This is a genomic window from Thermoplasmata archaeon, assembly GCA_038874435.1.
In the GTDB taxonomy this organism is placed as follows: Archaea; Thermoplasmatota; Thermoplasmata; order Lutacidiplasmatales; family SKW197; genus SKW197.
The window spans coordinates 1-57,671 of sequence record JAVZCK010000012.1; the positions used below are offsets into that span (position 1 = coordinate 1).

Genomic DNA, 57,671 nt, shown 5'->3' on the forward strand with positions numbered 1-57,671 from the left:
GAGATTGCCATGCATCCCATCCTCCTTCGTTTTTATTCAGGGAATTCTTAGAAATAAATTAAGGTTTAGGAGTTGTGAATAGAACCATGCTGCTTTATATACTAGCACCCCAAATCTTTATGACCCAGTCATCATGGTATCAGGCGTAAGTTTTACATCATTGCGGCATACCAGTAATAGATTTCCAATGATAAATAAGTTGCGGCTCCTGATATACCAGAGGTGACATCCCTCTTACATCATATAAAGCAAAAAACTTAATAATCTCCCATAGATTATAAAGAACAGATGGCAAAGAAAGATTACTATGAAGTTCTTGGTGTTCCTAGGAATGCTACTCTGGAGGAAATAAAAAAGGCCTACCGCAATCTCGCAAAAAAATATCATCCAGATATGAATAGAGACAACCCAAAGGAGGCAGAGGAAAAATTCAAAGAAATCTCAGAAGCTTATGAAGTCCTCGCAGACCCTCAGAAAAGGGAAATGTACGACAGATATGGTATGGATGGGGTAAAGGATACTTTTGGGCCTGACGGTTTCAAATGGGAAAATTTCACCCATGCAAGAGATTTTGAAGACATCTTCGACTCTGACTTTTTCAAACGAGTATTTGGTGTCGACTTTTTTGGAGATTCATTATTCGATGCCTGGATGAGGGGGCGTGGCTCACCTGAACGGGGCAGAGACCTTGAAATTACGGTTGAAATTTCACTCGAGGAAGCATACACTGGCAGTGTTAGGAAGGTGAATGTCCCACATGAGGTGAGGTGCGAAGAGTGCAAGGGCACAGGTGCAAAAAAAGGCACCCAGCCGAGAGAATGCCCAAGTTGCCACGGTTCTGGCCATGTAAGATTTTCTCAAGTGCGAGGTTACACGCATTACATTTCGGTGAGCCAGTGCCCAGAATGCAAAGGTAAAGGCAACATCGTAGATGTGCCGTGCCCTAGGTGCGGTGGAGAAGGCAAGGTGACAAAGACCCAGACCCTTGAAATTAAGGTTCCCAGAGGTGCATACACTGGTCTTGTGCTCCGTCTCACCGGAGAAGGTGACGCCGGAAACAAGGGTGGTCCCCCTGGCGACCTTTATGTGGTTGTTTCTGTGAAGCCCCATCCCTTCTTTCAGCGAAACGGAAACAATCTATACTATGAGCTTCCAATTTCAATTCCTCAGGCAGTGCTGGGCGCTACGGTCGAAGTACCAACACTCTCTGGTAAAGCAAAGATTGACATTCCTCCAGGTACAGAACATGGGAGCGTCTTCAAAGTTGAGGGTGCAGGAATGCCTGATCTGAGAACAGGACGCTTTGGTGACCTTTATGTGAAAACAACAATTTTTGTACCTAAAAAACTCACGTCAAGACAACGTGAACTTTTTATGGAGCTCGCAAAAACAATGGGAGATACTGTATCTCAAAAGAAAGGGTTTTTCCGCTAATTTTTTGTCTCAAACATTCTTAAAATGTTTTCCTTTATTCGTATATGATACTCTTTCTGTGCATTCTCCTTTTTGACGACCTTTTCTCTTTTTGCGGAAACTTTCTCGAAATCTGTCTCCAAACTTACCTCTGGACCTGCAGGCATTTCCACTCTTTTCCCATAGAAATTAGGAGAAGGTTTTACTTCTGACGCATTATTTTCATCCAGGAACCGCTTGCATATATAGCAAGCTTGTTCTTTTCTAGTATCTTCTGGAATTCATCCCAACTTATTAGCTCTATGTTCTCACTAGCTGCTTTTGCAAACCTGAGAATCTCTGTCCCCTTCACCTTGCCTGGTTTTACATTCGCCTTGGCGGCGAGTTCCTTTGCCTTTTCTATTGTTATTTTTTCAAGGGCCATATCTTGCACCCCAAATTCCCTTATGCACAAGAGAGATATTAAGTTATCTAATTTTTCGCTACCTTCAACAGCACGAAACAATAAACAATCAGAAATCTATATATACCCAATTGGCTATTAAAACCCGATGGCAAAGGAGAAAAAAGGCGAGGGATTCCATTCCGCTGCGGGCTTGATAAGATACTTTGATGCAGAGGAAGATGTGGCTATAAAAATTGACCCTCGAATAGTGCTTGGAATGTGCATTGGTGCAGTGGTAATTCTGGAAGTCCTCCGCTATGTCTACAAATTCTGAATTCTGGCTTCCACTTTTCCACTGCTGAGGAGCGCCACCCTGCTATCTCCTTTCTCTCCAATTAGTTTATAGCTAGTTTCTTTTTCAAGTGCAGTGGCAAATTCCATTATCTCTTTGTGGGAAGGCATGCACTCAATTGTCAATCTCTGTCTGGAACCACCTACAAATACATAGGCCTTTGCCTCTATAAAATCTGGTTCTGCAATCATGTCTAGTTTTGCATAATCCTCTGGCCAACCTAAGTTCCAGTTCTTTACGAGTGTGTGCCTCACCACCTTCCTGCAATCAAGCGAGGGAAAAAGTTTCAGTGTTTCCTGAATCCTTGCCCAGTTCTCTTTTTTCAGCGGGAAACATGCTTTTCTGTACACCTCCTCGTTTGGAGCGGCAACAGTGACATAAAGCTGGGTTGGAAGAGAATCAAGGGCGTCTAATGCATCTGGCATTGTCCCATTTGTAACAAGAAATGTTGTGAATCCTCGTCTCTTAAATCCCTCTATTAAATCACTTAGATATGGGTAGATTGTTGGCTCCCCAGCAAGCGAAATTGCTACCTGGTTTGGATGCTGTGCCTCCTTCCATAAATCAAGATTGCACCTTGCGTCTCCTTTGAAACCTGTCAACAGTTTTCGCTGGACTCTGATTGCTTCCTCTATGATTTTTTCTGGTTCTTCTGGTTTCTCAATTTCCTGCTTTGTGAACTGCTGATTCCGCCAGCAAAAAACACACATTTGAGTGCAGGAATAGACAGCTGGCGTCATCTGAAGACATCTATGGGTGCTTATTCCATAAAATGCTTCCTTGTAGCACACCCTTCCGTAAAAAAGTTTCTGTCGCATCCAGTGGCACAGTTTCACTGCCGAGTGCTCTCCCACAAGCCCATATCCCTGCTTTTTCAGGAGTTGCGCATGCTCTAGTTCCATATTTTCACATTTTGACTTCTTCGCTTATCTCGCTAGAAAGTTCCACGGCCCGCTCCCTGTCCTTTTCCTCTGGACTCTTCAGTTCCTCCTTGTACTTCCCTGTAAGGAAATAAACTGCAAGATAAATCAGGGTCAATGGAACTACGATGAAGTAAACTACATAGTTTATTGTTCCAACCCAGTATGTCGCAGTTGGATTGCCCGCAGTTATGCCTGAAAACATATCCACCCATGGCATGTGAAGTTTCGGAGAAGGAGAGAACGCATCCAGGTTCCAGATAATTATCATGAGTAGCGAGTAGTTTGTGAAGAAGTTAGGAAGAGCATCTGAGGAACGGCAGAGTCCCAGACCTTTAATCCGCTTCTTTGTAAAAGGAGGGAACAGATTACTGCCCATCAGTCCGAAAAAGTCCACTATCACATGACCCCAGAATCCACCTGTAATAATACCGAATACTACTAACGACATCATTGAGAAACCATAGATTGCAGAAAAGATAATTGCACCTATTGCTCCAAAAAGCAGCCCGAGGGATAAACTGTGCGTCCAGCGTCTGTGCCAGGGAATGAATTCAAGCCGGACCTTGTCCCCATCTCTTCGCATCTCAAAGTCTGGGCCCGAAAGAATCGAAACCTTTGACTCCTCATCGTAGAAGTAGTCAAGGTCTGGCTTGAAGCTTGCGGTGGCAATTCTTGGTGGGTCTGGCTCTGAGCCAGGCAGAGGGGGCTCATCAGCCCAGGTAATCAAGCCACCAATTCTTGCAGTAATTGTTTTGTTTTTCTTGTCAATTTTTATGAAGTACTGTCTCCAGTATGCTTGGTCATGCTTGATTGTATGAAATTTTACATTTACTGGCTTCCCTGTCTCCCATGCTTCATCGATTGCTTTAGCCATTGTTTCTGCTATGGGCTTAGGGTCAAGGTCTGGGTAGGGATCGACCTCGTAGGTGTGTTTCTCCAGATACCTTGTCAGACGGAAATCCAGGGTGTCTGGAAGGATTCCAAAGATTCCACCCAGCAGAATTATGAGCGATTTCTCAAAAAGCGCAGCTTCAACCGCGGACGCAAAGCAGGTGGCAACAGCAATGCCAGTAAGGAAGTGTGTAATTCCCTTCATAACCCCACATTGTCAAAGGAGGTATTAAATGTTATTCCCCTCCCATTACCATACTTTTATTTACTTCCATGTACTTCCCCAGTAATGAGGCGATTCCCATGATGATGAAAAATAGGATTACTGCTCTGTTGCTGGTTGGAATGCTGTGCGTGATTGCGATTGCGAATATGGGTGTAAAAGCAGATGTAAAAACGCCAGTGCTAGAAAGCACCACAAGTAGAACTGTGCTTGCAGAATGCTTTACTTCCACCACGTGCACATACTGTCCCAGTGCCGAAGGTGCACTCAACAGACTCGCGAATGAGATGAACAGAACGCAACTGGCGATAATTGAGTGGCATGTGGGTGATTCTTATGAAGCCACAGATGGCTCATGCTCGGCTAGAGCAAACTATTATGGTGTACCAGGTACTCCAACAACATTCTTTGATGGTGTTAATGTTACTGTTGGAGGTTCTACAAACGCAAACGACGCTGCAACATACAACGACTACAAAAGCAAGATAAACTTCAGACTGGGTGTGGCATCACCGATATCCATTTCCGTTTCCGGCTACCTCAATGGAAATTATGGCATTGTAAATGCTGAGGTAACTGTGCTTGACCCACTGCCTGCCTCCACAAATGGCACCTATGTGCACTTCGTGCTCTGCGAGGACAAAAACAAAAGTGTGGTGAGTGGCGGGAAAACTTACTGGCTTAGATTTGATGCGGTTAAGAATCTTGGCGCTGATTTGCTTAATGTGGGTGTAGGCCAGACCCTTACATTACAGAAAAACTTTACAATTGATTCAACTTGGGAAGAAGACCGACTTTGGGTTGTAGTGTTTGTCCAGAACCATGACAGAACCTATCACAGCGGTACATACACATACTACCTTTCTGAAGTTTACCAGAGTTCAACCCTGAATCTCTCCGCACAGCCAGTTCCAGAACATAGCCCAGTATTCTTTGTTCCACTCTCAGCTGCAGGAATTCTAGCTGCAGCAGTCATAAGACGCAAATACTTTGAGTGATGGGAAAGATGATTAGAAAGAACCTCTTACCCCCTTCATTATTTTGCTTTTTCCTCTTCTTTCTGCTGGTAGAGGTGAGTGGTGCCGGTGCAATACAACAGAACAACTCTCTTCAGGTAACAGTGTCATGGGAACCAGAAGTCCCATTACCTAATGCTACAATAAAGTTTACTGCAAACTGCGAAAATGTCACTATGCTTAAAATCCAATTCTGCCTGAACGGGTTATGTGGGCTCCCAGTTGAGATGCAGAAACAAGACAACAACACATTTGAGTATGTTTTTGTCCCAGGCAATGGCAATCCCCCAACGAGCGATGGAGACAATCTCTCCTTTGAAATTCTGCTGGGCAGTGATGTGCTCTACTCAAATTGGATAATTATTAGGGAAAATGCCAAGCCAGTTATTCAAAACATCTGGTTTGAACCTGAACATCCGAAACTCGGAGAGAATCTTACAATTTATGCAAATGTATCAGACGATTACGGAGTGAAAAATGTGGAGTGTAACATCTCGCATGAAAATTGGTTCGGGACACTGGAACTGACTGAACATGGAGGCAATTTCTCTGCAAATTTCATGCCACTTTATTCAGGCCAGCATCTAATTACAATTTTTGCTATCGACAACTCGAATCAAACGACATCAAAAACCTCTGCAGTTTTTGTGTTTCCACCAGAACAAACAGACAATATCTCTCCTCAGCTTGTGGATGCATTTAGTGTGAGGACAAACGAGAGCACTATGACGCTCAAGGTCTATCTTACAGATAACTCCGGCATAGCTGAGGCAGGTGTGTTTATTAATCAAACCTTTTATCCACTTGAACGCACATCCCAGGGCTTTTTCACAGCTGAAGTCCCGCTCTCGGAAACAGTCCAAATTTATGCAAGAGACCCTTACAACAACACTCTCAACATAACTCATCATCTGAAAGTGTATTCCGAATCTAATCTACCAGACCAAAATCAACCCTCTTCAGTCAACGGTATGGTTTTAGGTATGACCCTGTTCATAGGAATTCTAGCAGGAGTTGCAATTGCCCTGTTCATAAAAAATCTGAAAGGACTTAACCTCCTTATTCTTTTCCTCCTTGTTTTTGCTATTGTTCTGGCAGCCCAGCAAGGTCTTGTGGAAAAAAGTGTGGATGCCGGTGGTAACATCTACAACGGAAATACCTGCTGGAGTTGTCTTGCCCTTCAGCCCAAATCGCTCACAGTTTCATGGCTGGAAATCTACCCGAATGGTAGTGTAGTAAACCATCCCAATTGGATCCTGGACTTACTTGCAGAAGGAAAACCGCTTCTGATTTATGTGCATCAGGTTCCATGCACCGGCTGTGAGATACAGTGGAGAGACATGGTAAGCCATGGTATTATAACTCAAGATGGTAAAATTTCAGGCAAATTTGAAGGAAAGGTTTTATTCAAAGTGCTAGATGTGACTATGGGTTCTGAAACGAGAAATCAAGGGATGGAAGTGCTGAGAATCTACACGCTCGGTTCTGCCTTAGGGACACCCACAACCGTGTGCCTTGTAAAAACAGGCGATAAGGTGCTTTGGTGGTCCAAGGCGGGCGTGGTTTATTCCCAGGAACTCAATACAGTGCTGGACGAAGCCATTCATATGAGCCATAGGTGAGAGATTGAAATTACGCACTTACAGAATCACCCTCCAGTTTCTGGTTTTTGTGGTGCTTAACCTTGGCTTGGTAATTGGTTTTTATGGCTTTCCCCTACCATACTTCTACTGCCATGCCTGTCCCACCGCAGTGGGACTTTGCCCAGTGGGTGCTGAACAGTATGCTGTGATTGTGAATCCAATCCTACTCCTCTACTTTTTTGGTGCGGTCTTCCTGATTGCACTTATTTTCGGCAGAGCCACATGTGGATGGGGTTGTCCTGTTGGCACACTCCAGGACCTCTTTGCACTGAAAACCAGACATAGAGAATTGAGGGACAGTGTTCCAAGGTATGCGAAGTTTATTATTTTTGGTTTTACACTCCTTCTCTCTTACATTTTCATGGAGAAGGTGTTTACAGATATTTGCCCAATCGGTTTCCTCACTGCAACAATCCCCACCCTTATCCTCATGCCAGGTTATGTGGAGCCGATGTCCCCATTCTTTGAAATGAAGATTGCACTCACCGTTGTCTTCTTTATTCTAATTTACTTTGTGGCAAGGGGCTGGTGCAGATACATCTGTCCTCTTGGTGCCCAGCTTTCACTATTCAACAGGTTTTCAATCATCAGTATCAAACTGAACAGGGAAAAATGTGTCAAGTGCAGCGCATGTCAAAAACGCTGTCCCATGGGTATTGACCCCCAGAGCCAGACAGATAGTTTTGAGTGCATCAGGTGTGGCAGGTGTATTGAAGCCTGTCAGAAAAAAGCACTCAGCTATTCATTGAGGTGGAGAAATGCTCATTGAGTTCTATCTCTACGGACTCATTCTTGGCTTCTCAGTATGTTCAGCATGTACCCTGCCAGTGTTTCTACTTTCTGGAGGTGGAAGGAAAGCACTCGCATACATTTTTGGAACCAGATTTCTGCTTCTTTTGCTTGCCCTTCCTTTGATTGCCTTCCTGCCTTATCTCAGGATTGCTGGCAGCATTGTGATGCTCGGTGTTGGCATCTATACCTTCATGATGGCTCTGGAGGGAAACTGTTCTGTTTGTAGCAAAAGTGCCATTGCAGCCACATTTCTGTGTTTCATTGAGGGCTCTCCTGCAGTATTTCTTGCTGGTGGCTACCTGACAGGGATTCTCAATGCTCTTCTTTTCACAATTGGAACTGTTACCCCACTCATATTAGTTTCAGCTGCAAAAATAAAGATTGGAAACAATTTCAAGCTCATAATGGCTGCCCTTGTGATTGTTATTGCGGTTTTTTACCTATACGAAAGCTTATTTGTTGTTTCTCACTCTCTGTATCTGCGAGATATCTAAAAACATCGCCTTCTTTTTCCATTTCCAAAAAGGTTAAGTAATAAATGCACCTTATGTCATCTAAATGGGGGCGAATTTATGCAAACACCAAAAGGAATAAAGACATACATACGAGAACTTGATGAGAAGATGCCGTATGGAATACCTCGAAAGCACATCGTCCTACTCTCGGGATACGCTGGGACTATGAAATCGTCTATTGCATTTAATATTATTTATAATCACGCAAAAGAGACGCATGAAAAGGCCCTTTATCTTTCGCTAGAGCAAACGCGGGAAAGCCTATGTTTTCATCTCCAAGAGTTGGGACTGAACCCAGAGAATGTGAAGGACTTTGTTTCTATCATTGATATGGGATATCTACGAAAAATGCTAGAGGCTGAGGATAAAGAAATCGACTGGCTGAGTGTCATAGAAACCATTGTGAAAAATTTTGTTGAAAATGAAAACTGTAAGATTGTAGTTGTGGACTCAATCGATGCAATTTATGCTATGAGCGATATAAAGAACCCAAGAAGTTTTCTATTCTACTTTTTCCAGAAGTTGAGGGACTTTGGAATTACAACTTTTCTTATCACTGAAATGGATCCTGACTCGAACAAATTTGGAAAGTATGGCGTGGAAGATTACCTTGCAGATGGTGTGATTCACATTACTCTTGAGAGAAGTGGAAGGGTTGTGGGCAGATATATTAGCATCGTTAAAATGCGGGGTGTAAAACATCCTACTGACTATTTCCCACTAATTTTTGAGAATGGAATTTTCAGAGTTGTGACAAAGTAACAAGATTGAAGGCCGCCAACCCACACCCTATTTACAGTCCTCCGTGTGTTATCCGTAAATCTTTTTTGAGTGCTAGCGAGCAAAAGAGTTTCCTGCGGGGAGCCGGATTTGAACCGGCGAATGCCTACGCAACAGGATCTTAAGTCCTGCGCCGTTGTCCAAGCTTAGCTATCCCCGCATTTCTCCTTTCCCAATTCATCTAGGAATTTTCGGTATTGCTTCTCTGTGCGAAAGGAGATTGGCATGCCCTCCCATCCACACTGCTTGCATATGAAGATTTCGTAACTTTCATGCACATATGTGATTGGACCCTCCACGAGATACTTCTTTATTAGGGTTCTTGAGCCGCAATGTGGACACGCATAAATTCTCATTCCATGCCTCTAAATTTGCAGATATCTTTCCCGTTCCCAGTTAGTAACATATCTTGCATACTCTAGGGCTTCTGCCCGTTTCAATTCAATGAACCTTTTAAACAGAAACTCTGAAAGCACTTCCTTCAACATCTTGCTTTTCTCCATCTCGTCAAGGGCATCGGAAAGATTTGTGGGCAAGCATTCCACCTTCATCTTTCTTATCTCTGTCTCGGAAAGCTCATACATGTTTTTCTCAAGGGGCTCCGGTGGCTCTATCTTGTTTTTCACTCCGTCGAGGCCCGCAGCAATCATCACTGCAATCTGAAGGTAAATGTTGCCCGAGGGATCTGGACATCGCAGTTCCACTCTTGTGCTTTCTCCACGTCCACCTGGCACCCTTATCATGGAACTCCTGTTTTCATTAGCCCAGCAGATGTATACGGGTGCTTCATAGCCAGGAACAAGACGTTTGTAGGAGTTCACCGTTGGAGCCAGCACCGCACAAATCTCCTTTGCATGAGCAATCAAACCGCCAATATAATGCAGTGCCACTTCGCTCAGCTCCCATTTCCCGTTCTTATCGTAAAATACATTCCCTTTTTCATTTTTCATATATTGATGAACATGCAAACCTGAACCAGCAAAATCCCTGAACGGCTTCGGCATGAATGAGACATAAGCACCATATTCCATCGCAATGCTTTTCAACACTCGCTTAGTTAACACTACCCAGTCCGCTGATGTGAGTGCATTCACATAATACAGCTCAATCTCATGCTGTCCGCAAGCATTTTCATGATGCGTGACCTCATAGTCTATTCCGAGGCTCCAGAGTGTGTCCACCACTTTTCTCCTCAAAAACTCTCCTTTGTCCAGTGGAAATGTGTCTGTGTATCTCCCAATATCAAATAATTCAGATGTAGGCAGACCATTCTCTGAGAGTTTGAAGAGGTAAAACTCTAGCTCTGGCTTCGTAAAAACATCGTAGCCAATTGTTTTTGCCTCCTTCATTACATTTTCCAAGATAAATCGAGGGTCTCCACTGTGTCTTTTAAGCTTGCTATCGCATAAATTACAAACAAATGTAGCTGTCTTTATGCCCTCCCTGCTCGTGATTTTCAATGTTTCTATGTCTGGTACCACCCTGAGGTCGGAGGCCTCTACAGGGGCAAGTCCGAGCGAACTGCCATCGACACCAGCACCTTTTTCAATTGTTTCTTCAAGCTTGGATGCTGGCACTGTTAGACCCTTAACTTGGCCATAAATATCTGTAAACAGCAAATGCACATGTTTCACTTCTTCTTTCTTTACCCTGTTTATCACGTCTTCCTTTGCCACCATCTACTTCACCACCTGCTTTTCCTCATGATGTTTTTTCCCGATAGTCACGCTATCAATTGACCTTATCACAGACCCAGAGTCAACAATCGTTTTTTCTACAGAGGCGAAAACAATGTCATTTCCTTCAATAATCACCTTCACAGTTTCCGTCTCCCTATCCACTTCCTCAATTGTACAAGTTACCGCTGTAATTCCCTTTACATTTGTAAGGGTCTCAGCGAGCGATAGAATTGTCGGGTTCAACGGCTTCAGAACATCCAGCACAAGTCTCTTAATCTGCCCCAACCAATCATGCCTCCTTTCTCTCGAGCTTATTTACCCACACAAGTGCCTGTGCATAATCTTTCTTCTTTATACACATGTTAGCTTCTTTAAGATATTCAATTTTATCTTTCACTTCCAGTCCTAGTAGTTTTTCCTCCCTCAGTTTTGCTGCCTGCTCAGCAATCTTGCTCGAAACAAAATTAGGCAATGCCTCCTTCAGTTTTTCCCGCACCTGATTCAAGCATTTATCCCCTTCTGTAATCTCCATACTTGAGTAAAATGTCATTGCTTTTTCAAGGAGTGCCTTCAGGTCACTCACCCCTGGCACACCATATGATACATATTCTTCGATTGTGCGATTGAGATTATCAAACTCCTTTTTCCTGGTTTCAAAGGTATCCTTGATCTTTTTAGCAAAATCACTTGCTTGGGTATAAAGCTTTACTGCATTTTCAAAGTTCTCTGTTTCAACCGCAAAAATAGCCCGCTCACAGAGCCCAATCCCTTTCTTTACATCACAACCCATCTTAGAGTACCCTCTGACCTCTGCTTCCAGTTCATATGAAAGAACTTCAATCTTTTCCAGCACAAGTTTTTTTCCGTTAGAAATCGCAGCATCCATAATCGCAAGTGCCCTCTCATACTCCTTTTCCTTTCCTGCACTCAGTGCCAGGCTTATGTTCTCCTTCGTCTTCTTCTCTTCCACACCAAACTTTCTCATTGTCTCAAGGAGCACCTTTGCTTCGCTGACCTTAAGTGCGAGCTCCCTTGCCATATCCTCTGGCTTCTTCTCAATCTTCTTTTCTGGCTTCTTCTCTTCAATCACCGGCATCTCTTCCTTTCCTTCTGCCTTGGGCAGCTCCGATTCCGGCTTTTCCCCAACATCTTCTTTCACCGCCTCAACTACCTCCCCAGGCACTGAGGACATTTCTGAAATTGCCGCTTCCTCCTCGCTTACAAAGATTGCCCCACACTTTGGACAAGAATTGGCCTCTGCTGGAACTTCAGTTTTACACACAGGGCAGATAATGACCACGGCCTCCTCGAAAATTGCTCCACACTTTGGGCAAGAATTGGCATCAATCGGTATTTTCTCATTGCATACTGGACAGGAAAAAACCTCTTTTTTAGTATCTTCTGCCTCTTCTATCTTCTCCTTTGTCTCTTTCTCCCTTGCTGCCTCTTCCTTCAAAGCTACATCTTTTTTCTCAGGTTCTTCTTTCTTCCCATCTCTCTTTTCCTCTACCTTTGGTTCTGGCAATTTAGGTTCTGGTTTTCTTTCATCCTTCTTCTCAATTTTTTCCAATACCTTCTTTTCTTCCTCCTCCAGGAGAGATAAAATATCGTCTATCGCTTTGGTTTTATCTTTCAACATGGAAAGGTCCACATTTTCAAGAGCTTTTTCATCAATCACCGTGAGGTCTGTACCACAAATTGGACACTTGGTTACTTCTTTCGATAGTTTGGAATCGCACACTGGACATATTTTTTCGTCGGAGGACAACAGCGACACCTCTGCGTTTTGTTAGTTTTATGGTATATTACCACTCCAAATAAAAACCTATCGGAACTTACTTATTTCTGAACTTTGTTGTTCCCACCACCCAGCTCGAGAATAAGATTTCCTATGCGTGCTGCCTCCGCCCTTGCCTCTTGCTCATCATTGCACTTTATAAGTAAACGTCCGGATGGAAAAATCGTGGTCTCAAAGTTTCGCTTCACAATTAAGAGAGAACCATAGACCTCTGCGCTATACCCGTTTTCTCTGAGTTTTTCCGCAAGTGAATTAAACCGAAACCGCATACCCCTCTTTGGCAGTGCCTCAAATGCAGTTTTCCCACTGCACAGCTTTACTATGTAAAAATCTAAATCTCCCTTGCTTGACATACTGCCTCGCTCACCATGGCTTTTATGTCCAGCTTCCTCTCCTCTTCCAGAATCGCTGAAATTCTCGCAGAAGTTGCTGGCTTATCTGGGACTATAGTGCAACACATTCCTGGCAAAGTGGAAATCTCAAATGTACCCGCCTCCCTCGCTATCTTCTCAATTTCTACCTTATCTAATCCTATAAGAGGTCTTAAAACATGGAATTTAGCACTTGTGTGTTCTGTAAAAATATTCTGGAGCGTTTGAGAAGCCACCTGGCCCAATGACTCACCAGTAACAATGAATTTAGCCCCTTCTCTCTCTGCAAAGGCACTTGCAACTCTAAACATCATCCTTCTGCATAGAACACATTGAAACCTGCGTGTACATCGTCTGGCGATCTCACCCTGATTCTTCCCATGAGGTACAATAAACGCAGGTAAACTGATATCCGCATTTCTACGCAACCTTTCAACAATTTTTACAAATTTTTCTACTGTATGCGAATCCGTAAACGGCTGATTATCCATATGAATTGCTACCATGTCCCAGTTCTTTTTCAGCATGAGGTAAAGAGCCGCAGGGGAGTCGATGCCCCCTGAGAGCAACGCAACCCCTTTCATACCTGCTCTTCAATGTTAATTCCAAGCTTTTCTGTCAGTTCCTTGTATCTGTTTCTGATAGTCACTTCCGTGACGCCTGCTACATCTGCAACCTCGCGCTGAGTTCGCCGCTCATTTGTAATTATAGAGGCAATATAAATCGCAGCAGCAGCAACACCTGTCGGTCCTCTACCGGAGGTGAGTTCCTTCTCGGTTGCTTCTTGCAGAATTCTTAATGCTTCATTCTGGGTTTCACCACTGAGCTTAAGCGCACAGATAAATCTGGGTATGTAGTCCTGGGGCTTTGTGGGCATCAACTTAAGCTTCAGTTCTCGTGTCATGAATCTGTATGTCCTTCCAATTTCTTTTCTGCCAACTCTGGAGCATGATGCTATCTCATCAAGGGTTCGCGGCACCTCACACTGTCGGCATGCCCCATAAAGAGCAGCAGCAACGACACCCTCAATGCTCCTCCCTCGAATCAGATTCTTGTTTACTGCTTTTCTGTATATCATTGCTGCAGTCTCCCGCACATTCTTTGGAAGGTTGAGGGATGCAGACATTCTATCCAGTTCTTGGAGGGCAAATGAGAGGTTCCGCTCTGTCGCGTTAGAGACTCTGATGCGTCGTTGCCATTTTCTGAGGCGGTAAAGCTGCGCTCTGTTCTTTGTGGGAATGCTTTTGCCATACGAGTCCTTGTTCTTCCAGCCAATATCTGTGGAAAGACCCTTGTCGTGTAGCGTGTAGGTCATTGGTGCACCAGTTCTGGCGCGCTTTTCACCCTGTTCCATGTCAAAAGCTCTCCACTCTGGCCCCTGGTCAATAATTCTGTCTGAAAGGACTGAGCCGCATTCATCACATACGAGTTCACCATGGTCATAGTCCTTAACTATGTGGGTGCTTCCGCAGTACGGGCACTTCCTTATTTCCTCTTCTTCTATTTTTTTCTTTTTGTCCACCATGTTCATCACCTACATAAACAAACTTCCCGATAAGGGTTTGATTGGCCAAAGTTTGTGCTCCCTTCTCAGGGTAAACTTTTACATATGGGTTGGATACCGGCCCGAAAATTTTTGTAATTCTACCAAGTTTCCTGCCTCTTTCGTCAAAAACCGTATGAGCTTGAGGAACAGTGCTGCAGGAAATTATGAGTGCACCATTTGCAGTAATTGTTTCCACAACCCCAATTTTAATCAGTAGACATCACCCCTTCCAAAATCAAGAATTCTGGAGAGATGCGACATTGTAGAGTAAAGCCAATCCTGGCAATTAAAATTCTTTTTAACATATTGGTAGGTGAAATACAAAGTGGTATTTATAGTTTACCGTTATTTAAACTTATCTAAAATTTTTTAAACCCTTTGCTTCTGGATGCAACTGTTCACTCGGCACTACCCGGGCTTATTTATAAAATTTTGCTCTACAACTTCACATTCTTGCAAAATAAATCTTTATATATGCAAAAAAGAATATCTAATTATGATCGGACAAAACGAACCCCAAAGTAGTGTGCCTTCCAATAACAGCCAGTTCAGCCAGCAACCAAATTATCCCCAGCAACCATACCCGCAGCCCGTGCAACCCTACCCATACCAAGGGTACACACAGCCACCGCCCCCGCCACCCCCACCGCCAAAGGATTCAAGTAAAATTTTGGTCATTGTTCTGGCTGTAGTGGTTGTAGTAATAATAATTGGCAGTGTGGTTGGTGCCATGGTTTTGATGAACATGATGAGAAACACAGTGAACAATATGATCCCCGACAACGAGAACGATGGAAACAATATTCCAACGATTCTTTCACCACCAACAAATGTTCATGCTTTTGCAGGGGACAGATATGTGCGGCTGAGCTGGGACCCTGTACCTAATGCTTCTTCTTACAATATCTACTGGGGAGTAAATCCTAGTGTCTCCAAACAAACCGGGACAAAAATTCAGAATGTAAACAACCCATACAATCACACAGGGCTCACAAATGACCAGACATACTATTATGTGGTTACTGCCGTGAACGGAACGCGAGAGAGTGCCGAATCAGATGTGGTTTCGGCTACACCCACAGGCCAAACTTACGCTGGAGGTCCTATTATCATTCAGAGTGATGAGGAGTTTACACCTGCAAAAGGCGTTGTTAGAGGTTCTGGCACACAAGCAGACCCCTACATAATCGAGGGCTGGAACATAGATGCTTCGACTGCAAACACCAGTGAATATCCTTTTGTCAAAGTCGGCATCTCCATTAGCCAGACAACCGCTCATTTTGTCATTCGTTCCTGCTACATCCACAGTGCTGGTGCTTATGGTTTTGGAATCTCTCTCGGAAACCTCAAAAACGGAAAAATTGAGAACTGCATGATAACAAACTGCTCATCTGGAATTTCAATAGAGCGATGTACAAACCTCACGATCAATGGAAATTCAATCAGCATGTGTGAGGAAGGGATTTCGCTGGGAGGCAGCGGTTATTCCTCTGAGAATGTGCACATCACCAACAACTCAATCCAAAGTTGTACATCCATGGGCATTTACTTTCATTATCTCTATGATTCCACAGCAGAACATAACCAGATCGTAAACACCGTAAAAGGGATTCATGTGAGCGATTGTAAGAATTGCACGATTGCTTACAATGAAATTACTGGGATGAGTTTTGCGGGAATTTCAGTTCAGGCCTCGCTTTATGGCTTCGGAAACAACACAATTACCCACAACAATGTCTGCCAGAACCAGGGAGATGGAATCGCAATTTACTGCGACAACAACACAATTGCTTACAACAACTGCAGCTTCAACACTGGGTGCGGAATTATCTTAGACTGGGTTAGTGGAGGATTGGAGGCAAGTTATAATATGGTTATTGGCAACGTTGTAAACAATAATATCCAGGATGGAATCCATGTGGGTGCATACTGCACAGCTAACACAATTAAGAACAATACCTGCATGGGAAACAACGCAAACAATCAGCACTACGATGATGGAACTCCCTATTACTACGACATTTACATTGACGAACTTGGAAATGCAGTTGAGGGCAACAGCTATGGAACGATATACATCAAATCCAATCCGGCTTTGATGCTGTTTTTGAGAGAGGAAGAGACCCGCAAGTCCTGAAAACTCTGTAAACAATGATAATAATTCCATGGAACACGAGGAGGAAAGAACATGCTGGGAATTCATTCACAGGATTTCCAAGTGGATACCAGTCACTTGCTTTGCCTCCGTCTATCTGGTAGGCATCTGGTGTACCCCAGCCATTACCATCCCAGTTGCTCCAGTAGTTGCCCTCCTTTGTAGTGTTGTCATACCAGGTGTTCCATTCGCTATTATCATATGCCTGGCATTTACCACTCACACCACGCAAGGTAGTAACAGAGGCAAGGGAAGATTCTCCATTGCCTACAAAGTAGTTGTGAAGGAGATAATTACTGCTAGAATAGTCCGTTAGGAATACTCCATACTCTTTGTTGGCACAAAGCCAGTTATTCTTTATCTCGTTCTTACAGGAATTGTACAGATAGATTCCGTAAGTATTACCGGATACATTGTTGTCTATTATAGAATTGGAGTTTGCTGTACGGAAGTATATTCCTTGGTAGTTACCAGCTATACTGTTGTTAGTTATGTAATTGTGGTCTGAATACCAGAGGTAGAGTCCGTGGCAAGAATGCCCTGTAAGTGTATTTTCATTTATAATGTTGTAAGAAGAAAATCCAAGCTGAATTCCTGCAGAAGCATTTGAGAGTTCCAGCCCACTTGCAGTCATATTCGTGCAATTTGCAAGAATCAACTGCCCGATGTTCGACTGGATTGTGCCACCCTTCTGATTTTTATAATAACCCACGGGTTTACCATTCACTGTGTTTGTAATGTCTATTTCATGTGTGTTCCAGTTTTCAAGCTCATATCCTGCCATTATAATGCCACAATTCCACATCTTGTTTCCAATCAACTGATTGTTGTTTGCGGATTGCATGAATACCCCCTCGTACTCATTATCACAGATAGTGTTGTTTCTCAAAGTATTATTATGTGAACTGAAATACAGATATATGCCATGGGTGTTGTTGAACACATTGTTTTCAGATATAGTGTTATTTTCTGAAACCCAAAATAAGAAACTATAGTTGTTACCAAAAGCGCTGTTGTTATGGACAACATTGTTGTTGCTAATATATGAATAAATTCCACGATAATTATTTGAAATCTCATTGTTGGTAATTGTAGTATAGTTGCTCCCATACTCTAGCGAAATTCCATAACCATTACCTGTTATAGTATTGAAAGTTATGTTTGTGTGCTCTGAAAACATTGCAAGAATCCCAAATTGAGTTCCTGTAAAACTGCTGGCAGTTATTGTGTTGTATGCTGAGTAGGCAAGCTGAATTCCAGATGAAACATTTGAAAATGACAACCCAGACAAAACAAAATTTGTGCAATTGGCAAGAATAACCTGACCCGCATCCGTGGGGACCGTTATTCCATTCTGGTTTTTGTAAAAATATATTGGCAGTCCATTCACTGTGTTCGTAATATCGACCTCATTTGTCGTCCAGTCCAAAATAGAGGTGCCCATAAGAATAACACCAGAGCTCAACATGGAATTGTTGCCCAAACTGTTGACTTGTGAGAGTATCAAAACAATTCCCATAGGTGAAAAAGAAACATTGTTTGTTGATATGTTATTCATCGTTGAAGAATACAATACAATTCCAAATGGGAGGTTATTGAACACAGTGTTGTTAAGTATAGAAATGTCGCTTGAACAATACAAAAAGATGCCATTCATATTCTCCTCTACAAGGTTGTCTTTGATAGTAGCATGCTGCACATTGCTCAGGAATATACCCGAGCTTGCTATGGATTGTTGAAATGTTGCGTTCTTTACAGTGCAATTCCGGATTACAAAATAAACATCCGTATTTTCAATAGATATGCAATAAGTTCCGCCGTTAGCATCAATCTCCCAATTTTCAATGATGTATGGATCTGAAGGTGTTCCTGAACCTCCAGATACTCCATTTGCTGCTGTGAATTCGCTGTTGTTAGTTATGTGGATTGGAGAATGTGAAACTTTAGCATCCACGCTCTGATTTGTATTAATACCTTGCGCCCTGGCAGAAATTATAAGTAAGCTTCCAATACTAACCACAACGAGGACAACCAGGAAAAATGCCCGAAGTTTAGTGCGATCTAACTCCCCACAATTTCCTCCCAACCTTATTCTTTTTCTACCTCCATTCATTTTCCTCACCATAGAATTTGTGGTTTCTATGTTAGAAGAGTTAATGGATACTTATTTAAATTTTTTACGCTTATTTAAAATTGTTTATTGCTTTCTGTCATGCTAAACCCTCCCTCAAACGCCTTCCTGTTAACCTCTCTCACCTTCTCGGGTAGTTTTGAGAGCAGGGTTTCGAGCATTTCATCCTTTGAAATCGGGAAGCCATGTAGTGCAGCAATAGCCCCGAGCATTACAGAATTCACAGCTAGCTTGGACCCTGCCTCAACTGCCAGCTTTTCTGCATCAAAATGGACTGCCTGACCAGCAATCCTTGCCAATTCAGCCACAACTTCCTCAACACCAGGATAGGGTTTTTTCTGCAAAGAAACACCGATTGGTGGAATTTTCGCCTCATTAACCAGAGCAATTGTTTTCTTGCCGAGATAATCCAGATAACGCAAAAGCTCCACACGCTCAAAACTAACGGCAACATCGATACTTCCTGCTGGCGGAATTGGGGCGTCCCCCTCATCTATTCTCACAAAAGTGTAAACACTTCCACCACGCTGTGCCATACCATGAATTTCGCTGATTACCACATGCTTCCCTGCCTTGATACAACTTTCTCCAAGCACTTGAGAGGCAAGAATTATGCCCTGGCCACCGACACCACAGAGCAGAATGTTCATTTCAGTCACCTCGCTTTATCGCCCCAAACGGACACACGAAGGCACAGGCACCGCAGCCCAGGCAAAGCCCATCATTTATCTTTACCTCATCGCCTTCAAGGTAAAAAGCTGGGCAGGCAAATTGTGTGATACAAACATGGCACTTTTTACAATCCTGGCTAACAAAATATCGCCCAATCTTTTCGCCCTTCCGCCGCTTCTCGCCAGCGAGAAGCAACGCACAGGGAGAGCGGGAAATCACAACCCTGACTCCTTTAACATTCAATGCCTCCTTATAGACATCAACCGCCTTCGGGATGTCCAGAGCATCTACAACTTTCACATAATCCACTCCACAACCCTTCACAACTGCCTCAATGCTCACTGCCTTTGCCTCTCTGCCTGCTGCGTCAACCGAAAGCCCTGGGTGGGGTTGGTGCCCTGTCATTGCAGTTGTGGAATTGTCCATAATTACTGCAATGAAAGAATGGCCGTTGTGGACAGCATTAAGTAAAGCTGGAATCCCAGCATGGAAAAATGTGGAATCTCCTATGAAAGCGAAAACTGGCTCTGAATTTACCTTGCTCAGCCCATTTGCATTTCCAATGCTTGCACCCATACAGGTGAGTAAGTCCGCCATCTCCAGTGGTGGCTGAATCCCAAGGGTGTAGCAACCAATGTCTGAGGAGAAAATGGCCTTGCCCTTTGTGACCTTCTTTATTGCATAATATGTGGCTCTATGCGGACAGCCGGCACAGAGCACTGGAGGTCTTGCAGGAATCTCTATTGAAGCTGCAGCTTTCTTTGTCTCATACTGCCTTCCCATAATCTTTCCTATGCCCTTTGCAACTACCTCATAGTTCCATTCATACTCAAACGGAAAATTACCATCCAGCTTGCCGTAAATTTTCTGGACTAAACCCTGCATCTGGGCAATTGCCCTCACCCTGGTCTCAAGCACAGGCTCAAGTTCCTCGCACACTATTATTTTGTCTTTATCGCTCATGAACTCCAGAATTTTTGTCTCAGGCAATGGATTTGTAAAACCAATTTTGAAAATCCCACAATCTATTTTCTCCTTTTCCAGATATTCCTTCACATATGTGTAAGCCACACCACTGGTGATTATGCCAAGCTTCCCATTTCCATAAACTCTGTTAAAATTGCTTTCCTCACTAATTTTTCTGGCCTTTTTCATCTGCTCAAGCAACCAGAGCCGTCTTGCTCTCGCCACAGCAGGCACTGTAACGAACCTTGTTGGTTCCTTCACAAATTTTGCCTGGTGCCTTTGCCCAACTTCTCCGAGCACAACATCTGCACTCGTATGATTGACCCTTGTGGTTGTGCGTAAAATGACTGGAAGTTCGAGGGCATGTGAGAGTTCAAATGCATACTTTGTGAAATCCAGACATTCTTGAGGTGTTACTGGCTCAAGCACAGGCAGGTTAGCAAGCAATCCATAGTACCTGTTGTCCTGCTCATTCTGGCTTGAATGACATGAAGGGTCGTCAGCACTCACAATCACCATCGCACCTTTTACACCAGTGTAAGCAAGAGTTAGAAGAGTATCCGAAGCCACATTCAAGCCCACATGCTTCATCATCGTCATTGAATACAAGCCAGAAACCGCTGCAGCCAGTGCAACTTCCATTGCCACCTTCTCGTTGGCAGAATACTCAAAATAATATCCGAACTTTTCTGAGAATTTTGCGAGAGTGGTGCCTATTTCAGATGAGGGAGTTCCCGGATAAGAGGCAGCTAAATCCAGCCCTGCCTCAATCGCTCCCCTTGCAATTGCCTCATTTGCCATCAGAAGCACTTTCTCCCCGGGCTTGCCGAGCATCTCACCACTCCTTTGTGATCTCCTCCTTCTTCAACAATAACTCCCATTCTTTGTCCACATACTCCTGAATCTTTTTGAGTTCTTCCTCACCGAGATAACTAAAGCGCCCCTGCATCTTAAGATACTCTGCCACTGGCTTCTTGTTCACAACCTTCCTTGTTATCTTGTATTTCCCATACTCAACCTCGTAGAGCGGGAAGATGCATGTGTCTGTAGCCAATCTTGCCACTTCTATCGTCTTCTCAGGTGGAACCCTCCAACCAGTTGGACAGGGTGCAAATGCATGGATGTATTTTGGCCCTTCAATACTTGCTGCCTTTTTCACTTTATTTATGAAATCCTCAGGATAAGCTACTGAAACCGTTGCAGCATAGGGAATTCTGTGTGCCACCATAATCTCTACCATGTTTTTCTTCTGCGTTTTCTGCCAGAACTTGGTTTTACCCACTGGTGTTGTGGTGGTCCAAGCGCCAAATGGAGTTAGAGAAGAACGCTGGATACCTGTGTTCATGTAGGCCTCGTTGTCATAGCACATGTAAATTACATTTTCTCCTCTTTCAACTGCCCCTGAAAGTGCCTGAATCCCTATGTCTGCAGTACCTCCATCTCCTGCAAATCCCACCACATTCACATCCTTAATTCCCCTTGCATCCAGTGCTGCTCTTAAACCAGATATGCTTGCGCCCGTCACTTCAAAGGCGGTGTAAACTAGCGGGACCTTCAGATTCGTATAGGGAAAAACGCCGGGAATGACTGCCCAGCAGCATGCGGGAATGCTCACCACAGTTCTTTTACCCAATGCCTTCAGCAAATACCTCATTGCAAGGGGTGCAGCACAGCCAAGGCATGCCATGTGCCCAGAAATCATATACTCTTCTGTTGGTATTGTTGGTTTCGCCATATTTTCTCACCTCTTTAACTCCACCCAGGTTAGTTCTTCATCTATTCCATGCTCTTTTATATACGCCATGTTCCTGAATATGTTCTTGATTGTTGTAGTTGTTACATCCCTTCCGCCAATGCCCACTATGTAATTCTTTAGCACTTTTTTATCTCCTTTGCCATAAAGCGCACCTTTAACCTCTGTGAAAAACGGTCCCTGATTTCCGAATGAGATTGAGCGGTCTGCCACACCAACAACCTTTGCATTCTGTGTTAAACGCAGAATTTCCTCATTCGGGAAGGGGCGGAACACACGCAACCTCAGCAACCCTGCTTTCACACCCTCATTTCTCAACTCATCCACAACATCTTTAGCCGTTGAAGCCATTGTACCTGCACAGATGAGCAAAAGTTCTGCATCCTCGCCTCTGTAATTTTCAACAAGGCCAGAGTAACTCCTTCCGAAGATTTTCCCGAATTCTCTGTCAACTTCCACAATCTTTCGCTTTGCATTCTCCATTGATTCCGCAATTTTGTAGCGTAATTCCATGTACCACTGGTGTGGCATGCTGAGCGACCCTACAGAAACAGGGTTATCAAAATCAAGTTTGTAAGCGGGCTCAAATGGTGGTAGGAATTTATCCACTGCCTCCTGTTCCGGTATGTCCACAGGGAGAACTGTGTGCGAAAGATAGAAAGCGTCCTCACAAATCATGCCTGGGAGCATAACTTCCTTGCTCTCACAGATGCGGTAAAGCTGTATCATGGTATCAAGGACTTCCTGGTTGCTCTCACCATAGAACTGAATCCAGCCAGTGTCCCTTTGTGAGATGCTATCCGTCATTTCAGCCCAGATATTCCATGGAGGCCCCATAGCCCTATTGACATTCACCATGACCACTGGTGTTCTTGCACCCGCTGCCCAGTGCAACATTTCATGCATCAAAGCCAGACCATGGGATGATGTTGCTGTAAAAGTTCTTGCACCGCCCAGCGACGCCGAAATCAGGGCAGCGAGGGCGCTGTGCTCCGATTCCACATTCACAAATCTGGCATTCAACTCACCATTTGCGACAAAGTCAGCAAGTTTCTCAACGACTGTGGTCTGAGGAGTGATTGGGTATGCAGAAACCACCTGGACTCTTGCAAGCTTAACACCATAGGCAGCTGCAGAATTGCCAGTAATCACCTTCTTCACCATACTTTCATTCCTCCCTTACCATTGTGATTGCTTTCTTTGGACATTCGTTTGCACAAATTCCACAGCCCTTGCAGAATTCGTAGTCATGTTCTATATTCCCATCTGGTAAAATTTTAATTGCCACATCCGGACAGAATTTCCAGCAGATGTAGCAGCGAATGCACTTGCTTCTATCCAGCACAGGTCGCATGTTCCGCCATTCTCCTGTCTTGTTTATAAGTGTGCTTTCAAGATGGGAATAGGGTCCAACAGGTACATCCTTCACATTTTTGAACACCATTTCACTCACCTACCGTGGAGTTGTAAGCTTCCTCAGCCGCTTTAGCATTTTCTTCGGGCTTTACAGGTGCGCCCTTTCTGATTGCTGCAAGCACTGAGTCAAGTTTCGGCATCTTAGCTGCAAACGCAAAGGCACCAAGAATGGCAGTATTCACGATTGGTGCAACCCTCGAACCAAGTCTGTACTTCATTGCAATTCCACTTGCATCCACTGTGAAAACTCGCTCCTTGATTTTATCCTTGAAATCAGATGGTTTTTTTGTCGTGTTAATCAGGACAAAGCCACCCTGCTTCAACCCTGAGGTCACATCCGTCTTGAGCATCACACTTGGGTCGAGCACCACAACATAGTTTGGCTCGTAAATTTGCATCTTCACCCTAATTGGCTTCGTATCCGCTCTTGTGAATGCAGTCACTGGTGCACCTCGCCGCTCTACACCAAAGTAAGGAAACGCCTGTACATCATAGCCCTCGATGAAGAACGCCTCAGCCAGCAAATTGGAGGCAATTACTGCCCCCTGTCCACCTCTGCCATGAAATCGTATCTCGTACATAATTATCAAAAACGGGAATAGGTAAGAATATATGGTTTTTGTGGTATACTCACTGCTGAATTCTCTGCTCTCAAGTTTAGTGTTGTCCGCATAAGCACACCATTCAATATCTTTTTATCCTCTCAGTCCTTCCATCTTCTCATGGGTCTTGTAAGATTTGGGCCTCTTGTGCTAAGATGGTGTCTCTCCTGTAACATTCCTGTTGTCGAGCAGAAAAATTGCGGGATTTGCGGTTCCGCAACTGTGGAGGTTCCAGTTACACCACCTGGTGATGTAAAGCCTGGTTTCAATAAGGAAATAAGAATCTTTCGCCGAATTTTGGATGACCAATTTGGGAAGGGCTGTGGCTCTGCCCTATTCCCCAAAAACAAAATTGTGGTGCTTAACCCAGTGCCCAGCATTGACAAGATGTATGAAATCATAATGGACGGGCAGGTTGTGGGAGCTGCGCGTTATGACATAAAGAAGGGTTGGCAAATTCTTTTGAGAATGGAGGGGGCTTTCAGAATTGCAAAATTTCTCGCAAGGAGGTATGTGGTTGCAGATGAGGGGGCTGTTGAACCAATCCTAAATGGAAGCAATTTGATGGCTGCAGGGGTTGTGGATGCAGAGAAAAGCATAGAAGAAGGTGATGAAGTTATTGTCCTGGATAATTTGAAACGCCCATTAGCTGTGGGTGTTGCCAAAATGGATGCAATGGAGATGCTGAAGGAAGGAGAGCGAAAAGGTGTGGCTGTCAAGGTAAGATGGAAGGAGGGCTTTCGTGAACCGCGAGTGCTGGAAAACAAAATCACGGACTGGAAAAAAATCGCAGAGGGGAGCAAGGAAGCACTGGCAAAAAAGGAGGCAATGGCACTGAACTTTATTCAGAGCGTTGTGAATAAACATGGTAAGCCTGTGGCAGTTTCATTTAGTGGCGGAAAGGATAGCTTGGTCACTCTCCTCCTCGTCCTGAAAGCGGGTATAACCCCGAAAATTCTCTTTGTAGATACAGGGCTTGAGTTGCCTGAGACGGTTGAGTATGTGAAAAAAATTGCAGACAAATTCAAGCTGGAGCTGATTGAGGAGAAGGCAGGAAACGCGTTCTGGGATAATCTTGAACTTTTTGGACCACCTGGTAGGGATTTTCGCTGGTGCTGCAAGCTCTGCAAACTCGGGCCCACCTCCAGATTGATTGCAACCCATTTTCCAGATGGTGCTGTTGTGTTCATCGGGCAGAGAGTGTATGAGTCGGAGCAGAGGGCACAGAAAGGAAGCGTCTGGGAGAATCCATGGGTTCCAGGGCAAATAGGGGCTTCACCAGTCCAATACTGGAATGCATTACACATCTGGCTCTACATCTTTGCTTCCGGCTGTGAAATTAATCCATGGTATAGAGAAGGAATGGAACGAATTGGATGTTATCTTTGTCCCGCATCCAGCATGGGTGATTTCTACATTATTGGAAAGAAATTCAAGAATTTCAAGAAATGGGAGAACTATCTTAAGGAGCATGCTGCAAAGCATGGGCATCCAGATGAGTATGTGAAATTCGGGCTTTGGCGATGGCGGAAGCTCCCACCAGGAATAAAGGAATACATAGGGGGCATTGAGATTAAGCATGTTGAAAGAGGGATTGAGTTGAAGCTAGCTGATGGCTATGCCCCCTGTGTTGGCGGCTATAAAATTGAAGGGGTCTATACCACAAAATTTGAGCTTGCGAGAGTTGGCAATTTGCTGAACATCATTGGCGTTGTCAGATGCCAGGAAGAAATGTGCGAAATCGAGTTTGCCCAGGTGTTTGCAGAAGGCGCAATTGCTGTGAAAGGAAAGGACGAGCAGGAAATGCGTTCCAATCTGGAAAAAGTTCATGCTGTGATAATGAAAGCAGTGTCTTGTGTTAAATGCGGAATTTGCATTGGTAGATGTCCTCAAAAAGCAATCAGTTTTGATGAGAAGGGAATAAAAATAGATGCAGAAAAATGCCAGCACTGCGGCACTTGCCTCCAGCCATGCCCTGCAGTGGTGTATAGACAGGATGGAGAGTTGTGGTAAGCAAATCAATACCTCAAAATTTCATCAAATCGTTGCTCAATAATCCTTGTTTTTTCCTTTTCAATGCTCTCAGGTGCCATCTCAACAATCAAGGTGCTCCCTGAAATTGAGTTCTCATCATCAATTGCTTTCAGAAAATCCACCACGGCTTTGAAGTCATTTGAAAGTAGTGCATTTGAAAGTGCATCGAAGAACACAAGACCATGGGTTTCACGCATGAAATCCAGAATTGTTTTCAAGACCTCGAATTCCAGGCGGGAGGGGCGCAGCAGATTCTCATAGCCCTCTGATTCTGTAAACCAGTAGATTTCTGCATCCGTGAATCTCGGGTCCTCTTTGAGTTTTTTCGGAAAATTTTTGGTGACCATCAGAGCTTTTCTTCCTCTAATTAAATTTCTTATAATTTCAATTGTAGTGGTGTTAGTTTCGACAAGGTAGGAGCGGCCCAGCACTGGTTGAAAGCCTATGTTCATCTCTCTAACCGGTAAATCTTCTTGCTTGTCCACTATCTTGCTGAACAAGGTACGGAACATGGTTGCATCCTTTTTTGAGAATGTGTTCAGGTCTGCAGTCACCAGCAATGCCGTGTTGTTTTGCATCACCTTGTCTATCACCGCCTTGATGAAGTTCATCACTGCGTCCATTCCATTGTAAAGAGCCATTAGTTCAATGTCATCAATTACAATTAAACCCCCTTTTGCTTCTCCAAGAAAGTTAGAAATTTCATATGTGATTTCAAAGTCAAGGCGTCTGATGTCGCATCGCTCCTCCACTGAATAGCTATCTGTAAGATAAACAAATGCAGCTTTCTCAAGTCCCTGAGCTTTTTTCAGACGTTCTGGGTAGCTCGTGGTCATGATGAGAACACGGTCTTTTTTCAGAAATTCAGCAGCTGCAGCATAAGCAAGCTTTACATTGTTCGTGTTAATGAAGCAAATGTCGCCCTGTGCAATTTTAATGGTTTCTGGAGGAGGCTTCGCTGTTTTCTCCCCTTCTGTTTTTCCTGGTTGGGATTTTGGCTTTGCCTGTTGTGTAAAAGTAGTGTAGCTCGCAATTTTTCTGAAGGACTCCAAATACTTCAGTGTTTCCACATACTGTTTTCGCTTGAATGCGATTGTCGCCTGCTTCAGGATTGCAGCCAGATTTTTGACATTTGCACCTGCATATTTTTTCTCAACAAGCACCCTCCCGAGCTCGGCAATCTCTCCGTAAATTCTGGCATTCATTTCCTCAAGCATTTCCGTTTTGAATTTTTCAAGTTCAGAAGGTGTAGCTGTGTATCTAAATCGCTCATAACGCTCCTTTTCTTCCCGCATATCCAGTCCGTATCTTTCCATTGCAGTCATCACACGGTCAAATTCATCTCCCACCTCTCTCTTTTCAGCGGGTTTCGCAGCAATTCCCAGCATTTCTCGCAGATTGTCGTAGAGGTTTACTGCATCTAATATCTCACGCCGTGCAATGCACTCTTTTGCCTCTGTCAGCATCTTTCTTTCCCTGCTCATGTTGGTCCCGTGTTTCTCAAGCAATGCAATTTTTCTTTCAATGTTGCCTAGCAGTTCGTTTAACTTCTTCACATTCGTCTCTCTCAACAGAGCAATGGCATCATTTAGATATTTCAACGCCGTCTGAATATCTCCTTTTTTTGCAAATTGGACTCCCTGGGCTATGTAAGACCTTGGTGCCGAAAGTTCTGCTTCAAGCCGTGTGCCCGCAGTCATCAGGGCTTTTGCTTCCGCCGTCTTCAAACTCAGTTCCTTGTCGGGTGTCAGCGGTTCAGAAGCACGAGCAGGTTCTGGTATTCCTGCTGGTGGTGGGGATGGGGGCACTCTTGGCTTTGGCATCTCCTTTACATACTCGACTTTCTCAACAATCACCTTTGGTTCCTTTTTCTCACCTAGAACCTCGGATTTTTTATCTGGTGTAGCTACAATCTTTGTTTCCTCTTCAAGCGGTGTTGCTGGAGGTACAGGTGCCACTGGTTTTTCATCAATCTCAAGTTCAGATAGGTCAAAGACACTGGATTCTGACTGTTTGGTTGAAGATTGTATCTTTTGCTTTTGGTTTTCTTCCTCTTTTGCTGGTGTTTCAGTGCTTTCATCACCTATCACAGACGAAAGCAAATCATCTAACGCCTTCTTCTTGTCCTCGACAACTACTGCAAAAAACTCAAGGTCAACACCGCAGCTGGGACACACTGTATCATTTTCTCCTACTTCCGCATCGCAGGCCATACAAACCCGTTTCTTCGCCATGCCTTCTGCTGGTAGTAAGTAGAGAGAAGTATATAAAATATCTTATTCCTCATACTGGCCTTGTTGTAGGTGCAATTCTGCAGATTGATGCAATAGAAACAGTTATAAATAAGTGTAGGTATTGGTTATTTAGTAGTTCTGAAGAGGAACAACATGCCTGACGAAGTGCTCTACGACCTGGAAAAGAAAATTCAAGAACTGAATGCTGAAGCGGAAAAATACAGGCAGTTGAGAGACAATCTAAATGCTGAAGCCAAGAAGTGGGTAGAAGAAAGAGATAGGTTAAACAACGAAGCCAAGAAACTGGCTGATGCTGCTAATGAACATAAGAACAAGCGAGAAGAATACAACAATAAGGTGAAGGAAGAGAAGGTAGAGCGAGAAAAATGGAATAAGAAGACCTTTGAGATTGCAGATAAAATCCGAATGGCAAAACGGAAAAAGATGCCTAAAAACGGCGACCCTATAGCTAAATTGAAGAAAGAATTGAAAGAACTTGAATTCAAACAAATGACTTCAGTGCTTAGCAGAGAGAAGGAAGAGGAACTCATAAAATCAATAGCGAGATTGCAGGCAGAGATTAGAAAACGGGAGAAGGAGATAGAGGAAGATGAGGAGATTAAAGCGCTCACGAAGGAGTATGAACATGCGAAGGAGGAGGCAGAACGGCATCACAAACTCGTGAACGAGTATGCTGAGATTGCCCAGAAAGAACACGAGAAAATGGTCGAACTCTTCTCCAGAGCAGATGATTTGAGAAGACAGGCAGATGAAGCCCAGGAGAAATTCGTGAAGGCAAAATTGGAAGCAGATGAGGCGCATAGAAAGCATGTGGACAAGATACGGGAAATTCATGACATTGAAAAAATGGTCCATGCATTGAGGCAGAAGACAAAGAAGGAAGCGAAGAGCGATGCAGATAAGCAAGCAGAAGAGATTTACCAGAAGTTGATGAGTGGTAAGAAAATCACCACTGAAGAGCTTATAATTCTCCAAAGAGCTGGAAAGGCGTAAATCGCTCTATTTTATCAATGCTTGAAATTTTTGAGCATCGTTGAGCATGTTAGTGTTGTTGAAAAAAACATATACCTTTTCGCCATCCAGGGCTTTTACTTCCGCAGCTAACTTCTCAAGTTCGCTTTGTGTGTAGGTGTGTCTGTATCTTTCACCGCCATGTAATCTGAAATAGTAGTATTTTCCAGAAATTGGCTTTTTCCTCATCGGGTCTGTGCAGTGGTAAATTTCAAATTCTTCGCAGAGGGCTTTCACGGTTTCCTCGTTCCATTTACCCCTGAATTCCCAAAAAATCAGAAATTCGTTTGTTTTTATCTTAGCCAGAAAATTTCTGAGGTTTACAGCAGTCTCTAGAGTTTCATTGAAAGAAGGAGGGGACTGAAGTAAGATTGCTTTTGCATGTAATTCCCTTGCGATCTTTACTGTGTGTTCCCAGGCCCCAAGCACCTCTTCTGTGAGCTTGAAATCGCCATAATTGCCTTTTTTTTCCTCCGGAATCACAATTCCCGCCTTCGCGTAAGTGCTTCCGCCCGGTCTGTGGGTGATGAACTGGTGAGCTTTAACTGTGAACTGAAAGTTTGGTTTTGTAGAAGTGACTTTCTGCCACCAGTTCTGGGCGGTTTTTTCTGGAATCAGGCGGTAGAAGGTCTGCTGGGTCTCAACTGCATCTAGTATCTCCGCATACTTTTCGATGCCCACTGGAAACCCACAGCATCCAATAATTATATCCTCAGGTCTCATACTCAGTTTTCCTCAATACACTACCCTAACTTATTTTTTTCTCCCGCTGCAAAGCTTGAGGCTAGGCCGAACAGGTCTTTTATGTAAATACTGGTGATTTGCAGGATTGATGTGTCCGTTATTCTGATGTATCTGGCTATTGTGTTAATTGCGGCCCACTGCTGTGTATGTATGCTTCCCTGAGACTAGAAAGTTCAAAACCCTAGTTATGCTACATTCCAGTTCTTAGCAAACTAGAATTAGAGCATGTGGCTTCACACCCATATTTTAGCATGATTCGAAGAACTTTCGCCTCCTTCTGCACCTCGATTACCTCTGTTGGTTTTATATACAGGATTGTCATAACATTTACACATGAAAGTTTCTGAGTGTATGCGGAAGAGGGTGATTACGCTCCCTGCAAACGCAACCATAAAGGATGCGGTAGATACCCTCGCACGCCACAACATAAGTGGTGCTCCAGTGGTTGATGAAAAAGGGAATCTTGTGGGTATCATATCTGAAACAGATATTTTTGAAAAGTTAAGAACTGAATTCAGGGAGTTGCGACTTGTATTCCCAAACCTGCCGCTCATCAGTGTGAGTTTTGTGGAGATTCCAAAGGAAAAGAAAGCGCGAGAGATTTACGAGGAACTTGTGAACACAAAGGTAAGCGAAATTATGACGAAAGATGTTGTCACAGCATCCCCTGATGATGATGTCGGGCAGGTTATCCAGCTAATGGTAAAGCACAAGGTGAACCGGATTCCAATAATCACAGACCATAAAATAAAGGGCATTATCACTCGTGGCGACATTCTCAAAGCCCTTTCAAAGGGAAAAGATGAGCGCTGATGGTATCTTTGTTGATATTCCGTGCCCTTCCTGCAGCCAGAAAGGCATTTATTTAAGTTCCAGTTTGATAGACATTCCTTACATAGGTACCTGTATCCAGACAACCATTTCCTGCCAGCTCTGTGGATATAAATCTGCTGAGGTCTCGCCGGTAGAGGAAAGAGCGCCAGTGCATATAGAGTTCGTTGTGGAGAAACCAGAGGACCTAGATGCGAGAGTTGTCAAATCATCGCATGCGAAAGTGATTTTCAAAGAATTAGGGGTTGAAATTACACCTGGACCTGTTTCGGAAACTTACATTTCAAATGTAGAGGGGTTGTTGCGAAGGTTTGAGGATGTGCTAGACAATCTAAAATCCAGTTTAAAGGGTGAGGAACTGAATAAGTGTGAGGAATTGAAACAGAGGATTGCGAACATCATTGAAGGAAAAGAGAAGCTTACGATTTTGATAGACGACCCGAAGGGAATAAGTGCAATATTGCCGACGCATGGGAAAAGCTAATGCTCGTGCTCCTCTGGATGCACTTCCACTTCAATATCTATTCCCTTCTTCCTTTTGTAATAGTCCTTAATTGCCAGATGGAGTGCATCTGCAGCTAGATTTGAACAATGCATCTTTACTGGTGGGAGCCCACCCAAGTTATCTGCAACATTTTGGCGAGTGATTTTCAGGGCTTCGTCCACATGTTTTCCCTTTGCAAGTTCTGTTATCATGCTGCTTGTGGCAATTGCTGCAGCACAGCCAAAGGTCTGGAATTTCACATCCACAATTATGTCATTTTCAACTTTGATGTAGACCGTCATCAAATCGCCACAAACCGGATTTCCTACAGTGCCAACACCATCTGCATTCTCTATCACGCCCACATTCCTTGGGTTTTTGAAATGGTCCATCACAATAGGACTGTACATTTCTTCTACCTCCTGTTCCATAACGGAGAGATTTTTCGCAGCTCTGCTACAACACCTGGAAGTTTCGCTAGGAAAAGGTCAACCTCTTCCTCAGTATTGTAGCGTGAGAAGGTAATTCTGAGTGAGCCATGGGCTTCTTCATGCTTCAAACCAATCGCCATGAGTACATGCGAAGGTTGGAGTTTATGACTCGAACAAGCAGATCCAGTTGAGGTGGCGAACCCCTCATCATCCAGCTTAAGAATCAAAGATTCGCCCTCTATACCTGTAAAACGAAAATGGGCATTGTTTGGGAGCCGTTGAGTCCTGTGTCCATTGAGGTAACATGCCTCAATACTTCCAAGGACACCCTCTATGGTCTTCTCTCTCAGCTTTTGCATGTGTTCTGCATTCTTTTCCAGATTTGCTTTTGCTATCTCGCAGGCCTTTGCAAATCCTACAATGCCAGGAACATTTTCAGTGCTGGAACGCAAGCCCTTTTCGTGGCCCCCACCGTGTATGATTGGCTGAAGTTGGATGCCCTTTTTAATGTAGAGCGCACCGACTCCTTTTGGACCATGAATTTTATGGGCAGTGAGTGTAAGAAGGTCAATCTGTTGAGTTTTCACATCAATCTGAATCTTACCCGCGGATTGTACAGCATCTGTGTGAAATGGAATACCCTGCTCAGTTGCAATTTTCCCAACTTCCTTAACTGGCTGAATTGTACCGATCTCGTTATTGGAATGCATGATTGTAATGAGAATTGTATCCTTTCTTATGCTCCTTTCAAGTTCACCCAAGTCCACAATTCCATTTGCATCTACCTTCAGATATGTGACTTCAAAACCCTCTTTTTCCAGTGCCTTGCAGGTCTCAAGCACTGCAGGATGTTCGATGCTGGATGTAATTATGTGCTTGCCTTTGGTCTTGTTTCTGTAGGCAATACCTTTGATCGCAATGTTATCACTCTCTGTCCCACCACCAGTGAAAATTATTTCTTCAGGATGGGCGTTGATAAGCGATGCTATTTTAGCTCTAGAGTCCTCAAGGGCTCTCTTTGCCTCCTGTCCAAAGGAATGGAGTGAAGAGGCATTGCCATAAAAATCACGGAAGTAAGGCAACATTGCCTCTACGACCTCTGGCGCTACCATCGTTGTAGCACTGTTATCAAAATAAATTCTTGGCTTCACCATTACCTTACCTCAATCCTACATTACAGCAGGGTAATATATGAGTTTCTGTGGGTGCAAGGATGTTTGCTGAAAAACTTAATCTACTCGTGCAATTTTTAGTAGCACTAAATGAATACCGAATACTTGATAGTTGGAATTTTTATCGTCACATATGTATTTATCTCGTTTAGACGTGTGAGCAAAATCAAGATTGAGCGTCCCGCAATTGCCCTGTTTGGGGGCATTGCAATGGTGTTTGCGGGTGCAATTTCAACACAGGAAGCTTTGAGTGCAATTGACCTCAACACGATAGCGTTGTTGCTGGGTATGATGTTAATTGTGAGTGCCCTTGAGATATCTGGATTCTTTAACTGGGCTGCGGTCCGTGTCACAAAGTTCGCGAATACACAGTTCCAATTACTGAGCTTTATAGTCGTGCTCACCGCGGTGCTTTCAGCTCTCTTTCTGAACGATGCGGTTGTGCTCATGCTCACACCAGTTGTGCTAAAGGTAGCTAAAACGCTGAGAGTTGACCCAGTGCCTTACCTTGTTGGGGAAGCCATGGCCTCAAACATTGGAAGTGTGGCAACACCAATTGGTAATCCGCAGAATGCCTACATTGCAATGAGGTCTGGCATTCCCTTTGCCCAGTTTGTGGTATATCTTCTTCCGCTTACCATAGTATGCATTCTGATTGAAATTTTGGTGCTTAAGGTCGTGTTCAGAAAAGAGTTGAGCCATCCAATAATGAAAGTGATAACTGTGGAAATCGAGAAAATTCCGAAAATGCACATGGAAAAAGCGTTTCACATGATTTCTGTGGCAAAACTGCTCTATGCAAGCGAGATTAAAAACAGAAGATTACTTGTGTTTTCGCTCGTGGTTTTTGGGTTCGTGTTTGTAGGTTTCTTAGTTTCTAGTTCGGCTCTACCCATTTCAATTATTGCAATTGCAGGCGGTGCAATGGTGTTTGCACTCGTGCAACCGCTTTGTAAAGTTCAATCAAAAGATGTGCTGAAAGGTGTTGACTGGGGCATCCTTATTTTTTTCGCAGGGCTTTTCATTCTTTTAAGAGCTGTGGAAAACACGGTGTTGATGGGTTTAATCGAAGCGTATTTCATCCAAAAGCCAAGTGTCTTCAATCTCTCGTTTGTTACTGTAGTGCTTTCCAATCTGATAAGCAATGTGCCTGCAGTGATGCTGTTGGCTCCTGTAAGCCATGTGATGCCTATGGAACAATTCTATTTCACACTAGCCGCAATTTCAACACTGGCAGGAAATGCTACGCTTCTCGGCGCGGCTGCAAACATAATTGTGGCTGAATCAGCCTTGAGTCATGGATTTGAGTTGAAATTCAAGCAGTTCTTGATTGCAGGGCTTCCCACAACCGTGCTCACTGTGATCGTTGCCACCATCTATCTTTTCTTTGTTTTTTAGTGCCTGAAGCCGTATTGCCCAGTTAGTGGGACAAAAATGCAGCCGCCAAAGTTCTCCTTTTCCAATTGGCTTCCCTTTTTAGTGTAACGGTAGAGTTCCTGATAAAACCGTCCACCAACTGGAATCAAAAGGATGCCCTCCTCTTTGAGTTGTGAAAACAGCGGTGGAGGGGGCTTGGGTGCGGCACATGTGAGGAAGATGCGGTCATATGGTGCATGTTCTTTCAAGCCAACAGAGCCATCAGCATAAATTGCAGTTACTGTGTGGCTGTAGCCAGTTTTTTTAAGATTGTCCACTGCAAACTTATACATTCTTTCGTTGTTTTCTATGGTGTAGACATGGCCTTGCTCACCAACAAGTTCTGCAGCAAGGGCGGCGTGATAACCTGTGCCAGTGCCTACTTCCAATACTCTTTGTCCCTTTTCCAATTCTAGCAGTTCTAGCATCATCGCAACCATGTGGGGTGCCGAAATTGTTTGTCCCTCGTAGATGTGCAGAGGGGTGTCCTCGTAGGCGTACTCCTGAAGTTCTGGTGGAACAAAAAGATGCCTTGGCACTTTCTTCATTGCTGCAATTACCTCTGGCTTCGTGAGATAGCCAGCTTTAGTCAAATATTCTATCAGTTTTTCACGTCTGTTTTCCATGTCCCTCATTTGTGTTCACCGCAAAACAAGCTTTGAGGTCTGAAGCGAGAATTGCCTCTTGAACTTTGTTTATTAGATCTGCCCTTATCATTTCTTCATCAGTGTTACCCTTCGTAAAGGCAACAAGTTCGTAGAGAATTTTCTTGCCGCGAATTTCTAGAGCGCGAACAAATGGTTCTGGGTCCTTGACTATGCCAAGTGTGTTTTTTGCAGCATCTATGAGAACTGACGCAACCTTCTGGTGTGGAACAGAGAAGTCAATCTCAAGTTTGATTGAGATGCCGTATTTTTTCACTCTTGAAAAATTGTGAACGGTCTGGGCAATGAGCTGGGTATTGGGAATTGTGAGGATTTCTTCATGGACATCCTTCACCTTGGTCACGAAAAGGTTGGTTTCTACCACCTCACCTTCAACATCTCCTACTTTGATATTGTCTCCTTTTGAGAATGGATTGATTGCCATGAGCACGATGCCTGCTGAGGCATGACGGATTGTGGTTGCTATGAAAATTATGAGGATGAAGATGAGAATCACGAAATAAATTGTGATTACTATGGTGCCCAGCCCCTCCATTTTTATCATCATGAGAAGAACATAGATTATGAGAAGCCAGGCGAGGGAATAGAGGCCGTACTGGAGGCCGCCTCTAAGGAGGGAGATTATCTGGGGTGTGAAGGTTTTAGTGTGGGTTTTGAGGTCCTCGAGAAACATTCCAAGGCCTTCATCAACGATGAAAACCACGATTACGATGACAATCATCATTGCAATGTAAATTGCATTTAGCGTGAAAAATTCTGCAAAGGCAACAAAAACGCTCTCTCGCCTCCCAATTATTGTAAGAATGAGTATGAGAACGAAAGCCACGGCAATTATGAGAATTGTATATTTCATCAAAAGGTTAAGCATGTACGCATTTTTCTGGCTTACAACTGTTTTCGGTTTGATGTGAAGGTTGCCTGTAATGTAGTCAGTGTATCGGTGGGTGATTTGAAGCAAGATTGTGGCTGTAGCTATCACTGTGAGAATAGCAATGGTTGATGGCCCATATTCTACCATGACAATCCAGAGCTCTCTAAAGGTCTCTGAGGGAATGGAGAGAATGTAAGTAGATGCAATAGCGACAAAAATGAATAGATAGAGCCGGATGTAGTCCCCAATTACAATTACTGTGTTCGGGTCAATGTACTTGCGTTCCTTGCCCGCAGCAAATCTGAAGTATCTGCGGATGTATGTCTGCGCCCAGAGCACCCCGACAGCAAGGAAGAGAACCCCGATGAGGTAGGGAAGATAGGTCTGAATGTTCATGCCATCTCAGATAATGCAGGAGGATATATAAAGTTCTTGGGGTGATAGTAGTCTGAAGTCCAGACGAACCCAGAAAGAAAAATACCAAAAAACTTAAATACAATTTGCTAAATTGCCAGATAAAAATCAAAAAATCTGGATTTTCGGACAGAAAACTATATATGCATTGTATGAACTGTCTAGTATCATGAGCAAGAATTATTTAGAGAGATTGAAGGTTTACGGTTGTGATGAAATTGAGGATGTAGTGCTGGCAGGACTTGTGTCTGGTGATCCCGTACTCCTTGTTGGAACACATGGAAGCGCAAAAACGATGCTTTGTGAGAACATCGCTAAAGCATTAGGGTTGCGTTTCATAGCTTATGATGCATCCAAAGCCCTATTTGAAGATGTGCTTGGCTATCCGGACCCCTTCCACATAAAGGAGGGAAAAGTGAGGTATGTCCAAACCCCAATCTCAATCCAAAACAGGGAGTTCGTACTCATTGACGAGATTTCCAGAGCTAGTTATCAGATGCAGAGCAAATGGCTTGAAGTTATTCGGTCCAGACGAATTATGGGTGAAAACTTAGAAAATTTGAAATACGTATTTGCAGCTATGAATCCGCCCGGCTATCCTGGAACTAGACCGTTGGATAGTGCACTTTCTGGCAGGTTTGCATACATCGTCTGGATGCCAGAGTATGGAAACTTGAAAAAAGAACACAAGGAAATGGTGATGCGGAACATTTCGAAGGACGATGCATTGTTGCTGCACAAAAGTGTGGGCTTGGAGGAGGATGTAAAACTCGTAGAGTTTTTAGAGAAGGCAAGAGAGATCGCGCATGATGTTGAGAGTAACAACGGTGAACAAATCGAGAATTTTGTGAATATGCTGGAGAAACGCTTGAAAGAAAGAAACTATATGTTGGACGGAAGGAGGGCTGGAATGATTCGAAGAAGTCTTATCTGCATTGCAAGTGTGAAAATCGCAAAAGGGAATGAAAAAGAAGAAGCAATTAGAGACGCAGTTCTCCTTACAAAATATTTGCTACCTTATCCAGTGGAGGATGAAATGGTATCTTTAGACGATGTTGAAATCATAGTCCGAGAGACCGTTCTGGCTCTATATAGAAAACTGCCAAAGCGAGAGTTACTTGAAGATGTACAATTCTCAAAACTCGAGCAAGTAATTAAAATGGAGGGCTCGCTCGATAAAAAATATATCGCTCTTGAAAAGATATATGACCTCATGAGTAGCAATTCTCAACAAATAAACAAGAGGTTTTTGCAGCTCCATGCGAACTTATTTCCATCGGGTTTCCACCAGATCTGGGCTGCAATTACAACTGGAGAGAATACTAACATCATCTCGCCTGTTTTGGCAAATGGATGGAGACTTGCAACTGGACTGCCGATAGATGATAGACATTACGGAAGGAACCCTGATTATATTGGAAAAATAGCAGAAGAAATCCAAATAATAGCAAATAGAAGAAAAGGAGGTGCATAAAAATGGAGGCAATGAAGGTGGTGTTTTCAGATGGTAATGTAGACCTATGTGTGCCGGCAATTGTGGACGTCCCTGCAGATACTGTGTTAAGAAAAGGACTTTATCCGTTTTCAAATTCTATCACCCAGAGAATTTGTTCAATCGGAATATTTAAAATCAATGATAAAATAATTGAAGGATTTCCAGTAAGTTCTAGTGCTCGTGAACTATTTGACTTCTGGATTAAATATTCTGTAAATGGAAAAGCACCATCACAACTCTATCACTACCTTCATGATGATGATTTGCTGGATAGCTACCCAATACCAAAAAGCATCGTTGATTGCGAACGGATTGTTGTTAAAGATGAGACTTACCTGTTTCTCCACGCTGGTATCGGTGTTGTATATTCCTGGGAAGAGAAAAATGGCACTCTCCAACCTGTGATGTGTGGCATGGTGAATATCGATGAGGAAAAAATTTATTTCTATTACTCTGGATATACAAAAGAAAATGCAATTTTGAGAACAACAGACAAGGTCGAGAAAATACCTCGAGGCATTATGGAAAGTTTGAAGAAAAGATACGGGTATTGTGGAATTCAAAAAGGCGATGATTGCTCTAATTTTGAAACTCGAAGAAGGCGATATGGACTCCATATTATAAGAGAAAAATATGCCAGCATGCGACAAGGTGGAGATCTCGTAGATGTAAACCCATATCCGCCTTACCAGATTGTACATGCTATAAAACTTCTTCCACCAGAGGATGTCAACGAGGCAAGAAACCCTGTTGTCCCTCCTAACTTCACAGAAAATTATCTCGTTCGTACTTTTCTTTACACCGCAGATCCAATACCTTTCTCTGTACTTTCTGCAGATGAACTGCGCGGAATCGCAAAATATGTGCATTCAACATTCTACTTTTACGGTACCCAAACTGAAAATCCACTCGGAGAATACACAGAGATATGGGAAAATAGTTGTGGGTATCTTTTGTTCTGTAAACCTGCCTGGCCGTTTTGATTATGTTGCGAAAACTGACACCCGACGAGTTGAAAAAATTCGTTACTGCATTTCGAAAAGAAATGGTGGGAGACCCGTTCTTTTCAACTATCTTTAATTTAATTGGAACAGAAGTAGAGATTGAACTGAATGATGAAATAAAAACAGCCAGAATTACCATGAAACCTTATTTTGGGCTGAAGATTGAAATTTCACCGATATTCTTTAGAAAATATGTGAAAAACGCATATGATGTTATGTTCTTACTTGCACATGAAATACTCCACCATATTCTAGGCCATCTTTCAGTGGAATATAATGATTTGAAGGGCTTGTATCCTCATAATTTGATCAATTTTGCGATGGATGTAATAATTAACCATAAGTTATACATCAAATTTGGAAGGCATGTCAATGACCTGAAAATATTTGATTTCTACACAAATAAATACTGCCCTCATCAGTTACTGTTACCACCGCACCTGATGGAAAACCGCGGTTTTAGATCTCAGGCGTGTAGAAAACTTCAGATGGATGTAACTAAAGATTCCGAAAGTGTTGATGTGCGGAGAATTTGCAAACATGTGGTGGAACACCATAAAGGCGAGATTCCTTACCTGATAACAAAGATCGCTGAGCTCGTGATAAAGGATGATATTCCACCAGAGGAGATTGATAAAATATTAAAAGATTCAGGTTTGAAAAAAGATGAGGATATAGATTACATATCTTCTGGATTTAGTGAGGATGTCGAGAAAAGAGGGATTAAGAAGGCAGTATCAAAATTTAAAGGCGAGGTTTTGCAGGCAATCAAAGAGATGGTGAGTGAGGAGGAAGAAGGAGGGGTGTATGGTGGAAGTCGTGGTGCTGGAATGCTGCCGTATTTTTCAAGACGAGATTTTATTTTTCTCGGAAATGATTTCGCTCCAATTATCTATCATGGAAATTATGTTGAGGAGGAATTGTATGGCGTGCATTTGTATGTCGATGTCTCAGATTCGTTCTTTGATTGGCTTCCACATATCTTTTCTGCGGTGGAAAGTATAAAGAATTGGATTTCATTCCCAATCTATGGTTTCAGTAATAAGGTGTTTCCAATTTCAAGGAGGGATTTGCTGGGAGGAAAATATAAAACGACTTCTGGAACGGATTTTAATTGCTTCGCAGAGCATGTTCTAAAACATCGGTTCACAAGATTGGTGCTTATAACAGATGGGTATGCGGAAATTACTAAAACAAATGAAAGACGACTAAAAACCAATACAAAGATTCTTGTGCTTCTCCCACCAAGCCCCAAATCAGAAAAAGAGTGTGTTAGAAGATTTGCATGGAAGGTTGTATCTTTAGATATTAAAAGTAGGATTGTACATAGGTACATTCCGCAGGGGATGTTTTTCTAGCTAGATTATGAATTTCAAATTCTTGCCTCACGACTGCTGTAACTCCATTGGAACTATGTTTTAAGTCAAAACACGATATTTTTCAATCCTACCTTAGTCCAGTTTGAACAGACGAAGATGTTGCTGTTGGCAACAGAACAGTAACATTTCAATCCTACCTTAGTCCAGTTTGAACGCTATTGCGAAATTTACCCCCATTTTTGCATTTTGATTTCAATCCTACCTTAGTCCAGTTTGAACTGGAATTATTTTAACTCATGTTCAAATTATAGCAGTTATTTCAATCCTACCTTAGTCCAGTTTGAACGATATAATTTTAATAGAAACAAATAATGGTTATCATGATTTCAATCCTACCTTAGTCCAGTTTGAACTAGGGCTGGAAGATTTCTTAAAAGATTTAGATTAAAGGGATTTCAATCCTACCTTAGTCCAGTTTGAACTTAAGATAGAGCAGTTATATCCCAAATTTCTTTATTAATTTCAATCCTACCTTAGTCCAGTTTGAACATGAAATCCTCTCTTGTCCAATAACTGTAAGTGTCATTTCAATCCTACCTTAGTCCAGTTTGAACCCATTCCTTCATAATTGTATAATAGTGTCTTGAATAAATTTCAATCCTACCTTAGTCCAGTTTGAACATGAATATGGTTTAAATAAAATACCTAAACTAATATTATTTCAATCCTACCTTAGTCCAGTTTGAACTAGTGAAAATACAGCAGAAGCAACAACTTTATTAAAATTTCAATCCTACCTTAGTCCAGTTTGAACAAAAATGATGGAGAAAAAAGGATATAAAAAAGGAATATTTCAATCCTACCTTAGTCCAGTTTGAACCATATAACCTGCTTAAGGTATTTGAGGATGTTGATAGATTTCAATCCTACCTTAGTCCAGTTTGAACACAAAGGAGATTTAAAGGAAGGTGAATAAATGCCCGTATTTCAATCCTACCTTAGTCCAGTTTGAACATCTCACATCTCAATCCATTATCAAATTTATCACTTCATTTCAATCCTACCTTAGTCCAGTTTGAACTAATCCGATAAAATGGGAACTATTAATGGACATATATAATTTCAATCCTACCTTAGTCCAGTTTGAACACTTCAGAAAAAATATTGAATTTTCATATAATCCAAATTTCAATCCTACCTTAGTCCAGTTTGAACACAAATTGAAAATATTCCTACAGAAAGCGATATTATTATTTCAATCCTACCTTAGTCCAGTTTGAACTAAGTTTACTTCCAACATAAATAATTATTTCTTTTTATTTCAATCCTACCTTAGTCCAGTTTGAACTAATCCATAGTATTTTAAATTTGAATAGTTTTTATACATTTCAATCCTACCTTAGTCCAGTTTGAACAAAAAGAAGATTTGAAAAAAACGGAGAAGGAAATGGAATTTCAATCCTACCTTAGTCCAGTTTGAACCTGGCCTGGCAAGCATACCAGGCTGGGACTGATTTATTTCAATCCTACCTTAGTCCAGTTTGAACCATTCAGGTTTAAAAACAAATTGTTATTTGGTTATAGATTTCAATCCTACCTTAGTCCAGTTTGAACTATCTGCAACATCAAAGCGGGCGGTGTGGGCATAACATATTTCAATCCTACCTTAGTCCAGTTTGAACTGGGAGAGGCAACAAGTTATTTTTTCTGTTTTTGATAGATTTCAATCCTACCTTAGTCCAGTTTGAACTGAGAAGAGCGAGAAATGCGGAAATGCTGGTTAAGATATTTCAATCCTACCTTAGTCCAGTTTGAACGCAGGCGATTTTGAAATCACAGTTTAAGACACTTTAATTTCAATCCTACCTTAGTCCAGTTTGAACCATCGCCGTGTTTGCAGAACTGGGCTGGACGCCAAGATTTCAATCCTACCTTAGTCCAGTTTGAACTCGCAAACCTGTCCCGCTCAGTTACTTCACACTCCCATTTCAATCCTACCTTAGTCCAGTTTGAACCACACGCATCTTCTGATTCAGTTCTGTCAAATTGGCATTTCAATCCTACCTTAGTCCAGTTTGAACTCTCCATTTTTTCACCTCTCAATATGTCCACAGCTTCTATTTCAATCCTACCTTAGTCCAGTTTGAACATGGCTGTGGTTGCAAAATCATAGCAAATTTCAGAAATTTCAATCCTACCTTAGTCCAGTTTGAACCAAGGATATAGATTTCAGGACAATCTATGAGGAAATATTTCAATCCTACCTTAGTCCAGTTTGAACAGAGAATCAGGTTACTACCGAACAAAAAGGTGCTGGTATTTCAATCCTACCTTAGTCCAGTTTGAACTGGATATTTGCGGAGGGAGAAGCAGGATGTGTTGAAATTTCAATCCTACCTTAGTCCAGTTTGAACAGGCAAGGTGGGCGTTTGAAAAACTCAAAGAATCTTTATTTCAATCCTACCTTAGTCCAGTTTGAACAACAGCTCCTGATTTCTTTCCAGTCAATCCGTGCTACATTTCAATCCTACCTTAGTCCAGTTTGAACGTAGATTGACTCTACAGGTATATCCACAGAAAATCTTATTTCAATCCTACCTTAGTCCAGTTTGAACTATTCACCAAAACTCATTCTGTTTTTGTTAATATAATTTCAATCCTACCTTAGTCCAGTTTGAACACCACAATGGCTGCCAAAACCTGAAGGTTTTGTCTAATTTCAATCCTACCTTAGTCCAGTTTGAACGATTTTGCTCAAGAAAGTGCATATACGATTTTACAGGATTTCAATCCTACCTTAGTCCAGTTTGAACGGATTGAAGTAATACTCCACAATCGCAACACATCCGCACTTATTTCAATCCTACCTTAGTCCAGTTTGAACTATGCTATTATTAGGGAGATGATAGAAAAAGGTATATTTCAATCCTACCTTAGTCCAGTTTGAACGAGAGTTTTGCTTTTGGTGTTGTTTATGAGGGAGAAAAATTTCAATCCTACCTTAGTCCAGTTTGAACCAAAAGATAGATGCGAATTTTGATAAGGTAAGCGATATTTCAATCCTACCTTAGTCCAGTTTGAACTATAGTGAAGATGGTATCTGGGGATATTGGAATTTTAAATTTCAATCCTACCTTAGTCCAGTTTGAACGATTTAATTCTTTATCGGGAGGAGATAGAACAGGATTATTTCAATCCTACCTTAGTCCAGTTTGAACGAGGTTGCTGAAGAAGATGTGAGAGTAATGGATTTGCTATTTCAATCCTACCTTAGTCCAGTTTGAACTTCTCAATTCGTGCAAACTAAATTTTTCCTCGTCTGATTTCAATCCTACCTTAGTCCAGTTTGAACTTTTGTTTGAATTTGCACAAACTCATTACCGCATAACTATTTCAATCCTACCTTAGTCCAGTTTGAACCCTGGGAGTGGCCTGGTGGACGCATACCTGTCCACCATTTCAATCCTACCTTAGTCCAGTTTGAACTTGAACGGGATTTCTTGCATTTTTTCTTGATTTACTATTTCAATCCTACCTTAGTCCAGTTTGAACCCTGTCCTATGGAATGGCCTCCGTAAAGCCCTACTGTTCTATTTCAATCCTACCTTAGTCCAGTTTGAACTTTGCAGATTTGTGGTTCAAATCTGACCCGAGATTTGTATTTCAATCCTACCTTAGTCCAGTTTGAACTTGAGATGAAATGGTATGAGTGGGATAAGAAAAACATATTTCAATCCTACCTTAGTCCAGTTTGAACATGCGGTTTATGTGTGGTGGAGGAGGGGCACGATTATATTTCAATCCTACCTTAGTCCAGTTTGAACGGTATTGATGCGGCTATTGAGCATATCAGTCGTATCATTTCAATCCTACCTTAGTCCAGTTTGAACTATAAACAATAATATCATTAATCCCGTAAAAAATACATTTCAATCCTACCTTAGTCCAGTTTGAACTATTGGTAATTCTTTTCCTCTCATTTCTATTTTTGTGTTATTTCAATCCTACCTTAGTCCAGTTTGAACTTTAAATGGTGATGATAGGGTATTACCCCAAGCACATTTCAATCCTACCTTAGTCCAGTTTGAACACATTTTTGAGTATTTTTTTGCAAACAAAAATACTATATTTCAATCCTACCTTAGTCCAGTTTGAACTTGAAATCGTGGCTAATCCTCCTTGCAATGTAGTATTATTTCAATCCTACCTTAGTCCAGTTTGAACGCAAATCCTCATTTCAAAACATGCAGGGGGTTCACAAATTTCAATCCTACCTTAGTCCAGTTTGAACACGGTGCGGATTTAAGCCCAAACAAAACCATTTGCTCCAATTTCAATCCTACCTTAGTCCAGTTTGAACCTTACAGACATGTTTTACTCCTTAATTTATTAGCATATTTCAATCCTACCTTAGTCCAGTTTGAACCATGCATTACCAACACAGCATTGTAGCCAGTCGCACTATTTCAATCCTACCTTAGTCCAGTTTGAACTATGAAAAGGTATTTAATATATTCCAGTAAAATTTACATTTCAATCCTACCTTAGTCCAGTTTGAACAAACACATCAGCACCAGATACAGCATTTTCCGATGCATTTCAATCCTACCTTAGTCCAGTTTGAACTAAAAAGTGCGGTAGTATGATGCATTTGGTTAACAGTATTTCAATCCTACCTTAGTCCAGTTTGAACATAGTTTGTAATGTTTAACATTTATGTTTAAGTTTGATTTCAATCCTACCTTAGTCCAGTTTGAACTTCTGCAATTCCACTATGCTTTTCACTATTTGCGTTCATTTCAATCCTACCTTAGTCCAGTTTGAACATGCTCCAGCATCAACAAACTATTGGATAAATGCATATTTCAATCCTACCTTAGTCCAGTTTGAACGTATTTCCGTGAGGGAACTGTCCCTTCCAGCACAAAATTTCAATCCTACCTTAGTCCAGTTTGAACGGCTAACATCAGATGCATAAGCATTCACAACACTGCTATTTCAATCCTACCTTAGTCCAGTTTGAACATGTAGTATTAGAAGTTGAGTTGGTTGTTTGCCCAAATTTCAATCCTACCTTAGTCCAGTTTGAACATTAGCATCTCTGCTATCATGTCTAATTCCGCCTGTATTTCAATCCTACCTTAGTCCAGTTTGAACAATATGCGTTAATGTAATTGCGTTTGTGTATGATAGATTTCAATCCTACCTTAGTCCAGTTTGAACCAGGCGGAGGATAGGTTGCACAGGATTGGGCAAGCTCATTTCAATCCTACCTTAGTCCAGTTTGAACTACTGGGATAGTGAGTTAACGGATAGCGAGAATGACTATTTCAATCCTACCTTAGTCCAGTTTGAACTAATTTCATTTCAATCCACCCCCCTGGCAAAATCCACATTTCAATCCTACCTTAGTCCAGTTTGAACTGGCGAGCATTACATTGTTTGATGACAAGGCGACATATTTCAATCCTACCTTAGTCCAGTTTGAACTCTTAGAAATCGCTAATCCAATACTTCCAAGTATCATATTTCAATCCTACCTTAGTCCAGTTTGAACAGAAATGAAAGAATACATTAGGGCAATGAGAAATGCGTATTTCAATCCTACCTTAGTCCAGTTTGAACCCGCATCGCATAATGGCGTATAACCCAGCAAAAAAAGATTTCAATCCTACCTTAGTCCAGTTTGAACCAGGACAATCTATGAGGAAATAGAGAGGTATTATAAATTTCAATCCTACCTTAGTCCAGTTTGAACGTTTGTATGATAGGTTTCAGCCAGTTAGTGTGTATATATTTCAATCCTACCTTAGTCCAGTTTGAACACGGGCAAGTTTTTGAGATTTTGTGGGTTTAAACGCAAATTCATTACCTTAATTGTCGGGGATGTATAATAATGTATTCCTCACGCATGGATCCCCGACGAATACATTTCTTTCTCATCTACAAAATCCCCACAAAAGCGTAATCTCTATCAATCATCACATAATATTTCCCCATTGTCTAAGCGGTATGCTGTCACTGCACAAATGATTCTCTACCCTATCCCTAAGAACAAAAAACTCTATTTTCTTATGCATGAGAACCGTAGTCAGCAAACTCAAGTCAATATGGAGATAAGAAATATTTGCATCACTAACGCAAACTTCATATAAAAGTTTGTATTACCAACTAACATATGGTTAGCACAGAAGCCATAAAATCCGCAATAGTGGATAAGGAAGAGGAATTGAAGAGTAAAGTGAGAACTGAGAAAATAGTAGAAAGGGAGCTAAAAGTGGAGAAAATAACTGAGGATGTAGCAAGCATAATTACAGGAGTGAGAAGATGCGGTAAATCTATGCTTGCGTTTATGTTAACTCAGCAGAAAAATGCTGCATATGTAAATTTCGAGGATGAAAGACTCCAGCTAAGACGGGAAGAACTGAATACCCTCCTAGAAGCCATAGCCTCCTTAAAGGGGAGCGTGGAGTTTATAGTCTTCGACGAGATTCAGTATGTTGATGGCTGGGAGAGATTCATATCCAGGATATTACCAACTAAAAAAGTGATAATCACGGGCAGCAATGCGAGGTTAATGAGCAAAGAATTTGCAACTTTTCTAACTGGGAGACACATTGACTTTGATCTTTTTCCTTTCAGTTTCAGGGAGTACTTGCTCTTAAACGACTTCAACCCAAACATGTACCTAACGGCGGATATAGCAAAGACAAAAAATTTGCTGGTTGAATACTTGAAAACGGGCGGTTTCCCCCTAGCCCATAAGGTAGGAGGACGTTTCATCTCTGAAAACTATAGTGATATTGTTGAGAGAGATGTAATCCTAAGATACAACATCAAATTTAAGAATGTGCTGAAGGAGTTGGCAAAATGCTATGTTTCAAACTGCGCACAGGAAGTGTCATTCAATAGACTGAAAAACATCTTAAACTTAAAAAGCGTCCACACAGTAAAAGATTACACTGGTTATCTCTCCAATGCATATTTAATTTTCTTATTAGAAAAATATTCTCCAAAACTTAAGGAGAGTATTATTGCACCAAAGAAGATTTATTGCATAGACAACGGGATTGTAAATACAATCGGCTTTAAAATATCTGAAAATATTGGTAGCTTAATGGAAAATCTGGTTGCTGTAGAGTTGTTGAGAAGAAGAAGTTATTGGGCCAAAGAATCAGAGGTCTATTATTGGAAGGATGCTCAGCAACACGAAGTAGATTTCGTAATCAAGAATGACAGGAGAGTAACTCTCTTAATTCAAGTCACATGCGCATCGGGAAAAGATGAAGTTGAAAGAAGAGAAATTAGGTCTTTAATTAAAGCTTCTGAGCAGCTAAATTGTAAAGAATTACTAACAATCACTTGGGACTATGAAGATAAACTGAAGATTGAAAACAAGACAATTAAATTCTTACCTATGTGGAAATGGCTTATAACTTCTCACCCGCCCTAAGCAAATACTACAATGACATTTAAATAATCGTGCCTAACTGGGCTTTTTCAACACCAATCGTTTTAATTTTTACAGCATCAGATGTTCTCAGAATGTAAATCCTCACAGAATCTACATTCTCGTCTATAATCTCCTTCAAGCCACTTTCTACACGCAAGAATTGAGAGTCAGTTAATTCGCCTTCAAACACTGAATTCTGCACCCATGCCAGAAAACAACGCAAGAAGTTGCACACTTTGGAAACCCTTTCCACACTCACATCATACACAATTATCACATACATATTCTACCACCATATAACAAACGGTTCATACGGTTTCAAGCTCAAAAATTCCTTGCAAAGTTTCAGACACTCAAGGTATATCAAGCGTTCGTAAGACACATTTCTTCCAAGCTCTCTATGTTTTATCGTTGTCTTAAGCCGTTCATCAAAATCTCTAACAAATTTTTCTTTACCAGATTTATTAAGCAGGCATCCATTCAATTCTTTCACAAAATCGTTTTCTGTAATCACATCCTTGTTCACAAGCTTAAAAATTGTTCTATCTACCAGAAACGGTTTGAAAATCTCTGAGATATCCAAAGAGAGAGAAAATCTTCGCTCTGAAGGTTCATGAAGAAAAGATATTGTTTGATCCAGTTGCGTATGGTATATTGCATTTATCGTCACTCCATACAAGAGGGAGTTGCCAAAACTGATCATTGCATTGATTGGATTCTCTGGTGGGTGTTTTGTTCTACCCTCAAACTGAAATGTCTCCTTCAGAATTTTAGAAAATGTGCCATAATAGATGTTCCTGATTGTTCCCTCTATTGCCATCAATTCACTCACATCATTGTACTGGTCTAAATTCGCGATATGATTTTTTATCGTAATAATCTCCTCGTTCAGATTCTTACCCTCGTTCTGGTAATACTCCAGATTTCGCAGAATGTTTTTTGCAGCACCTTCGACAAATTTTCTTGCGAGTTTTAAACGCTTCATTCTATCTAGATAGTATGCTGCCTGTCTTATGTGCATCTCGCCAGAAAGCAAACTTTCATGCGGGTACAGTGTAGATTCATAATGTCCGTAATAGCCAAAGAAATGCACTGGAATTTTCTGCTTTGCCAGAAATGAGATTACTCCAGATGTTATTGACACCCTGCCAATTCCAAAAATTGAGTTGATCTGTTCAATTGGTAAAATTCTTCTCTCATACTCTGGCTTTTCAGACAAATTCTCGGTTTCTACCTCTACTTCCTCTCCATCCACTTCTGCAGAAAATGGCTGTGGCTGGCTTTCATCCTTTGCAAACACAAAGTACACTGTGTTCTCCTTCCGAAGCAGTTTTCCATTTCTCAAGATGTAATAGTTTACTTTCATTTTCTCACACCCAGCAGAATTCGTAATAGGCACAGGACTTGCAATAGGGTTTGTAAACGGGCTTTGGAGATTCTGGTAAAGAGATTATCTTATTAATCTCTTCCAAAATTCTCAACATTTCAGATTCTTTCTCAGCAGTCAAATTTACTTCTGTCCTCTTCCGCTCACTTGGATACGCTACGATGCCCTTAACTTTCAAAACTTTCTTTATATTTTTCAGATACCAGAGATAATACAGAACTTGATAGATGTGGGCTTCTTCAAACTTGCTTGATTTCTTTATATCTACCACAACCAAACCACCAGAACTTTTGACAAAATCTAACGAAATCTTATCATCTATAAGTAAATTTTTTGTTTTGATATTCTTGAAACTTTCTTTTTCAAGTATCTTACCAGCAATAACTAAATCAGATTCTTGTTCATATGTAATATAATGAGAAAAAAGCCAGAGCTGGGTTTTGCAATGAAAATAGTAGTTTACCTTTACTCCACCTACTAAAATCTCAGGGTCTATTTCTATGGTTTCGTCAGAGGATTCCGTAGAATTGCTTTGCCCCTGCAACACCATAAATACCTCTATGCTTCTTCAGCTCTGTGTTGCACTTTATTTCTATAATCTGTGAAAGAAGCTCCCCATTAATACGGTGATATCTGAGGAGATAATACACCAACATCTCCCTTTTTTTGGTGGCCAATTCTCTGAGTTGTTGGTCAGAGATGTTTACAATTGAATTCAAAAATTCAACTGTAGTGTTTTCTGGATTTAACCACTTTTTAATTAGATTTATAGATTGAGGGAACACATGATACATCCCTTTTGTTTCTCTCCCAAATATTACTAATGTCGTATTTTCAGACCACCCAAAATCCGCTCCAAATTTTTCAGAAATTATTCTTTCCCATGGTTCAACATTGGTTTCACCTTCATATTTACGCCAATCCTCCAATCCTTTAACTGCCCAGAACTGGAGAAGTACTAGTGTGCTGAAAAACGGCTGCGATGCAGGATTGAACCTGATTTTAAGTCTCTCCATTATTGGTTTGAAATCCAGGCCTTTCCTTCCCATTATCACCGTAGATGTTATTAGCGTATTCCGCAACCATTTTCTGCCAGAATCGCCGATATTATCCATATTAACGATATAGCTGCCGAATTTGACCCCCGTATATATTAAGTACAGAACTCGCCAGAGCTCCTCCTCTTCTTCAACACCTTCTCCGATCATATTCAAATTTGACTCTTTAATCATAGTGGGCCAAATAAATGACTTGGCTTCTTCATTTATAGATTGTTCAACAATAACTTCCAGAAATTCCATAATTTTATTTCTAACCATTTCACTGTTGTTTTCTTGTTTATATTTATCAATATCGTTTTTTATTTTCCATCTCTGTCCCGCATACCCTCTATCTGTCTCTTTAAAGGGCACAAGGTTAGGGAATATATCCCAAATTCCCATTATGTACTCTGTGTCCACATTGTAGTTTCCATCTACATCTTTCTCAAAAATAAACTCTCTAAGTTTTTCTTTCCACATTTCTTTCACCCCAGGACTGTGTTTAGCTCTTCATTTCTTATAAAACCATACCTTTCGTGGTAAACAAAATTCCCTGCTTTATTAACGAGTGGCAAACCTCCGTATCTTCTATCTACACATCCTTTCACAGAATATATTGGCACCTGAACAGCATACCCCTTCAGTTGTGAGACAACAGATAACTTTTCGTCTTCCTCTTCGTATCTTTTTATCAATCTTTCAATTCTACCCATCAAAGCTTCCCCTTCTTCGGTCTCAGAGAAAATGAGACCCGTGTATGGGATTATCAAAGTTGTGAAACTCTCTCGATAGGACAATAGTTTCATTGCCTCTTCCTCTGATATATCCAAGCTGAAAAAATATCCAGCCCTATTTGTGTTTTCAAACCCAGTTTCAAGCTTCAATTCATCTCCTGCCTTATTGAGCTTTTCTAACATCTCCTCTTTTGAGTATACCTCATTCAGCTTATTAAACAACTCAAGTTCAGTTTTTATCTCCCGCAATTCCTCTAAAAATTTTTTAGAAATTTCTAATTCATCTCGTTCGTAGGGATAATATTTTTCATTTTTTACTTCGGGATTGTAAATAAACACATTCACTTCTCTTGTCGTTTTACCTCTCCTGTTGACTCGCCCGAATCTTTGAATAAGAGATGGCAACGGTGCCAGCTCTGTGAACATCACATCATATGAAATATCCAAAGATACTTCACAGACCTGTGTAGCGACCAATATATGTGGAGTTGTCGCTAACTCCTCAATTTTTTCCTCAATTTCTCTTCTAGTGTTGTATATAAACCTCCCATGAAGGAGAAGAGAACATACTCCTTCGTATTTTTCTATTTCACGCTTAATTTTCACGGCACTTTCAACTGTGTTGCAGATAACCAATACTTTCTTCTTTTTACCTGCTTCTACAACTTTGGCCACTTCCTCTGCAAGCATGCACTCCCTCACTTCAAATTTAACCCTACATAGGTCAGCACACAAACTAATTCTATCTACAAAATCTTTCTCATTTGTTATTATGCCCATTTTTTCTCGAATTGCCTCTCTCAACCCGTCTGGAAAAGTGGCAGACATAAATAAAATATTAAGATTGTAAACATCGATGAATTTTTTAAAAATATGAAGTAATAAAAAGAGCATTTTATCATTTAGTAGATGCACTTCATCTATAATAACTGCAGTATTCCTGAACATTACACGTTTCATATGATAACTACCTGTCTGAAGAAATGAAAGCAGAACTTGGTCAATAGAGGTTATCATATAAGGTTGGAGAAAATGCTGGCTTTCAAAAATTCGCCAATCAACATAGCTCTTTTCTAGTCTTTCATCTGCAATCTCAACATCATAGAAGTAGAAATACTTCCCAACATCTGAATCAAATAAGTTGCTCAATTTATTATGAAAACTATTTATTGCAGTGATAGTTGGAAAAATAAAGAACACTTTTTTTATATCTTTATTAATAATATATAAAGGAGATGCACTAGTTTTTCCCCAACCAGTAGGTGCTCTCAGAAAACCGATTCTACCTATATTCTTGATATCCTCTTGCTCCGCCTTCCTATATGGGTCGTTAAGAAAACTATTCAAATTTGCTTCATTTAAATCGGGCTTTCTGGGTATATATCCAGATTTAGAAGATGCAGATAGACAATCTGCAATCTTGAAGAGGCCATACGCATCAGCGAGTTCCACTCTTTTTTTGAAATCAAAAGTGTTAAAGAACCAACTCCTCAATTTTCCTTCTGGCCCCAACGACTCAATCAATTCTCGGTATCGCTCAAATCCTGTAGTTACTCTCAAGTTTCCATGGTGTTTTAGAATAAGGTATGCTACCAAGCAGTCATATTCACCAAGATCTTGTTTTTCTTCGGATTTCTTCTTGAGATAATATTGTACAGAAAAATCAGCATGCGTCGTCTCCCCGTTGAAATTCCAAGCTGGATTGAGCTTACCCCAATCATGGTATTCTATTACTTCCGAAATCATCTCTTCTATCTTTTTGTCGTTCAATCCGTAAAAAGACGAGAATTTCCTGTATATTCGTCGTACTTCATCTACATGGCAAAAAAGACATTTGTTTGGATGACTTTCTTTCGCATAGGGAGATTCCCATTCTATCCTTATGTCCTCCATTCCCCCACCAATACAAATTTATGGAGTGGATAGAGCGCAATGTACTTACCGCTTACTTCAACCGTATTTATTTCATTCATACGCTCCTTTTTCAGTTTGACACACCCATTAAGAATAAATGTGAAATTTTTATCAATATCTGCCAAATTATGGTTTACGGGCAATATCTGGAAAGAGGTACCCGATGTTATCTCGCCAATCCACATGGTTGGGATATAATTTGAGACGAACTCACTATTCTTAATTTCAAAATTGCCAACAATTTCCCAATCTTTTACGAAAAAGTCATTTTGACCACCAAATGGGAGATAACATATCGCTTTACTGAGCTGATTGCCTATTTCCATAATCTTTGATTCATCACCCCCAATTGCTATTAAGTATGTGGGCTCGTTAAGAATTGAAATGGTTTCTACGCCCTTACCCCTATTCTGCTGTTTAAGTTTACTGAAGAGCATATAGGTAGCATTCTCCCTGTTTTCGGCAATTTTTTTAGAAGAATCTACACATGCACCGAAAACACAATCTGTAAAGGTGCGAGCAGCATTTCTTCTTGAGAGCCCAAGCATACTTCCAAACATTCCAGCTACAGATGTTGGCAGCGGAATGGGATAGCTCAGCCTGGAAGTTTTAGTATAGTGCACTTTAAAGAACGCTTCGAAAAAGGTAATCCTAATTACCAGAGCTTTCATATTCTTCATAGAAATTTAGTGATTTCGTCAACTGCCTTGCCGACACTAGCTTTTTCTATTTTTTGTGGTAAATCACCTATGCTGCCCTTGTAATCAATAAACAGTATTTTACTGGCTTTATTTACAATCTCTTCTCTGTTCGTAATCATTTTTAGGTTTTCTAAAGATATTCTATTATTTTCAAAATCATAATCGAGGTGTTGATAGATAGGTAATGGCCCATTTTCTGAGAGCACCACTAGTGATGCTATGTACTCTGGGATATTCAATGAATTTGTACGTCGTGGGAGTACGTATGCTGGCGCAAGCAAGATCTCGGCAAAATTTTTTATTCTTTTTGCCCGCTCTCCACCATCCAACACCGAGCCATCTTCAAATTTGCCTATATAGTCATACATTATGCAATTCAATTTTCCAACAAACTCCGCAATTTCGACTTCGAAAGGAACTGGGTTATCATCTACTTTGCCTGCCCATTGTCTTGGAAACCTTGCACCAAATTCGGATTTTACTGGTGTGTCCTTTATTGCTTTGAAATAAGAAAGGGCAACTGGTGCCTGGCGTCTCTCTGCGGTTTTACCTCTACCCTTTGTTGACATGTATCCAAAAAGATCATTGTCAACATACTTCTTAGGGTCCCCTGTATCTGCTAAGCGAAGCGCCTCTGTCGCCTTCGGATCACTAATAAATGGATCTACTTCCAAACCTCGGTTTCGTAACGCATCCCGTATCGCATACTTCACGGCTCTAGCAGACACGAATGGTAGTACTTCCCCACTTGAAGAGTACATTTTCTTCAGCGTCACTCTCGTACCAATCACTTCATCGGCGTTCACATTGCCCGATATCTTTCCTAATATCGATACTTGTACGACTTTCATTCTTCTTCGCCTCCTTTTTCTAATTCCTTACCTGACGAGGACAGTGCGTTCAGAAGACCAGTGAGTACTGCCGCTTTCATATAATAGAAACTATCTGCATGCCACTCTGTTCTCATTATTTCTGGATGTATCCATACATTTGCCTGGATATTTGTGTTCGTTTTATATTCCATCAACCTTTTAGACAACTTTTCTAAAAAGCGTCCTGGTGTTTCCTCAGCCCTTAAATCAAAGATCAAACGCCTGAGAAGATCTCTCCCTGTATCTCTATCGTACATTTTTTCATTATTCACAATGTTAGCCCCAATACTATATGCCCAACCAAAGATTTGCTCATATGCCATGTTCATGATAATATATCCCCTATATTTATTCTTTTCTCGTCATTTTTGCTTTGAATAAGAAACCTTCGTGTAGTTTTGGATTTTTGGTATTAACTCTCTTGCTAGAACTCAAATATGAGTTATCTATTGTATTCATTATTTCTTTTCTTCTTCAATTTACTCTTCTCTCTGTAACCAAAAGGTTATAACTTTTTAGTTATCTTATGGAGAAAGTCGATTAGTAGATATCAAAGTTAGAATTATATATTAAATATTTTAACAATAATGTAGCACTAATGCAAAAATCCTTTCTTCTCAGAATATAAAGATTTGGATTTATGGTATAATCTACCATCTCCAAGTCTCAGTAATGGCTAATCTTTATCGCCCTTCTCGTGCGGGTTCTATACAAAAAAATTAAATACACCCATAATAATACAACGCTGGTGGTTTTATATGCTCGCAATAAAAATCCAGCAGAAAGACGGTGTTTTTTATTTCGTAAATTATCGTGCAGAAGACATTCTGGAAAAAGTCAGGTTCATGACTAGGTAATATCTGGAAGGGGAAGAGTTGCCTATGGAGAGTCCTAGTAAGAAAGAAGAGAACGATGAGATTGTAGAATTTATCTCAAAGATTGAAAAAACAGATAAGGCATTCCAGCGAATGTTAATTCGCAGAAAGGTCAGAGATATAAGAGATTTTTATAGAAATGCTAATGAGCAGCCGCTGATCCCAGGTGCAATTCTGTTGTACACTCCTGAAAAACTCGATTTCAAACCATTGGAAAACTATGATACTGTTGGCAACCTCACCGAGCCGAGAGAAAAATACTATATTATCGATGGACAGCATAGATTAGCTGGACTTTATTTTTATGCCAAAGAGAATTCTGAAAATATAAAAAACATATATGTGCCAGTAATGATTTTTGATGGGCGTCAGGAAGATTTCGCCGCCGAAATGTTTGTAATCATAAATTCCACTCATACCAAAATAAACAAATCCCATTTAGTGGACTTAATGGAGAAAGTGACCTTTAGTACTAGCAAGGAGAAAAAACTCGCTGCTAAAGTTGTCATTGGTCTGTATGAGGATGCAAGGTCTCCATTGAGATACAAGATAAACAGATTGGGCGGAAGGAGCAGACAGGAAAAATGGATCTTACAATCGGAACTCTTCAATGAAATTTACAAACTTGTGAATGACGAAAAGATACGGAAAAAATTTGGTGATGTCTCTTGGTTTGATTCGAAAATCACCTGCACGGTGACAGAATTATTTATCGACTGGTTCAAAGCTGTATCCAATGTATTCTCCCCAGAATGGGGCGATAAAAAATACATGATTACTGAAAGCGTGACCCTAAAAGCTTTTGTCAGGGTATTAGGCGAACTTCTAAAAGACAACACTACCTTTGACGAATGGATGCGTGATAAAGCACCCAGGGTTTTTGAGCAAAAAATTGCAAAGTGGTCTAATATCAAAAACAAATTCAGAAGAGATGGGTTTTATGAGAGATACCCTGCAAAAGGACAAGTGGAGAGAGTAAAAATAATAAAAGACGATTTGATTAGAAATATGTAATGAATTAAAAATCATATGAAAAATCGTTACTTGTTTCTGGAGTGTACATTTTCCATTTTTAGAAAAAAATTGAAAATTTTTCCATTTTTGGAAAATGGGTCTAAGGTAGCCAGCACTGTTTACCTTCCCCTCAGCCACGCATCTATGTCCTTTGCAGCCCGCTTTCCAGCACCCATCGCACTGATTACCGTTGCAGAGCCAGTCACAGCATCTCCACCAGCCCAAACCCTATCCTTCTTTGTCTTTCCTGTCTTCTCATCCGTCACAAGGGTTCCATGCTTTGTAGTCTCAAGTCCAGGTGTCGTTGAAGAAACCAATGGATTGGGACTTGTCCCGAGAGCAACAATCACCGCATCCACTTCCATTGTGAACTCACTGTTTGGCTTCGGAATCGGTTTTCTTCTTCCAGAAGCATCTGGCTCACCCAGCATCATTTCGTAGCACTCCATTGCCTTAACCCAGCCCTTCTCATCTCCAATGAACCGCTTCGGATTTGTCAGGAACTTAAAGATAATGCCTTCCTCCTCTGCATTTTCTACTTCCTCAGCTCTTGCAGGCATCTCTGCTTTTCCCCGTCTATAAACCACATATACCTCCTCATAACCAATCCTTTTTGCACACCTCGCTGCATCCATTGCCACATTTCCGCCACCAATCACCGCCACTCGCTTCCCCTTCTTCACTGGAGTATCATACTCAGGGAAAAGATACGCCTTCATCAAATTGATTCTTGTGAGAAACTCATTTGCAGAATAAATTCCATTCAGATTCTCGCCCGGAATATTCAAAAACATTGGAAGGCCAGCACCTGTGCCTAGAAACACTGCATCGTATTTCTGCAAAAGCTCATCCACTGTAACCATTCTTCCTATCACTGTATCCAGTCGGATTTCAACACCGAGCGAGGCCACATAATCCACCTCCTCCTGCACTATCTGTTTTGGCAATCTGAACTCTGGAATCCCGTACATCAACACGCCACCTGCATAATGCAACGCATCGAAAATTGTCACTCTATGCCCCATCTTTGCAAGGTCTGCAGCACAGGTAAGTCCGGCGGGCCCAGAACCCACAACCGCCACCTTTTTTCCAGTTGGCGGTGCAATCTCATCCTTTGGAACCATATCTGGATGTGCTCTTGCCCAGTCAGCCACAAACCTTTCCAGTGCTCCAATTGCAATTGGTGCATTTTTCTTTGCCAGCGTGCACACGGCCTCGCACTGCTTTTCCTGCGGACACACTCTACCACAGATTCCAGGTAGTGCATTCGTCTTCTTCAGAACTCTAACCGCCTCAACAAAATTTCTTTCCTTGATTGCCTTGATAAAGCCGGGAATGTCGTTATTCACTGGGCAGCCGTCAATGCAGGGATGCTTCGGACATTGCAGACACCGTTCCGCTTCCTTAACAGCCAGGTCCTCCGTGAAACCCAAAGCCACCTCATTGAAGTTCTTTACTCTCTCCTCTGGCTTCTGCTTTGGTAGATGCGTTCTCTCAAGATTCAACTTTGCCA

The 57,671-nt window shown here is 41.7% G+C and carries 51 protein-coding genes, 1 tRNA gene and 1 CRISPR repeat array (1 of these 53 running past the window's edge); of the genes, 18 read left to right on the forward strand and 34 right to left on the reverse strand.

What is annotated here, in order from left to right; translation table 11 throughout:
* Positions 1 to 288 precede the first annotated feature (288 nt).
* Positions 289 to 1,434: a molecular chaperone DnaJ gene (dnaJ, locus tag QXD64_05800; GenBank protein ID MEM3396828.1), complete on the forward strand. Its 1,146-nt coding sequence runs from the start codon at positions 289 to 291 to the stop codon at positions 1,432 to 1,434.
* Here dnaJ and QXD64_05805 read toward each other — a convergent pair.
* Complete coding sequence (locus QXD64_05805) at positions 1,431 to 1,580, reverse strand: hypothetical protein (GenBank protein ID MEM3396829.1); 150 nt, start codon at positions 1,578 to 1,580, stop codon at positions 1,431 to 1,433. The two genes, dnaJ and QXD64_05805, sit on opposite strands and share 4 nt — an antisense overlap.
* 35 nt (positions 1,581 to 1,615) lie before the next feature.
* Entirely contained in the window at positions 1,616 to 1,837 is a 222-nt protein-coding gene (locus tag QXD64_05810) for a hypothetical protein (protein MEM3396830.1), read from the reverse strand.
* 127 nt (positions 1,838 to 1,964) lie between these two features.
* On the opposite strand from QXD64_05810, the gene QXD64_05815 reads away from it, so the two are divergent.
* Positions 1,965 to 2,132: a preprotein translocase subunit Sec61beta gene (locus tag QXD64_05815; GenBank protein ID MEM3396831.1), complete on the forward strand. Its 168-nt coding sequence runs from the start codon at positions 1,965 to 1,967 to the stop codon at positions 2,130 to 2,132.
* On the opposite strand, the gene twy1 is transcribed toward QXD64_05815, so the two are convergent.
* A complete protein-coding gene (gene twy1, locus QXD64_05820) occupies positions 2,120 to 3,052 on the reverse strand; it encodes a 4-demethylwyosine synthase TYW1 (GenBank protein MEM3396832.1) in 933 nt (310 codons plus the stop codon). The genes QXD64_05815 and twy1 overlap by 13 nt on opposite strands.
* Before the next feature lie 4 nt (positions 3,053 to 3,056).
* Entirely contained in the window at positions 3,057 to 4,169 is a 1,113-nt protein-coding gene (locus QXD64_05825; protein MEM3396833.1) for a metal-dependent hydrolase, read from the reverse strand.
* Between the two features lie 98 nt (positions 4,170 to 4,267).
* Here QXD64_05825 and QXD64_05830 point away from each other — a divergent pair, with 98 nt between their 5' ends.
* From QXD64_05830 to QXD64_05850, 5 genes are all read left to right on the forward strand, one after another.
* Positions 4,268 to 5,185 carry a hypothetical protein gene (locus tag QXD64_05830; protein ID MEM3396834.1) on the forward strand — a complete coding sequence of 306 codons (918 nt, stop codon included), beginning with the start codon at positions 4,268 to 4,270 and terminating at the stop codon, positions 5,183 to 5,185.
* An 8-nt stretch (positions 5,186 to 5,193) separates the two neighbouring features.
* On the forward strand, positions 5,194 to 6,825 hold the full coding sequence (locus QXD64_05835; GenBank protein MEM3396835.1) for a hypothetical protein: 1,632 nt from the start codon (positions 5,194 to 5,196) through the stop codon (positions 6,823 to 6,825).
* A gap of 4 nt (positions 6,826 to 6,829) precedes the next feature.
* Complete coding sequence (locus tag QXD64_05840; protein MEM3396836.1) at positions 6,830 to 7,615, forward strand: 4Fe-4S binding protein; 786 nt, start codon at positions 6,830 to 6,832, stop codon at positions 7,613 to 7,615.
* Positions 7,605 to 8,132: a hypothetical protein gene (locus QXD64_05845; GenBank protein ID MEM3396837.1), complete on the forward strand. Its 528-nt coding sequence runs from the start codon at positions 7,605 to 7,607 to the stop codon at positions 8,130 to 8,132. Before QXD64_05840 ends, QXD64_05845 begins: the two co-directional genes overlap by 11 nt.
* 78 nt (positions 8,133 to 8,210) lie before the next feature.
* Complete coding sequence (locus tag QXD64_05850) at positions 8,211 to 8,915, forward strand: ATPase domain-containing protein (protein ID MEM3396838.1); 705 nt, start codon at positions 8,211 to 8,213, stop codon at positions 8,913 to 8,915.
* A 93-nt stretch (positions 8,916 to 9,008) separates the two neighbouring features.
* Here QXD64_05850 and QXD64_05855 read toward each other — a convergent pair.
* The 8 genes from QXD64_05855 to QXD64_05890 form a co-directional block, all read right to left on the reverse strand.
* A tRNA-Leu gene (locus tag QXD64_05855) sits at positions 9,009 to 9,093 on the reverse strand.
* Positions 9,080 to 9,289 carry a hypothetical protein gene (locus QXD64_05860; protein ID MEM3396839.1) on the reverse strand — a complete coding sequence of 70 codons (210 nt, stop codon included), beginning with the start codon at positions 9,287 to 9,289 and terminating at the stop codon, positions 9,080 to 9,082. Before QXD64_05860 ends, QXD64_05855 begins: the two co-directional genes overlap by 14 nt.
* Positions 9,290 to 9,298: 9 nt before the next feature.
* On the reverse strand, positions 9,299 to 10,612 hold the full coding sequence (gene glnA / locus QXD64_05865; GenBank protein ID MEM3396840.1) for a type I glutamate--ammonia ligase: 1,314 nt from the start codon (positions 10,610 to 10,612) through the stop codon (positions 9,299 to 9,301).
* Positions 10,613 to 10,897 carry a DUF211 domain-containing protein gene (locus QXD64_05870; protein ID MEM3396841.1) on the reverse strand — a complete coding sequence of 95 codons (285 nt, stop codon included), beginning with the start codon at positions 10,895 to 10,897 and terminating at the stop codon, positions 10,613 to 10,615.
* A 4-nt stretch (positions 10,898 to 10,901) separates the two neighbouring features.
* Positions 10,902 to 12,380 carry a zinc ribbon domain-containing protein gene (locus QXD64_05875; protein MEM3396842.1) on the reverse strand — a complete coding sequence of 493 codons (1,479 nt, stop codon included), beginning with the start codon at positions 12,378 to 12,380 and terminating at the stop codon, positions 10,902 to 10,904.
* Positions 12,381 to 12,451: 71 nt separating this feature from the next.
* On the reverse strand, positions 12,452 to 12,763 hold the full coding sequence (locus QXD64_05880) for a hypothetical protein (GenBank protein ID MEM3396843.1): 312 nt from the start codon (positions 12,761 to 12,763) through the stop codon (positions 12,452 to 12,454).
* Positions 12,742 to 13,365: a 7-cyano-7-deazaguanine synthase gene (locus QXD64_05885; protein MEM3396844.1), complete on the reverse strand. Its 624-nt coding sequence runs from the start codon at positions 13,363 to 13,365 to the stop codon at positions 12,742 to 12,744. The genes QXD64_05880 and QXD64_05885 overlap by 22 nt, the downstream gene beginning before the upstream one ends.
* Positions 13,362 to 14,306: a transcription initiation factor IIB gene (locus tag QXD64_05890; protein ID MEM3396845.1), complete on the reverse strand. Its 945-nt coding sequence runs from the start codon at positions 14,304 to 14,306 to the stop codon at positions 13,362 to 13,364. The genes QXD64_05885 and QXD64_05890 overlap by 4 nt, the downstream gene beginning before the upstream one ends.
* A gap of 517 nt (positions 14,307 to 14,823) precedes the next feature.
* Between QXD64_05890 and QXD64_05895 the strand changes: the two genes are divergently transcribed.
* Positions 14,824 to 16,464 carry a right-handed parallel beta-helix repeat-containing protein gene (locus QXD64_05895; GenBank protein ID MEM3396846.1) on the forward strand — a complete coding sequence of 547 codons (1,641 nt, stop codon included), beginning with the start codon at positions 14,824 to 14,826 and terminating at the stop codon, positions 16,462 to 16,464.
* On the opposite strand, the gene QXD64_05900 is transcribed toward QXD64_05895, so the two are convergent.
* The 7 genes from QXD64_05900 to QXD64_05930 all read right to left on the reverse strand — a co-directional run bounded on the left by QXD64_05900 (position 16,406) and on the right by QXD64_05930 (position 24,001).
* Positions 16,406 to 18,595, reverse strand: coding sequence for a NosD domain-containing protein (locus tag QXD64_05900; protein MEM3396847.1), 2,190 nt, complete (start codon positions 18,593 to 18,595; stop codon positions 16,406 to 16,408). The genes QXD64_05895 and QXD64_05900 overlap by 59 nt on opposite strands.
* A 74-nt stretch (positions 18,596 to 18,669) precedes the next feature.
* Positions 18,670 to 19,263, reverse strand: coding sequence for an indolepyruvate oxidoreductase subunit beta (locus QXD64_05905; GenBank protein ID MEM3396848.1), 594 nt, complete (start codon positions 19,261 to 19,263; stop codon positions 18,670 to 18,672).
* A 1-nt stretch (position 19,264) separates the two neighbouring features.
* Positions 19,265 to 21,085 (reverse strand): indolepyruvate ferredoxin oxidoreductase subunit alpha, encoded by a 1,821-nt coding sequence (gene iorA / locus QXD64_05910; protein MEM3396849.1) that lies wholly within the window; start codon positions 21,083 to 21,085, stop codon positions 19,265 to 19,267.
* Position 21,086: 1 nt separating this feature from the next.
* Positions 21,087 to 21,986, reverse strand: coding sequence for a pyruvate synthase subunit PorB (gene porB, locus QXD64_05915; GenBank protein ID MEM3396850.1), 900 nt, complete (start codon positions 21,984 to 21,986; stop codon positions 21,087 to 21,089).
* A gap of 6 nt (positions 21,987 to 21,992) precedes the next feature.
* On the reverse strand, positions 21,993 to 23,168 hold the full coding sequence (locus tag QXD64_05920) for a transketolase C-terminal domain-containing protein (protein ID MEM3396851.1): 1,176 nt from the start codon (positions 23,166 to 23,168) through the stop codon (positions 21,993 to 21,995).
* A gap of 4 nt (positions 23,169 to 23,172) precedes the next feature.
* Positions 23,173 to 23,448, reverse strand: a complete 276-nt coding sequence (locus QXD64_05925) for a 4Fe-4S binding protein (GenBank protein ID MEM3396852.1) — start codon at positions 23,446 to 23,448, stop codon at positions 23,173 to 23,175.
* 1 nt (position 23,449) lies between these two features.
* Complete coding sequence (locus tag QXD64_05930) at positions 23,450 to 24,001, reverse strand: 2-oxoacid:acceptor oxidoreductase family protein (protein ID MEM3396853.1); 552 nt, start codon at positions 23,999 to 24,001, stop codon at positions 23,450 to 23,452.
* Between the two features lie 141 nt (positions 24,002 to 24,142).
* Between QXD64_05930 and QXD64_05935 the strand changes: the two genes are divergently transcribed.
* Positions 24,143 to 26,035, forward strand: a complete 1,893-nt coding sequence (locus QXD64_05935) for a phosphoadenosine phosphosulfate reductase family protein (protein ID MEM3396854.1) — start codon at positions 24,143 to 24,145, stop codon at positions 26,033 to 26,035.
* Positions 26,036 to 26,040: 5 nt separating this feature from the next.
* Here QXD64_05935 and QXD64_05940 read toward each other — a convergent pair whose 3' ends face one another.
* On the reverse strand, positions 26,041 to 28,290 hold the full coding sequence (locus QXD64_05940) for a DUF835 domain-containing protein (GenBank protein ID MEM3396855.1): 2,250 nt from the start codon (positions 28,288 to 28,290) through the stop codon (positions 26,041 to 26,043).
* Positions 28,291 to 28,443: 153 nt separating this feature from the next.
* On the opposite strand from QXD64_05940, the gene QXD64_05945 reads away from it, so the two are divergent.
* On the forward strand, positions 28,444 to 29,304 hold the full coding sequence (locus tag QXD64_05945) for a phosphoserine phosphatase (protein MEM3396856.1): 861 nt from the start codon (positions 28,444 to 28,446) through the stop codon (positions 29,302 to 29,304).
* 6 nt (positions 29,305 to 29,310) lie between these two features.
* Here QXD64_05945 and QXD64_05950 read toward each other — a convergent pair whose 3' ends face one another.
* Entirely contained in the window at positions 29,311 to 30,045 is a 735-nt protein-coding gene (locus QXD64_05950) for a DUF72 domain-containing protein (protein MEM3396857.1), read from the reverse strand.
* Between the two features lie 354 nt (positions 30,046 to 30,399).
* On the opposite strand from QXD64_05950, the gene QXD64_05955 reads away from it, so the two are divergent.
* Both QXD64_05955 and QXD64_05960 read left to right on the forward strand, forming a co-directional pair.
* Positions 30,400 to 30,879, forward strand: a complete 480-nt coding sequence (locus QXD64_05955) for a CBS domain-containing protein (GenBank protein ID MEM3396858.1) — start codon at positions 30,400 to 30,402, stop codon at positions 30,877 to 30,879.
* Positions 30,869 to 31,381, forward strand: coding sequence for a ZPR1 zinc finger domain-containing protein (locus QXD64_05960; GenBank protein ID MEM3396859.1), 513 nt, complete (start codon positions 30,869 to 30,871; stop codon positions 31,379 to 31,381). The genes QXD64_05955 and QXD64_05960 overlap by 11 nt, the downstream gene beginning before the upstream one ends.
* On the opposite strand, the gene nifU is transcribed toward QXD64_05960, so the two are convergent.
* On the reverse strand, positions 31,378 to 31,791 hold the full coding sequence (nifU, locus tag QXD64_05965) for a Fe-S cluster assembly scaffold protein NifU (protein MEM3396860.1): 414 nt from the start codon (positions 31,789 to 31,791) through the stop codon (positions 31,378 to 31,380). The genes QXD64_05960 and nifU overlap by 4 nt on opposite strands.
* Before the next feature lie 5 nt (positions 31,792 to 31,796).
* Positions 31,797 to 32,966 (reverse strand): cysteine desulfurase NifS, encoded by a 1,170-nt coding sequence (nifS, locus tag QXD64_05970; GenBank protein MEM3396861.1) that lies wholly within the window; start codon positions 32,964 to 32,966, stop codon positions 31,797 to 31,799.
* A 108-nt stretch (positions 32,967 to 33,074) separates the two neighbouring features.
* On the opposite strand from nifS, the gene QXD64_05975 reads away from it, so the two are divergent.
* Entirely contained in the window at positions 33,075 to 34,382 is a 1,308-nt protein-coding gene (locus QXD64_05975; protein ID MEM3396862.1) for an SLC13 family permease, read from the forward strand.
* On the opposite strand, the gene QXD64_05980 is transcribed toward QXD64_05975, so the two are convergent.
* Together QXD64_05980 and QXD64_05985 are read right to left on the reverse strand one after the other, a co-directional pair.
* Positions 34,379 to 35,035: a protein-L-isoaspartate(D-aspartate) O-methyltransferase gene (locus tag QXD64_05980; protein ID MEM3396863.1), complete on the reverse strand. Its 657-nt coding sequence runs from the start codon at positions 35,033 to 35,035 to the stop codon at positions 34,379 to 34,381. The two genes, QXD64_05975 and QXD64_05980, sit on opposite strands and share 4 nt — an antisense overlap.
* Entirely contained in the window at positions 35,010 to 36,332 is a 1,323-nt protein-coding gene (locus tag QXD64_05985) for a mechanosensitive ion channel (GenBank protein ID MEM3396864.1), read from the reverse strand. The genes QXD64_05980 and QXD64_05985 overlap by 26 nt, the downstream gene beginning before the upstream one ends.
* A 187-nt stretch (positions 36,333 to 36,519) precedes the next feature.
* On the opposite strand from QXD64_05985, the gene QXD64_05990 reads away from it, so the two are divergent.
* The 4 genes from QXD64_05990 to QXD64_06005 all read left to right on the forward strand — a co-directional run bounded on the left by QXD64_05990 (position 36,520) and on the right by QXD64_06005 (position 47,621).
* Positions 36,520 to 37,824 carry a MoxR family ATPase gene (locus QXD64_05990; GenBank protein MEM3396865.1) on the forward strand — a complete coding sequence of 435 codons (1,305 nt, stop codon included), beginning with the start codon at positions 36,520 to 36,522 and terminating at the stop codon, positions 37,822 to 37,824.
* A 2-nt stretch (positions 37,825 to 37,826) separates the two neighbouring features.
* Entirely contained in the window at positions 37,827 to 38,828 is a 1,002-nt protein-coding gene (locus QXD64_05995; protein ID MEM3396866.1) for a hypothetical protein, read from the forward strand.
* 29 nt (positions 38,829 to 38,857) lie between these two features.
* Complete coding sequence (locus tag QXD64_06000; protein ID MEM3396867.1) at positions 38,858 to 40,207, forward strand: hypothetical protein; 1,350 nt, start codon at positions 38,858 to 38,860, stop codon at positions 40,205 to 40,207.
* A gap of 79 nt (positions 40,208 to 40,286) precedes the next feature.
* Positions 40,287 to 45,993: direct repeats of the CRISPR family, unit length 30 nt; unit sequence ATTTCAATCCTACCTTAGTCCAGTTTGAAC.
* 353 nt (positions 45,994 to 46,346) lie between these two features.
* Complete coding sequence (locus QXD64_06005) at positions 46,347 to 47,621, forward strand: ATP-binding protein (protein MEM3396868.1); 1,275 nt, start codon at positions 46,347 to 46,349, stop codon at positions 47,619 to 47,621.
* Positions 47,622 to 47,640: 19 nt separating this feature from the next.
* On the opposite strand, the gene cas2 is transcribed toward QXD64_06005, so the two are convergent.
* From cas2 to QXD64_06045, 8 genes are read right to left on the reverse strand one after another with little or no spacing between them, the layout of a single operon-like run.
* Positions 47,641 to 47,904: a CRISPR-associated endonuclease Cas2 gene (gene cas2, locus QXD64_06010; protein ID MEM3396869.1), complete on the reverse strand. Its 264-nt coding sequence runs from the start codon at positions 47,902 to 47,904 to the stop codon at positions 47,641 to 47,643.
* A 3-nt stretch (positions 47,905 to 47,907) separates the two neighbouring features.
* Positions 47,908 to 48,987 carry a type I-B CRISPR-associated endonuclease Cas1b gene (gene cas1b, locus QXD64_06015; GenBank protein ID MEM3396870.1) on the reverse strand — a complete coding sequence of 360 codons (1,080 nt, stop codon included), beginning with the start codon at positions 48,985 to 48,987 and terminating at the stop codon, positions 47,908 to 47,910.
* Positions 48,988 to 48,991: 4 nt separating this feature from the next.
* The gene (cas4, locus tag QXD64_06020; protein ID MEM3396871.1) at positions 48,992 to 49,558 is read right to left on the reverse strand and encodes a CRISPR-associated protein Cas4; all 567 of its coding nucleotides are present in this window, start codon (positions 49,556 to 49,558) and stop codon (positions 48,992 to 48,994) included.
* The gene (locus tag QXD64_06025) at positions 49,518 to 50,528 is read right to left on the reverse strand and encodes a hypothetical protein (protein ID MEM3396872.1); all 1,011 of its coding nucleotides are present in this window, start codon (positions 50,526 to 50,528) and stop codon (positions 49,518 to 49,520) included. The genes cas4 and QXD64_06025 overlap by 41 nt, the downstream gene beginning before the upstream one ends.
* 5 nt (positions 50,529 to 50,533) lie before the next feature.
* Entirely contained in the window at positions 50,534 to 52,675 is a 2,142-nt protein-coding gene (gene cas3 / locus QXD64_06030) for a CRISPR-associated helicase Cas3' (GenBank protein MEM3396873.1), read from the reverse strand.
* Positions 52,663 to 53,367 (reverse strand): CRISPR-associated protein Cas5, encoded by a 705-nt coding sequence (cas5, locus tag QXD64_06035; GenBank protein ID MEM3396874.1) that lies wholly within the window; start codon positions 53,365 to 53,367, stop codon positions 52,663 to 52,665. Before cas5 ends, cas3 begins: the two co-directional genes overlap by 13 nt.
* A gap of 5 nt (positions 53,368 to 53,372) precedes the next feature.
* Positions 53,373 to 54,248 carry a type I-B CRISPR-associated protein Cas7/Cst2/DevR gene (gene cas7i, locus QXD64_06040; GenBank protein ID MEM3396875.1) on the reverse strand — a complete coding sequence of 292 codons (876 nt, stop codon included), beginning with the start codon at positions 54,246 to 54,248 and terminating at the stop codon, positions 53,373 to 53,375.
* Positions 54,245 to 54,592 (reverse strand): hypothetical protein, encoded by a 348-nt coding sequence (locus QXD64_06045; protein MEM3396876.1) that lies wholly within the window; start codon positions 54,590 to 54,592, stop codon positions 54,245 to 54,247. The genes cas7i and QXD64_06045 overlap by 4 nt, the downstream gene beginning before the upstream one ends.
* Positions 54,593 to 55,150: 558 nt before the next feature.
* Here QXD64_06045 and QXD64_06050 point away from each other — a divergent pair.
* Positions 55,151 to 56,158, forward strand: a complete 1,008-nt coding sequence (locus QXD64_06050; protein MEM3396877.1) for a DGQHR domain-containing protein — start codon at positions 55,151 to 55,153, stop codon at positions 56,156 to 56,158.
* Positions 56,159 to 56,277: 119 nt separating this feature from the next.
* Here QXD64_06050 and gltA read toward each other — a convergent pair whose 3' ends face one another.
* Positions 56,278 to 57,671 carry the 3' portion of an NADPH-dependent glutamate synthase gene (gltA, locus tag QXD64_06055; protein MEM3396878.1) on the reverse strand. 1 nt of this gene lie beyond the right edge of the window, so only the last 1,394 of its 1,395 coding nucleotides appear in the window; the start codon is cut by the window's right edge — 2 of its three bases fall inside, at positions 57,670 to 57,671; the stop codon is at positions 56,278 to 56,280.

What these genes read in the sequence shown, in the direction of transcription:
- dnaJ (MEM3396828.1), top strand. Translation starts at nt 289, where the DNA reads ATGGCAAAGAAAGATTACTATGAAGTTCTTGGTGTTCCTAGGAATGCT.
- QXD64_05805 (MEM3396829.1), bottom strand. Translation starts at nt 1,580, where the DNA reads ATGCCTGCAGGTCCAGAGGTAAGTTTGGAGACAGATTTCGAGAAAGTT.
- QXD64_05810 (MEM3396830.1), bottom strand. Translation starts at nt 1,837, where the DNA reads ATGGCCCTTGAAAAAATAACAATAGAAAAGGCAAAGGAACTCGCCGCC.
- QXD64_05815 (MEM3396831.1), top strand. Translation starts at nt 1,965, where the DNA reads ATGGCAAAGGAGAAAAAAGGCGAGGGATTCCATTCCGCTGCGGGCTTG.
- twy1 (MEM3396832.1), bottom strand. Translation starts at nt 3,052, where the DNA reads ATGGAACTAGAGCATGCGCAACTCCTGAAAAAGCAGGGATATGGGCTT.
- QXD64_05825 (MEM3396833.1), bottom strand. Translation starts at nt 4,169, where the DNA reads ATGAAGGGAATTACACACTTCCTTACTGGCATTGCTGTTGCCACCTGC.
- QXD64_05830 (MEM3396834.1), top strand. Translation starts at nt 4,268, where the DNA reads ATGATGATGAAAAATAGGATTACTGCTCTGTTGCTGGTTGGAATGCTG.
- QXD64_05835 (MEM3396835.1), top strand. Translation starts at nt 5,194, where the DNA reads ATGATTAGAAAGAACCTCTTACCCCCTTCATTATTTTGCTTTTTCCTC.
- QXD64_05845 (MEM3396837.1), top strand. Translation starts at nt 7,605, where the DNA reads ATGCTCATTGAGTTCTATCTCTACGGACTCATTCTTGGCTTCTCAGTA.
- QXD64_05850 (MEM3396838.1), top strand. Translation starts at nt 8,211, where the DNA reads ATGCAAACACCAAAAGGAATAAAGACATACATACGAGAACTTGATGAG.
- QXD64_05860 (MEM3396839.1), bottom strand. Translation starts at nt 9,289, where the DNA reads ATGAGAATTTATGCGTGTCCACATTGCGGCTCAAGAACCCTAATAAAG.
- glnA (MEM3396840.1), bottom strand. Translation starts at nt 10,612, where the DNA reads ATGGTGGCAAAGGAAGACGTGATAAACAGGGTAAAGAAAGAAGAAGTG.
- QXD64_05880 (MEM3396843.1), bottom strand. Translation starts at nt 12,763, where the DNA reads ATGTCAAGCAAGGGAGATTTAGATTTTTACATAGTAAAGCTGTGCAGT.
- QXD64_05885 (MEM3396844.1), bottom strand. Translation starts at nt 13,365, where the DNA reads ATGAAAGGGGTTGCGTTGCTCTCAGGGGGCATCGACTCCCCTGCGGCT.
- QXD64_05890 (MEM3396845.1), bottom strand. Translation starts at nt 14,306, where the DNA reads ATGGTGGACAAAAAGAAAAAAATAGAAGAAGAGGAAATAAGGAAGTGC.
- QXD64_05895 (MEM3396846.1), top strand. Translation starts at nt 14,824, where the DNA reads ATGATCGGACAAAACGAACCCCAAAGTAGTGTGCCTTCCAATAACAGC.
- QXD64_05900 (MEM3396847.1), bottom strand. Translation starts at nt 18,595, where the DNA reads ATGAATGGAGGTAGAAAAAGAATAAGGTTGGGAGGAAATTGTGGGGAG.
- QXD64_05905 (MEM3396848.1), bottom strand. Translation starts at nt 19,263, where the DNA reads ATGAACATTCTGCTCTGTGGTGTCGGTGGCCAGGGCATAATTCTTGCC.
- iorA (MEM3396849.1), bottom strand. Translation starts at nt 21,085, where the DNA reads ATGCTCGGCAAGCCCGGGGAGAAAGTGCTTCTGATGGCAAATGAGGCA.
- porB (MEM3396850.1), bottom strand. Translation starts at nt 21,986, where the DNA reads ATGGCGAAACCAACAATACCAACAGAAGAGTATATGATTTCTGGGCAC.
- QXD64_05920 (MEM3396851.1), bottom strand. Translation starts at nt 23,168, where the DNA reads ATGGTGAAGAAGGTGATTACTGGCAATTCTGCAGCTGCCTATGGTGTT.
- QXD64_05925 (MEM3396852.1), bottom strand. Translation starts at nt 23,448, where the DNA reads ATGGTGTTCAAAAATGTGAAGGATGTACCTGTTGGACCCTATTCCCAT.
- QXD64_05930 (MEM3396853.1), bottom strand. Translation starts at nt 24,001, where the DNA reads ATGTACGAGATACGATTTCATGGCAGAGGTGGACAGGGGGCAGTAATT.
- QXD64_05935 (MEM3396854.1), top strand. Translation starts at nt 24,143, where the DNA reads ATGGGTCTTGTAAGATTTGGGCCTCTTGTGCTAAGATGGTGTCTCTCC.
- QXD64_05940 (MEM3396855.1), bottom strand. Translation starts at nt 28,290, where the DNA reads ATGGCGAAGAAACGGGTTTGTATGGCCTGCGATGCGGAAGTAGGAGAA.
- QXD64_05945 (MEM3396856.1), top strand. Translation starts at nt 28,444, where the DNA reads ATGCCTGACGAAGTGCTCTACGACCTGGAAAAGAAAATTCAAGAACTG.
- QXD64_05950 (MEM3396857.1), bottom strand. Translation starts at nt 30,045, where the DNA reads ATGAGACCTGAGGATATAATTATTGGATGCTGTGGGTTTCCAGTGGGC.
- QXD64_05955 (MEM3396858.1), top strand. Translation starts at nt 30,400, where the DNA reads ATGAAAGTTTCTGAGTGTATGCGGAAGAGGGTGATTACGCTCCCTGCA.
- QXD64_05960 (MEM3396859.1), top strand. Translation starts at nt 30,869, where the DNA reads ATGAGCGCTGATGGTATCTTTGTTGATATTCCGTGCCCTTCCTGCAGC.
- nifU (MEM3396860.1), bottom strand. Translation starts at nt 31,791, where the DNA reads ATGTACAGTCCTATTGTGATGGACCATTTCAAAAACCCAAGGAATGTG.
- nifS (MEM3396861.1), bottom strand. Translation starts at nt 32,966, where the DNA reads ATGGTGAAGCCAAGAATTTATTTTGATAACAGTGCTACAACGATGGTA.
- QXD64_05975 (MEM3396862.1), top strand. Translation starts at nt 33,075, where the DNA reads ATGAATACCGAATACTTGATAGTTGGAATTTTTATCGTCACATATGTA.
- QXD64_05980 (MEM3396863.1), bottom strand. Translation starts at nt 35,035, where the DNA reads ATGAGGGACATGGAAAACAGACGTGAAAAACTGATAGAATATTTGACT.
- QXD64_05985 (MEM3396864.1), bottom strand. Translation starts at nt 36,332, where the DNA reads ATGAACATTCAGACCTATCTTCCCTACCTCATCGGGGTTCTCTTCCTT.
- QXD64_05990 (MEM3396865.1), top strand. Translation starts at nt 36,520, where the DNA reads ATGAGCAAGAATTATTTAGAGAGATTGAAGGTTTACGGTTGTGATGAA.
- QXD64_05995 (MEM3396866.1), top strand. Translation starts at nt 37,827, where the DNA reads ATGGAGGCAATGAAGGTGGTGTTTTCAGATGGTAATGTAGACCTATGT.
- QXD64_06005 (MEM3396868.1), top strand. Translation starts at nt 46,347, where the DNA reads ATGGTTAGCACAGAAGCCATAAAATCCGCAATAGTGGATAAGGAAGAG.
- cas2 (MEM3396869.1), bottom strand. Translation starts at nt 47,904, where the DNA reads ATGTATGTGATAATTGTGTATGATGTGAGTGTGGAAAGGGTTTCCAAA.
- cas1b (MEM3396870.1), bottom strand. Translation starts at nt 48,987, where the DNA reads ATGAAAGTAAACTATTACATCTTGAGAAATGGAAAACTGCTTCGGAAG.
- cas4 (MEM3396871.1), bottom strand. Translation starts at nt 49,558, where the DNA reads ATGGTGTTGCAGGGGCAAAGCAATTCTACGGAATCCTCTGACGAAACC.
- QXD64_06025 (MEM3396872.1), bottom strand. Translation starts at nt 50,528, where the DNA reads ATGTGGAAAGAAAAACTTAGAGAGTTTATTTTTGAGAAAGATGTAGAT.
- cas3 (MEM3396873.1), bottom strand. Translation starts at nt 52,675, where the DNA reads ATGGAGGACATAAGGATAGAATGGGAATCTCCCTATGCGAAAGAAAGT.
- cas5 (MEM3396874.1), bottom strand. Translation starts at nt 53,367, where the DNA reads ATGAAAGCTCTGGTAATTAGGATTACCTTTTTCGAAGCGTTCTTTAAA.
- cas7i (MEM3396875.1), bottom strand. Translation starts at nt 54,248, where the DNA reads ATGAAAGTCGTACAAGTATCGATATTAGGAAAGATATCGGGCAATGTG.
- QXD64_06045 (MEM3396876.1), bottom strand. Translation starts at nt 54,592, where the DNA reads ATGGCATATGAGCAAATCTTTGGTTGGGCATATAGTATTGGGGCTAAC.
- QXD64_06050 (MEM3396877.1), top strand. Translation starts at nt 55,151, where the DNA reads ATGGAGAGTCCTAGTAAGAAAGAAGAGAACGATGAGATTGTAGAATTT.